The following is a 57,671-nucleotide window of genomic DNA, read 5'->3' on the forward strand; positions in this document are numbered from 1 at the left end:
GCTATCAATTAAACCAGGAACCAACAAACGCCCTCTATAATCAACCGTATTCACCTTCGAATACTGGCGTGAAATGTCGTTATAGTGACCGAGCGCAATGATCTTTTGATTTGCTACCACCAAGGCGCCATCGTCAAACATAACGGCCTGCGTATCAGGTGTTAGCGTAGCCACCGGAAAGTGTAAAATATTTGCTCGGTAAAGCGTGGTTTTGATATTCACTAACTTCCTCTGTAACTGCTGTAGCCAAATGGCGAGATTAATAATGGAATGTGGTAATGGCCGCCGTTTTTCGTCATTTCAAAATGAATGTCGATAAACGGGTAAAAGCTTTGCCCGTGAGTTGATATTAAATAGTCTTTGCAATGAAAACGAATGCAATATTCACCCGCTAAAAAGTCAATTGTGCCCCATTGATTAAAGCGCCCATCTTTGTCAGTAGTGCCTGCAAAATGGGTGTCATCAGGGAGGGTTAAGGTTAGCATTATGCCAGCCGCTGGCTTGCCGTTCGTGGTATCGAGCACATGGCTAGATAGAGTATTTATTTTGCGATTCATTTTACTTGTCACAGTGTGGCTATCCTTTATGCTTTGGGCGGCTAAACGCGTTGTTAATTCGCAGTAGGGTTATTTTTATTTGTTCTTGCGCCGCTTTTCGTATTTCCGTCTCGGTACTTTTAGGTAAACGTACTTGCAATTCATTTAGCATGGCCTTAGCGCTCAGACCTGTCGCACATATAATGAATATAAAGCCATGTTTTTGTTGATATTCTAGATTGATTTTTTGTAAGGTTTTTAGCGTTACCTCGCTTGCGCCTTGCGCACCGCTTTGCTCGTTAATGGCGAGTGCTTTAGTATTTGCATATTTTTCGCGCAGCGTACTCAAATCACCAATCATGGGGTGGCCACTAAATGCCTGTAAAAAATCCTGAATGGTCATTGTATTCCATTGCTTTGTAGCCTGCTTCGTTAAGGCTTGAATGTTTGAAAAAGGGCGTTGCTTAACCATGTTGATACACCATTTTTCGGCGGTGCAAGTTTGCATAAACCAAGCTTGCGCTATCTCGTTAGTCGCCATATTTAAAAGAGCTAATGAATTAATAGCACTTACATTCATGATGTTAGTTCCTGGGTGTCTTTTAAAATAGCAATGGAGGTTTTTTTATGGCTACTGTAGGAGCTTACTTTGTGCAGCTTTTGAATAAGTTGCGCGCTAATCGAGACCGCAACTTCAATGGGGCGTTTGCCGGGAATAATGGGTTCACCGATTGGACTGCTGAGTGTTAGTATTTGAGCGTCACTATAGCCTCGGTGCGCAAGCCTATTGCGGAATCGTTTCGCTTTTGTCTCGGATCCAATCATACCGATAAAAGAGATATTTTTGTTTTTTAAACATGCTTCTACTAAAGCATAATCGAGCTGATGATTGTGCGTAAGAATAATTACCCAAGTATCCGAGGGAAGGCTTACGATTTCATCTGCGGGTTCATCGCTTATTAAGCAGTTTATGTTTTGTGCTAGCTGTTTAACTTGAAACAACTCTTCACGGCTATCAATCCAATCTATTTGCAGTGGTAATTGCGCCAAAATAGGAACCAGTGCTTTTGCGACATGTCCAGCGCCAAATATGGCTATTCGTTGGTAATAGTTGACGTAAACTTCAAATAACACTTTTACTGCGCCGCCACAGCATTGTCCTAGCTTGCTAGAGAGGGGGTAGGAAACGATATTTTGTGCATGAACGCCTGCAATTAAATATTCGCGAGCTTTGTTTACCGCATCAAACTCTAAATGACCGCCACCAATCGTATCGAATTGCTCTGCGCTAGTAACAAGCATTTTGCAGCCGGCTTCTCTTGGTGTAGACCCTGCTGTGGTGATTACTGTAATTAGCACGTACGACAGCCCTTGAGTATGACAGTTATTAAGTGCCTCAAACCAAGTGTTTATTCGCATGCTACCTCCTTAATCAATGTATTAACGCATGCTAATACTCGTTCCGGTGTGGCTGGGGTTGGTAAAGGGGGGTCAATTTGGTAATTGCTTAAACTGGACAAAGCATCTTTGAGTGCACACCAAACTGATATGGCTAACATAAGGGGGGGCTCACCTACGGCTTTTGAGTGATAAATACTGTCTTCTTGATTCGGCTTTTCAAAAAGATCGACATTAAAAATATCGGGAGTATCACCAATGGCCGGAATTTTGTATGTCGCCAAGTTATTGCTAATGAGTTTGCCTGCGCAGTCCCATCTTAAATCTTCTGTTGTTAACCAACCCATGCCTTGAATAAAGCCGCCTTCAATTTGGCCTTTGTCGATAGCAGGGTTGAGGCTCACGCCTACGTCGTGCAAGATGTCTACGCGGTCTACTTTATACTCCCCCGTTAGCGTGTCTATACTGACCTCACTTACCGCTGCTCCGTATGCAAAATAGAAGAAAGGGCGACCTTGACCGGTTTCTCGGTTGTAATGAATTTTTGGGGTTTTATAGAAACCAGTAGCCGATAATGACACTCGGCCAATATAAGCTTGCTGCACGGCATCAAACCAAGTTCTTGTGTGTTCACCTAAGATCAGTTGATTGTTTACAAATAAAACATCTTTTGGGTCACCATTTACCTGTTCTGCAAAGAACTGGGCTAAACGTTGCTTAATAATAATGCAGGCATTTTGTACCGCTTTGCCATTTAAATCTGTACCACTTGAGGCCGCAGTGGGCGACGTATTAGGAACTTTGTCTGTTCGAGTAGAGGTAATATCTACATCCTCAACAGATACGCCAAATTCGTTTGCCACTATTTGACTGATTTTAGTATGTAAACCTTGTCCCATTTCTGTACCACCGTGGTTTGCTTGAATACTGCCGTCGGTATATACATGCACAAGTGCGCCCGCTTGGTTAAGATGCTTGGCCGTAAAAGAGATACCAAATTTTACCGGCGTGAGTGCTAGGCCCTTTTTAATAATTGGATTATTGATATTAAACAGGGTGATTGCGTCGCGTCTTTGCCAATAATTGCTGGTACTTTCAAGTTGCTCAATGAGCTCATGCAGCACATTGTCTTGCACTTCCATATGATATGGTGTGGTCATGCCTGTAGCCTCTGAATAGAGGTTTTGCTTGCGAATAGTGAGAGCATCCTTGCCTACTTTTCGAGCAATAGTATCCATTATCGCCTCGGCCATAATCATGCCTTGCGGTCCGCCAAAACCACGAAATGCGGTATGCGATACTTGATTAGTTTTCATGCGGTGACCGTCAATTTGGCAATGCGGTAAATAATAGCTATTGTCGGCATGCAACATGGCTCTATCTACTATTGCATCTGATAAATCAGGCGAGTGACCACAATTACCCTTAATGGTTATCTTAGCGCCGCTGATGTTTCCTTCTGATGTAAAACCAATATGAAATTGATTTTCAAAGGGGTGGCGTTTGCCTGTAACGATCATATCTTGTTGTCTTGGTAAGCGCAGTTTAACGGCACGTTGGTTTCTTGCAGCTAACAATGCAGCTATGCAGCTCCATTGTGCCGCTTGGGTTTCCTTTCCGCCAAAACCACCGCCCATTCTGCGCATATCAACCACTATTTTATGTAGTTTCACAGCGAGCACTTCTGCCACCAGCTTTTGAACTTCGCTGGGGTGCTGGCTAGAAGTAAAGATAAGCATGCGGTCTTCTTCTTCAGGCACCGCCATTGATATTTGCCCTTCTAAGTACAAATGTTCTTGGCCTCCAATAGACAAACTGCCGGTCGCTGTATGCTCTGCCTCAGCTAGCGCTTTAGTTATGTTTCCTCGTGCCATTGAATGACTGGGCCGCACATAAGAAGACGCTTTTTGAGCCTCGTCTATTGTTAAAATAGGATTTGACGGGATGATGTTTATTTTTGCAAGTGTTGCCGCAATCCTCGCTTGTTCAACCGTGTGTGCTAGTACTGCAAAAATGGGCTGACCATGAAACTTAATTTCTTTATCAGCAAGTACCGGATCACCTTTAAAAATAGGTCCAATGTCTATCTGACCGGGCACGTCCTGCGCGATAATGACATCTATTACGCCTTTGCTAGCGAACACGTCAGTTAAATCGATACTGCATATATGCCCACTTGCTTCACTACTGATGCCTATTGCCGCATGCGCAAGGTTAGCTGGTGCAGGTATATCATCAACATAGCGTGCAGATCCGCTGACATGCCTTACCGCGCTCTCATGTGGCGTATTTTTGATGTTACTGGTTATTAGGTGCTGCGCAGTATCTTCATTTACATTATGTTGTTGAATTAATTTACGCATGCTGACTCACCCTCGTTTCAATTCTGTGTTCATGATTATTGGTTTCTAGCCAAAAACGATGCCATAGATTTTGTAACAATTGCTTGCGGTAGGCACCACTGGCGCGTACATCATCAATCGGATTAAACTCATTCAACAGTATCTGTTGGCCTTGTTTTAAGCTCTCAATGCTGGACCACTGCATGCCCACTAGTTTATTTGATAAGTTTAAACAGTTTTTTGGGCTTGCTGCCACACCGCCAAAACCAGCCGATAAATCAAGCACATTATTGTTGTTCAGAGTAATATTTAAGGCCATGCAAACGGCTGAAATATCATCTTCAATGCGCTTTGATACTTTGTAAACGCGTAAAATTTGATTAGCCGTGGGTAGCGGTATTTTTATGCTGTCGAGCCACTCATTATTTTTTAATTTAGTTTCTTTATAGCCAGTAAAAAAATCTGCAACAGGCATGCTTCGATATCTCATGCCATTGTCCAACACAACTTGCGCGTTCAGTGCAATCAGTATAGGAGGCATATCGCCAATTGGTGACGCATTTGCAATATTGCCACCAATAGTTGCTTGGTTGCGAATTGGCACCGATGCAAAGCGGTCCATCACTTCCTGCAAAGCGGGAAAGTGGTTTAACAAGATGCTTTGTAGCCCACTAAGAGTGCAAGCTGCACCAATAGTGAGCATGTTATCTGCTTCCTCAATGCGTTTTAGCTCTTTTACACCGGTCACACTAATCATTTTATTGATTGCCTGCAATTGCTGAGTATGAACTAAGGCTAAGTCGGTACTGCCGGCCACTAATACAGCATCATGATGTTTACGAATAGCTTGTGCTAATGCTTGGCGAGATTTTGGTAATATTAGGTTTTCGGTACCTGCGTTTGTTTTTGTTAAGGCTGATAGTTGAGCAATGGTGCTTGTTGAAGCTTCACTAAATTGGTCAGCTACCCTTGCATTGCAGACATCTAATGCCGCCTCTATGATGGGTTTGTAACCTGTACATCGACATAGGTTGCCCGACAGCGCATTAATCGCTGATAGTCGATTTACCGAGTCACCTTGCTTGTATAATGCGAATATAGACATAACAAAACCAGGAGTACAAAAGCCACATTGAGATGCATTATGATCGACCATTACTTGCTGGACGGGATGAAGGCTTTGTTTGTTGCTTAAGTGTTCCACAGTAATCAGCTGTTTGCCTTGCAAGGCAGATAAAAAAGTAACACAACTATTAATTGCCTTATAGTCGAGTTGTTGGTTTTCATTGTCACCGCAACTGCTGGGTTCTGCCACAACAACAGTGCAAGCCCCGCAATCGCCTGATGCACAGCCTTCTTTAGTACCTGTAAGCGCCTGTTTATCGCGCAGAAAATGCAGTACAGTTGTATCTGCTCGTTCGTTTTCGATGCTTACGAGTTTGTTATTTAATAAAAACTGGATCATGCTATGCCTACATTTGTAGTCTATTATCGTTTTTTGTTGCACTACGACTATATATTTAATTTAAAAGAATAGAAACTATTACAAGCAAAAAGCAGACCACTTGGTTAGTTTTTGATGGGGTAATTGAAAGGTGTTAGTAAATTTATAAATAATGTCATTTAGTGACTAAATACGGGGCAGCAGCTGGTGAGTGAAAAAGAAATAAAAACAGGCGAAATTGCTAAGAATCGCAGAGCCATTATTTTGAAGGCCGCAGAAAAAGCATTCGCCCAAAATGGTTTTAAAGGTACTTCTATTCAAAAGGTAGCCGAGCTAGCGAACTTACCTAAAACTAATGTTCTTTACTATTTTAAATCAAAAATGATGTTGTACAGTACATTGATGCAAGAAATATTACATACTTGGAATTCCAGTTTTGACAGAGTGACGATAGACGACGAGCCCAACTTAGCGTTAGCCAATTATATTGCTGAAAAAATGGAAATGTCGCGTCTAAATCCAAATGCCTCTAAAATTTTTGGTCTTGAAATTTTGAACGGTGCGCAAAACTTTGATGCCAGTTTTAAAGCAAGGCACAAAGCTTGGTTTGATGGACGTATAATTGTAATTGAAGGTTGGATAGACAACGGAAAAATAGGCAACATCGATGCTGGATATTTGTTGTTTCATATCTGGGCAAGTACGCAGCACTATGCGGACTTTTCTACACAGATAAAAAATTTACGCGGCAGTAAAATGAATAAAAAAGACTTTGCAAGTGCTACAAAAACCGTCATATCACTTATACTTGGGGGATGTGGCTTAGAGGTCCCGGAAAAATATTTGGATACAATAAATGAATAGTTACCCGCGCGATTTAGTTGGTTATGGAAATGCAGGGCCCAGCGCCAAGTGGCCTGCAAAGGCCAAAATTGCGGTGCAATTTGTAATGAATTACGAAGAGGGGGCAGAGAACTGTGTTCTTCATGGTGACACTCATTCTGAGATTTTTTTATCTGAAATAATTGGCGCACAGGCTTATCCTGATCGTCACCTAAGCATGGAGTCTATATATGAATATGGCAGTCGAGCAGGCTTTTGGCGACTTCATCGACTATTTACTGAGTACAAATTACCGCTGACAGTATTTGGCGTAACGATGGCCATGCAGCGCAATCCGGATGCCGTTGACGCCATGTTATCTGCTGGTTGGGAAATTGCGAGTCACGCAATGCGCTGGATTAATTTTCAAGAGATGCCGATTAATGAGGAACGTAAGCAAATAGATGATGCGCTTAACTTACATGCAGCAATAACTGGTGTCAAACCCGCGGGTTGGTATACCGGTAGAACCAGTCCAAATACACTTGCGCTTATTGCTGAGCGCGACGATCTAGTATATTGCGCCGACTCATACGCTGACGATCTACCCTATTACGACACGCATTACTCAAAACCATTATTGATGGTGCCCTATACTTTAGATACCAACGATATGCGCTTTGCAACACAGCAAGGATTTAATACTGGGCAGCATTTCTACGAATACTTAAAAGATGCGTTTGATACATTATATGCAGAAGGTGAGTTTGCGCCTAAAATGCTGTCTATTGGCTTGCATTGCAGAATTATAGGACGCCCTGGCAGAATAGGCGGACTAAAGCGATTTATTGAATATATTAGTCAACACAAAGACGTTTGGGTCTGCACCCGAGAAGACATTGCTAAGCACTGGTTGGCTACTCATCCAATCAAATAAATGGGTTAGTCGGCGAGCATTTAGGTTTTTATGCTATTGGGTAGGGTCACAAAAATAGAGTGACGAACCTCATTGTTGAGCGCTTTGCTGCAATGCCCTTGACCTTCGGTGTCCTCAAGTAAAAGCACGTCGCCGACGCCATAAACGCGTTGTTCACCATTGGATACAGTAAATTCTGCACTTCCTTTCATTATAAACAAAAGTTGACGTGTTGGTGCTGGGTGCCACTTAAAATCATAGTCAGCGGGGGTTTCTCTAAAAATAACTGACCCAGCAGCAAACTTTTCTGACAGCAAGCCGATGGGGCCGCCATCGGCTAATTCAATTTCTACTTGACCAAATGCGCTTAGACCTTGTTGGTCGTTATAGATTCTGGGTATGATCATGTGTCTGGTCCTAATAATCTGAAATCGTTAATAAAGTGTAATAACACTTGCAAACTAGCGGCCACATCAGGCGCAGTGATTGATTCTCCTGGGTGGTGGCTAATGCCTTTTTCGCAGCGGGTGAAAAGCATACCAACTGGACATATATCAGCCATTGCCATGGCGTCATGGCCAGCGCCTGAAAGCAATTTTAAAGGCCTTATATTCGCCAATTGTGTTGCTTTTGTTAGCGCGTCAATTAATTTACTATTGCAAATAACTGCTGGTGCACTATGCGTAATCGCCGAGCTAACCTTTAGATTACGTGTATTGGCAATATCGCTAAAGCGGGTCAATATTTTATCTAAAGTAAGATCACGTAAGTCATCATCGTCACTTCTAATGTCCAAACTAAAATCAGCGTTCCCGGAGATGACATTCACCGCATTAGGTTTATTTTCTATTTTGCCAACCGTCGCTACCACACCCATTTCAGTGGCAATTTGTTCGACAGCGAGTATCATCTCGCTTGCGCCTGTGAGTGCGTCTTTACGTATATTCATTGGCACAGTACCTGAGTGTCCAGCCATACCGCAAACATTAATAGTCAAACGTTTTGCCCCCGCAATAGCGGTGACAATGCCAACAGGTAAGTCCTGTTGTTCAAGCACTGGGCCTTGTTCAATGTGCAGTTCTATATAAGCAAGGAGAGAAGATGCAGGTACTTTACTTAAATGTATCTCATCGAAATTAAGTCCGAAATCAAGCATTGCTTGTCGCAACGAGACGCCGTTGGTGTCCAATAGATCCGCCCAGCTATTATCCCATTTGCCGGTTAGCGCGCGGCTGCCTAATAAGGTGGAACCAAACCTCGTTCCTTCTTCATCGCCAAAACCAACAATATCGATATGAAATGGAAATGTTCGTTGTTCTTGATAAAATATGTCGATAAGCGCAATAGGGCATACGACACCAAGCATTCCGTCATATTTCCCGCCATTGATCACCGTGTCGAGATGACTTCCAATCAGTAGGCGCTGGGCATTTGGGTTGGGACTTTCATAACGCCCCCAAATATTGCCTGCACCATCTTGCCACGTGCGCATATTGGCTTGTTGCATCCAACCAGCCACAGCCGCGTTGGCGAGCTTATGCTGTGAGCTTAGATAACGTCTATCGACGATCCCGGGCGATTGACTGATGTTACCTAATTCTTGGCAACGCAGCATGATTTGCTGCGCAAATTCATCGATGTTATTCATTTTCCGTAAACCGACATTGCAGCATCAACGCCTTCACCTAAGCCTAGCTTATGGCCATTTCGACGAAGTACTGTCTCAAGTGACTGTAGGGTATTAAATACACAATCAGGACGGGCGTTATACCCCATTGTGCCTATACGCCAGATTTTTCCATGCAATGGTCCAAAGCTAGTGCCAATCTCAATGTTGAAGTTATGCAACATCTGATGGCGCACGGCCTCTCCGTCGACTCCTTGGGGGATATACACGCCAACCACATTATTCATTTTGTATTGCAAATCACCAAAAGGTGTTAAATTTAAACCCTGAACGCCCGCTAGCATTGCATCACCATTGACTTTATGACGGTCAATACAACTCTGAATGCCCTCGTCGAGTAAATTGATGGCGCATTCCCGCGCACAATAGAGCATTGAGGCGGCCTCGGTATGGTGATTAAGACGTTCGTCTCCCCAATAATCGATAATCATGGGTAAATCAAAATAATTAGAACGAATTCTAGAGCCTTCGCCTGCATAATGATGTTCATTTCGAATACCGGCTTCAACATGCCTTCGTTTATTGATTACCTCTAAATAGCGTTCTCCCATCGTAATCGGCGCACTGCCCGATGGTCCGCCTAAGCACTTTTGCAAACCAACTGATACCGCATCGAGTTTCCAATTATCTGTTTCCAGCGCATTACCGCCGATGGACGCTGTCGCATCACAATATAAAATGACGTCTAAACGTCGGCAAATTTCACCAATTTCTGCAAGCGGCTGCAGCATTGTGGTAGACGTATCGCCTTGAACGGTTGCTACCATTTTGGGCTGAAATTGTTTAATTGCAGCTTCAATTTGTTCTGGTTGGAATACTTCGCCCCAGGGAACTTCTATGCTATGCACTTGCGCACCGGCTCGTTCTGCAATTTCGGTAAGCAAGTGACCAAAGCGCCCAAAAATGGGCACTAGCACTTTGTCTCCTGGCTCAAGTGCAGACACCAACATGGCTTCTATTCCGGCTCTTGATGTGCCGTCTACCAATAATGTTTGTTTGTTTTGGGTCATAAACACTTCACGGTAAAGTGCCATCGTTTCATTCATATAGCCGGTCATGACCGGATCGTATTGTCCCACTAATTGGGTTGACATCGCGTTTAGCACACGTGGATAACAATTAATTGGACCCGGCCCCATTAATAAACGAGGAGGAGGTGCTAACAAGTTATTGCGTGAGTGGGGAATGTGAGTCATGTGAATATCCTAAAAAAATAATTGTGCAAGCATACGAATGCCTGTGATCATAAGCACCACAGCAAACACTTTCTTTAATTTTTGTGCATCGAGCTTATTCGCTAAACTTGCCCCTATTGGTGCAAAAAAAACGGTTAGAGGTACTATACAAATGAAGCCGACTAAATTGACCAGCCCGAAGGTACCTAATGGTGCATCAACCGGAGTTTGGCCGACTAGAAGCATAATAATTGCGGCGGGCAATGAAATAATGAGTCCAACTGCCGCCGCGGTTCCTATCGCTTTATGGGCAGGATAATTACAAAACGTTAGCATAGGTACAGTTAACGTGCCGCCACCAATGCCGACTAACGAACTAAACAAACCGACGCTGGAAGCCATTGCAGATTGTCCTGCTTTACCAGGCAAGTCATCAAAAATAGCTTTTTTGCTACCTAGTAGCATATTGAAGGCCGATAATGTGGCTATTACCCCAAATAAAACAGTTAACCATTGACCGTTAACCTGAGTCACTAACCAACTGCCTATCAATACCCCTATTAATATAAACATCCCCCACACTTTGATTAGTGTAAAATCTACATTACCTTTACTGCGGTGTGCACGTATGGAACTTATAGAAGTGGGCACAATAGTCGCTAATGAGGTCGCTGTAGCAATCAGCATGGCGGATTCAGGAGATACATTAAAGGCTTGAAACAGAAAATAAAGTACTGGCACAATGACAATACCGCCGCCGACACCAAGTAAACCGGCCAATAATCCTGCAAATACTCCAGTTGCCATCAAGGCCGCAATCGTCGTCCAGTTTTCAATCAGTAAATCCATTTATTTACCCTTTTGATTCAGGCGCTGAAGCTGAAAATGCTTTGCCGTCACTTCTAGGGTCGGTTGCTGCTATTGCGGTGCCATTTTTATCTAATACAATTGCACCTGCATGACCCATAAGTTCGTTACATGGATCTACAATAGCCACTTCGTGCTTACGTTCTGATAATCGATCACCAATACGTTGCGCTAAATCGTTTTCAATTTTTAAATTATTTGATTCATCGCCCCATGTTCTTCCTAATAACCATCGCCCACTAGCAATGGCTTTGTCTAACGGCATATTGTGGTAGACATAGCGGCTAAATAGCGCAGCTTGGGTTTGTGGTTGGCCTTCTCCGCCCATGGTGCCATAACTCATGCGACGGCCGTCGTTAAGCTCTGCAAACGCAGGGTTTAAGGTATGAAAAGGTTTCAGACCAGGCGCAAGTTGCTGCAAATGATTTTTTTCTAATGAAAATGACGTACCACGATTATTCCAAACAATTCCCGTTGACGGACTAACAACACCGCTGCCAAATTCCCAATATAAGCTTTGAATGTAACTAACCATTCTGCCCTGACTATCACATGCCCCCATCCAAACAGTATCTCCATGCTCGGCAGTATGCGGCCAAGGCGAAGCAACATCGGCGCGGATGTTTTGAAGCATGCTGTCGATATTCGCGTCGCTCAATAATGCAGATAACTCTACTGACAAGCGAGATGCATCGGTCACATACGCATTACGTTTTATAAAGGCCTGTTTGGTGCATTCAATAAGCAAATGTACCATTTCAAGTTCACTGTCTGTGGATGCAAGCAGGGTGTCTTTATATCGTTCATACAATTTGTCGTATAAAGCTAAAATAATTAACGATGCAACACCTTGGGTTGGTGCAGGCAGGTTGTACAGTTTTCCCTTGCTCGTAGTGACGCTAATTGGTTCGATTATGTTAGCCCGATATTGCTGAAAATCACTGAGTTGAATAGGGGAACCTGCTGCGGCTAAATCGGAGGCGAGCATATTGGCTATTTCGCCCTGATAAAAGTCTTTCAGTCCGTTTTTTGCGAGCAATTGCAGTGTCTTTGCTAGTTTGGGTAACTTAAGTATTTTACCTTTTTTCAAGGCCTTTTCTTTTATTAAGAACTGTTCGAAGTGAGGCATGCCTGATAAATCGTTGAACGTCTTTAGACTGGCATCATGCATACTTTGAGTCACTTCAATGCCCCATTGCGCCTGATTAATAGCTGTATCGAATAAGTTTGCAAGCGCCATATTAGGTTGCCATTGTTGACTTATCTGTAAGGCTTTTTCCCAACCCGAAACGGCACCGGCCATGGTTAACGCCGATTTAGGGCCGCGGCTGGGAATACTTTGCATGTTTTGATAATAGTCGAGCGTTGCATTTTGCGCCGCTGTGCCGCAAGCATCTATTGCAATAGGAGGTTTGTTGGGTTCGCTAATTAGCCAAAAACCATCGCCACCCATACCATTCATGTGCGGGTATTCAACGGCAATAGACGCTGCTGCGGCAACCATAGCTTCGATAGCTGTGCCGCCTTGTTCAAGTATTCGTGTACCGGCGTTTGTTGCGCCACGATGAGGAGCAGTAAAAGCAATTTGTGTCTGTTTGGGGCTTGTCATAATAAATGTTTCATCAGCTTTTTTGCGATGTTAATAAGTCGCAAATCTTGGTTTTTAGGAGCAATCAACGAAATGCCACATGGGGCGTTATTGATTGTGAAGAGTGGTAAATGGATTTGTGGTAAACCCGCTAAACCTGCTATCGCCGTAAATTTGATTAGATTATTGCGATATTCACCAAGCTGGTTCGCTGCAGTACTAAGCAGTGGAGCGCGACCTGGTGTGGTGGGCAGTAAAATAACATCATGTTTTTGTAAGCGTGAGTTAATGTATTTAGTAAAGGATTGTTGCTGTTGCTTTGCAATGTTGTAGTCTTGCAATGTAATAGTTTTGCACCAGTCAAAACGCTGCTGAATATCATCTGCAAAAGTTGGATGAGTACGTGTAATCCATTCACCATGCTGTTGCCAGATTTCGAATCCTTGTAGCGTACGAAAAGTGTCGCTGATTTTGTAGGTGCTCGTATTTATGTTCTCTTGAACTAGCTTAAGTGCGGTTGCGCTTTTTAGTCCCTCAACCATTTTCTCAATGTGATCAGCTTGCTCAGAACATGAAATCAAGTTTGTAGCGATGCAAAATTTCACTGTTTCGTGCGTTGTCGCGTTTGCACTTTCCTTAGGTAAGAGGACCTTAGCGACTTTTTCTAGGTCATCAATATTACGGCACATCCAGCCTATAGTGTCGAATGAAGGCGCCAAGGATACCATATTGTCAGTTGGAATTAGACCATGGGAAGTGCGCAGACCAAATAGTCCGTTATAACTAGCAGGTACTCGAATAGAGCCTCCTGTGTCTGTACCAAGGCCAATGTCAGCTAACTCTGCCGCCACGGCGACTGCAGATCCGCTTGATGAACCTCCTGGTAAACGCTCAGGATTAACGGGGTTAATCAGAGTCGGGTAATGAATATTTTGTCCATTCAAGCTATAAGCTAATTCGTCAGTTAAGGTCTTGCCTTCGTATGCAGCGCCATGCTTGATTAAGGAAGCTACGGTTGAATTTGTATTGCTAGGTAGCGGGTGCGTACGCAACCAATCTGGATTACCAGCGGCTGTAGGTATACCTTTTATATCAAACAAATCCTTCACCGCTAATTTCATATTCTGTAGCGGTATGATTTCACAATTAGCAGCGTACTTAACTTTTGTATCGCTATACGGTGGAGGTTGACTATCCACAAATACCTGTTCGGAATAATTATTGCGCACGAACTTCCTCTCTAATTGGATGTTAATGAAACAATTGTTTCATCATTATGTCAAGAGAAACATTTATTCAGCGTATTGGGTCAGATTCTTGCATCTTGAAAAGTAACTAAGGTCTTAATCTAGTCATAAAGCCACGTATCAAAAAGGAAATTTAGTGAAATCAAATCCAGAAATATTGTTTGCATTAAATGATATACCTAGCATAAAACAAAGCACGACTGCGGCACTGCAGCATATTTTAGCCTGTTTTGTTGGCATCATTACACCTTCTCTTATTATCGGCTCAGTACTTGGACTTGAATCTGAGGTGCCGTATTTAATTAGCATGTCCCTGTTTGTATCAGGTATAGCTACGTTTATACAAGTAAAAGCTTTTGGCGGTATAGGCTGTGGTCTTATTGCAGTGCAAGGTACTAGCTTTGCATTTATTAGTGCTTTACTTATTGCCGGGTTCTCGGTCAAAGCGAAAGGAGGTAGTAAAGAAGAAATTCTTGCAATGCTCTACGGTATTTGTTTTGTCGGTGCTTTTATCGAAATTTTGGTGAGTCGATTTGTAGACAAAATTAAGCGAGTCATTACGCCACTTACCACTGGTATTGTTATTACTACTATTGGTATAAGTCTAATAAAGGTAGGAATAACCGATTTAAGTGGCGGCGTAGGTAGTGCAGATTTTGGTAGTATACAAAACTTATTAATTGGGTTTTTTGTATTGATTATTATCATTGTAATGAACAGTTCGACTAATCCATGGGTAAGACTTTCAGGGATTATGATAGGCATGATTGTTGGCACGTTTGTCGCCTATTTGATGGGCATAACGTCGTTTGCAAGTCCGGCCAGCCAGCCTTTTTTTAGTTTGCCTGTGCCATTCAAATACGGCTTTGATTTTGATATACAACTGTTTATTCCCATTGCGCTAATTTACTTTTTAACGGCTTTAGAAACATCAGGTGACTTAACCGCTAACAGCATGTTTTGCGGACTTCCCATAAAAGGACCAAGTTATATAAAAAGAATAAAAGGCGGTATTTTAGCCGACGGAATTAACTCGGCTCTTGCGGCCGTTTTTAATACCTTTCCTAACACCACATTTGGTCAAAATAACGCGGTAATTCAATTAACGGGAGTAGCTAGTCGACATGTTGGTTTTTATGTGGCTGGTTTTTTAGTCATACTTGGCTTGTTTCCTATTGTTGGCAGTGCATTGCAGTCTATCCCGAAACCAGTGCTTGGCGGAGCAACATTGGTTATGTTTGCGACTATAGCTGTAGGCGGTATCAAAATTTTGGCGAGTGAACCTATTGATCGTCGCAAATCGCTTATAATAGCGACATCACTGGGCGCAGGTTTAGGGGTACTTATGGTCCCTGATGCACTCCAAGGTTTACCTGATATGCTTAAAAATACGCTTTCATCCTCGGTCACTATGGCTGGCTTTACGGCTATTGTGATGAGTGTTTTATTACCGGACACAAACAGCCTGAAAACTAATTAAAATAATTTTCCAATACATTATGCAAAGACTAATCAGTTTGTCATTCATCTTATTTTTCGCCCTGTTGGAGTGCATGTGTTTCACTAAAATAGAGCAAATAACACATCTGATGCGTACAACAATTTAAAAATAGACCGCTTGGTCAGGAATTATTCTGTTGGCATAACTATTGCTGACGTTTGACGTTAGATGAACGAAAAATGATAACGCTGCAGTTCGGATTGCATAATGATTAGGGATTACTTGATGAGTATTTTAATTAAACCATGAAAGCTTCTAATAATATTTGGTTAAAACATCCTGCAGGTATTTTTACTGGCGGCGCTACAAATAGCGATGACGCAAGTAATGGTATCGTTGTAGGGAATAAAAAAATAGTCGAACTCGTGGGTAAAGGTAAAGAGCCGAAAACAGCCATTACTCAAGTTATTGATTGTCGTGCTTTTGCTATTACACCAGGGTTAATAAATATACATCATCATTTTTATCAAACGCTGACCCGTTGCGTGCCTGAGGCGCTTAATAAACCGCTTTTCCCTTGGTTAAAAAGCTTGTATCAAGTTTGGAAAAATTTAGATGCAGATATGTTGGAGTCGGCAACTAAATTAGCCGCTCTTGAATTGATGATGTCGGGTGCGACAACAGTTTGTGATCATCACTATGTATTCCCTAATGGGCTGGAAAATGCTATCGATATTCAAGTGTCGGCCCTACAATTATTGGGTTGCAGGGCTGTGTTAACGAGAGGCTCAATGAGCTTGGGTGAGAAAGATGGAGGGCTTCCGCCAGATACAGTCATACAAAACGAGGACACTATTCTATTAGACAGCGAGAGGGTAGTATCCGCTTTTCATCAAACTCATGAAGGTGCCATGATGCAAATTGCACTCGCTCCATGTTCGCCATTCTCTGTTTCAACTCAATTAATGAAAGACACCGCTAGCTTAGCTAAATCACTTAATGTGTTGTTGCATACACATTTAGGTGAAACTGAAGATGAAGACGCGTTTTGTGTTCGCCAATTTGGTATGCGTCCGGTCGATTATTTAGCATCCTGTGGTTGGTTAGAAGAGAGAACATGGCTTGCTCATGCTATACATTTTACGCCTGAAGAAATTGTCCGTTTAGGCAAAGCCAAAGTAGGCATAGCGCATTGTCCTAGCTCGAATATGTTACTAGCCTCTGGTATCTGCCCAACCCTTGATTTGGTCAAAGCCGGTTGCAAGGTTGGACTTGCTGTCGATGGTTCGGCGTCAAACGATAGTTCAAATATGATCCAAGAAGTGCGTCAGTCTTTGTTGCAACAACGACTTAAATATGGCGCAGAAGCAATAACGGCAAAAACTGTTTTAGATTATGCGACCAAGGGAGCTGCGAATGTTTTGGCGAGGCCTGATATAGGCGAAATAGCGGTTGGCATGCAAGCAGACTTAGCTTTTTTTAATCTCGATGCGTTGAGGTTTAGCGGAGTGGGTGATCCTATTGCTGCACTAGTGCAGTGCGGTGCACATACTGTTGGTAAGCTCATGGTCGCGGGAGATTGGATTATTGAAAATGGGCATCACAAGAACATTGATCCAATGGATTTAATGGCACAACACCAAGCATTTGCACGCAAATTACAATTTGCCCGATAACTATTATTTTTAACCATAATAAGAAGAACCTAGCTATATGACATTACTGCTTGAGCGTTTATTTAAATTGACTGAAAAAGGGTCTAGCTTTAAAAAAGAGTTGGTTGCTGGACTAACTACTTTTGCTGCCATGTCTTATGTATTGGTAGTTAATCCTAGTATCTTGTCTGCCAGTGGCATGCCTATTGAAGGCTTAATTACGGTTACCGCGCTGGCTGCCTGCATTGGCACATTAATGATGGCCGCAATGACTAACTACCCTATTGCAATGGCACCGGGGATGGGACTAAACGCATTTTTCGCATTTACCATTTGCTTAACCCGAGAGATCCCATGGGAAGCCGGTTTAGGAATTGTATTTTGGAACGGTATTTTATTTTTAATACTCTCGCTATTGGGGGTAAGGAAAAAGATAGCAGAGGCCATACCTAATGCACTTAAAATAGGAGTTCAATGCGGTATCGGCTTGTTCATTGCCTTTATTGGATTGAAAAATGCAGGATTAGTGGTGGATAACCCAGCCACTTTTGTTGCATTAGGTAATTTATCTGATCCTGCAACTATGCTGGCACTATTAGGCATTGTTTTTACCATTATATTGGTAGCTAAAAAAGTCACCGGTGCAATTCTAATCAGCGTGATTACACTTACAATTATTGGCTGTTTTGTGCCAGCGGGAGAGGGCACGCTAACCGCTTCGCCTGATGGCTTTATAGGTATGCCAGATAGTATCAGTAGCACCTTTTTTGCGATGGATATAATGTATCCTATTACCCATTTTTCGCAAACATGGGACCTTATTTTTGCGTTACTTTTTGTAAATATGTTCGACACTATAGGGACACTTATTGGTGTCTCTAGAAAAGCAAAGCTACTTGATGAAAATGGTGTGCTGCCAAAAATGGGTAGCGCTATGACTGCCGATGCTGGCGCTAGTGTCATCGGTGCAGCATTGGGTACTTCTCCAGTAACTTCATATGTAGAATCGGCAGCAGGTGTATCTGCAGGTGGTCGCACTGGGCTGACGTCTGTAGTCGTCGCATTATGTTTTGTATTGGCCTTATTTTTTACACCGATTATGAAAGTTATTCCGTTAATGGCGACAACACCAGCACTGATGATGGTTGGTATTTTCATGATGGAGTCGTTTCGCCAGTTAGACTTTGATGATATGCCCTCCCTCGCGACCGCGACTATATCCATGATTGCGATGCCGCTAACCTTCAGCATCAGTGAAGGGATTGCATTGGGATTTATTACGTATGTAGGTATAAAAATGGGTACGTCAAAATTCAAAGAGGTGTCGGTAATTACCTATGTATTAGCTGCTGTATTTTTATTACGTTATCTATTTGATTTAAAGTAGGAATTTAGAAGGTTTTGTTAAAGCTCCGATAATTCATCAAGCTGTTGGTACATTTTAGAAATAGCGGTTGTGCGAACTTGTCCTTTGTTCGCAAGCCGTTTATATGTTTCATTGCAAATTATTGAGACCATACTCATCGGCGCTGCATAGCTATCAAACGCATTTTCTTGACCCAAATGACATACCAATAAATGATTTACTTGCTTATTAAATACTTGGCCAGTTGGGTCGGTTATCAAAATAACAGGTTGTTTTGAAACACTGTCGACCAATTTATCAAAGTTCTTTGGACGTCTCCTAAAGCCAATGAGTATGATGACCTCATCTTTATCTAGGCTTACCAGTTCCTCGGCAAGGGTTTGTCCTGGCTGCGGTAAAATACGCACTGAGCTTCTTATTTGCATCAATTGTTGTCTTAAATGCAACGCTATAGGGTAGCTGTTACGGTATCCAATAATACTTATTTTGTTATCGTTGGAGAGTAAATTGACGATATCTTTTAGTTGCGAAGCGTCAACGCCATTGAGTGTTTGTGTAATATTCGCGATTTCATTATTGAGTTGGTTTTGACTATGCAAATTTGTATTCGCCACAGGAAATCCACCAACACGACGCGCTACAAGCTGAGCTTTTGCTTGTTGATGCGATTCATAACCTATTTGTCGAAAGAAACGACTAACGGTAGCTTTGGAAGTTTGTGTAACGTTAGCAATGCCACTAACCGACATACTAATAATAGCCAATGGGTTTTGCTGTATGTAATTGGCAATTATTCTGGCATTCGGAGACAACTCAGAATACGACTGCACAATGGCCTCTTCAATATTTGGCTCTTTACTCAAAACATATTCCCCAACCGCATCAATACCGCTAGTGTAAGGATTAATCAGTTTCTTTGCATCAAATTAAATTCAAGTTACGAGCTTTGTTAACTGCATTAATTCGTTTATCTGGCGCGGCGATTTCTGTTGCCGTCATGTTCTCTATGAATCGAGGCGTTGTATGAATATTTCTACTATAGCAGCCATTGCAGCCCTTGGTGTGATAGCTTCATTGTTGTTTTTTGGCTATTAAATTCGTCGAAATATGGAACAAAGTCGTTTGAAGAATTTTGAAGCAATGCTCGATCGATTAACCACTCTTCACAGCACTCTTATGGACGCGACTAATTCAGACGTTTACTAAACGTGTCCAAAGCGCACCTCAGTGACCATTCCATGAGTTATTTGGTCAAAACAGTGTCCTAGGCAAATGGCTGCGTAGTAAAAATGTGTTGGTTAAAATCAATGATAGTTTGTTTGTACATGGCGGATTTCACCCTGAACTTGTGAATGAAAAAATCAGCCTGCTGATGATCAATAATATCTTTAAAGAACATCTAATTGAGACTCAACTAGAGGCACCAAGACTTGGCATGGCCAAATTTTTGCACACAATCAATGGTCCAATTTGGTATCGAGGCTATTTTAATGAAATCAAAGCAACTTCATCTGAAATAGACCGCTTACTCGCTCACTTTGATGTGGCAAGAATTGTTGTTGGACACACGTCGCAAGAACTGGTGATATCGCGCTATCAAGGCAAAGTTATTGGCATCGATACAAGTATAAAACGCGGCCACAATGGTGAAGTATTGTTTCTAAACGGCGATAGAAAGTGGCGAGGGAGTTTACAAGGTGATGTTCTGCCTTTGCTAATTAATGGCGGCTAATTATTCTGCGTCGCCATTAATAATATTATAGACTATCTAAAGCGGTCTCTTAATTTTTATTACTACTTCTCACATCAGGCCTTAGTAAAATTTATTCCTCAATCAAATCCTACTGCCATCTATTACAAAGTCATAGTGGAAAATTCAGTGCCTGTTGTATACATCAGAATTGTGTTTTATTGTTCTTGCAAATCAGCAGCATTTAATTGATAAGAGTATGTCTGATTTGGGTAAGGTCACTTGCTACATGCATTAAAGCGCCAACGAACTAGAGGAGTCTATAAAAAAATGCCGGATAACATAAAGCACCAAGTTGCGCACCAAGTCAGCGCTAATGGCTTGCAAATTACCTATGATAGTTTTGGTGATCCTAGCCATCCGGTCGTTATGTTAATTATGGGACTGGGCACCCAGATGATCCACTGGAGCGAGCAGTTCTGTCAATTATTAGCCAGTAATAAGTTGAGGGTCATTCGTTTTGACAATCGTGATATTGGCAAAAGCACTTGGCTGACTGACTACCCTGTGCCAAGCACGTGGGATTTTATTAGCAACAGTTTGTTTAGTAAAAAAGTAAACGCGCCTTACCTACTTGATGATATGGCTGATGATACCTTAGCTCTGATGGATTCGTTGAATATACATAAAGCCCATATTGTAGGTGCCTCAATGGGCGGTATGATAGCCCAATGTATGGCTTTGAAATCGCCTAATAGAGTAAGTAGTCTCACCTCTATTATGTCTACTACTGGCAATCGTTCTTTGCCAAAAGCAAAAATAAGAGTGATGGCAAAGTTGCTTAAACCGCTAGCTACAGAAATTGAGCCGCACGTGGCCCAAAGTTTGGGTGTGTGGCGTATGTTGCATGGTGAATATTTCCCTTTTGACCGAGAAAGTGTTGAAAAAGTGATACGTTATTCAGTGCAAAGGGGGGTTAATCCTGCTGGTGTTGCCCGCCAGTTAAGCGCAATAATTGATTCACCGGATCGCACTCTGGGTTTGCAGAAATTACAAATACCCAGTTTAATTATTCACGGTGATATTGATCCCCTAGTGCCTGTGGAGTGCGGCATTGCCACTGCAGCAGCAATTCCTGGTGCCACTTTAAAAATCTTGGAAGGAATGGGACATACCTTACCGGTTCAACTATATCCACAAATTGTTGAGGACATAGTCGAGTTAAGCAATTACGCGGAGAATAACTAAGCAATGATTTATAAATAAAATTAGCGTCAGGACCTGCAAGTGTTATGGACGCAACGATATAATGCATGGTAAGCCAACGTTTGAATAATCAGCCGGATTAAGCTGAGTTAGCCCAAGTCTAACAATCCACGTCCATTCTCAATACGCAAGTTTACGCCGAGTTCAGCGCTCTTTTTTTGCATACGCGTGAGTATGCGGTGCGCTTGCTCCTCGTTGGCAAGCTTTGGTCGCCCGCGTGTTGGCCATTGCCGAGCAGGGTCGTCTCCGACTTCATTTATTACAACTGGCACTATTTCTAAATGACGCACCTGCCCTGCGACAAAGTCGACGTGCACAATAGCCGATTCCCAAACCTCGGGAACGTAGTAGCCAATATCTGTATGGGAATGGAACACCAGGCTGCCTAAACCGTGCAATATTGGTCTGTTGTTCTGCAGTTCGATGCCGTGTAATAAGGGCGCTCCGTGGCTGACGAAAATATCTGCGCCGGCCTCAATGCATTGCCTTGCAAACTCTCGAGCCCACGGTTTGGTTATTGCCATATCCTCACCCCATTCGTGATTATGCAAGTACACGATAACTATTTTAGCGTTAACTCTTGCAGCCTTAATCGCTGTAATATTGCGCTCCAAGTCCTTTGGGTTAGGCTGAAGATCTGCTCCTAATACCACCTCATTCACTCCAGGGCGAGTCTTTGTCGCCGCTGCTCCGTCACGTATTTTCCCCATGGCCATTGCGATAAGGGCTGTCTTCACTGGAGTTTCTAAGTAACCAGCCGCACTGGCCTGAGCCATATTATTGCCTGTGCCGGCATAAGCAAATCCTGACCGATCCACGGCATCGCGTGTGGCAATAATCCCAGAAGTGCCTAAATCCCACGCGTGATTATTACTAAGCGACAACAGGTTGAAGCCCATTTCGTGAAGACATTCCAATGTGGTCTCGGAGCCAGTATGAAAAAATTCGGTATCTCGCGTGGGAACACCTGACGCAGAGGTCTTTATCGCCACCTCAAGATTGGTGAAAACCACATCACCTCGCCGCAGTTCAGCGATCACATCCAAAAGACCATCGTAAGGTGCTTCGCACACGGGGTATTTCATCAGAGCTTGACCCGCGAGCGTCACCCGAACACGAGACCCTGAGCCCGTTGCGAATGACGGTACCAGTATACTCAGTGCTGGCGCTGCAAGCAGGTAGCAGGTAGCGTAATAGTTATCGACGTCTTGGAAATAACCGAATGATAAAACTCATTGGGTACTTGAGAAAAATAAAATAAAGAGTAAGCCTGATCTTGTCAACAATTCGTTATACTACAGACAGGAATAGCGTTTACTCTGCACCCGTAAAACTACGTAAACAATGCTTGAAAAAAGCGGTCGTTAAGCGATTCATCGGTGCGTGCGCTGAAGTGATAAATCCATATTCATAGGTTAATGCTGGGACTAACGGTATCAACACTAAATCATCCGCCGCATACTGCCCAGCAAGCATTTCATTAACAATGGCGATACCCAGGTTACGTTTTGCAAAACTACACGCAATTGCGACGGTGTGGGTTTCTAATTTAATTTGCATACTGATATTCGCTTGGCCAAATAAACTGTCTATTTGCGTTCTGGAGTAGCGTCCCTTACCCAGTAAAATGAGTGGTTCATTGCGTAAGTCGTGAACACTGATCTGATGTTGACTGGCTAGTGGATGTTTAGGAGATAACGCACATACCGTTATTCCGCTTAACACCGGTTCAACTAATAAACCGGGATGGTTTTCGGGTAATTGAATAAACCCGCAGTCTACACTTCTATGAGCCACGAGCTCTCTGGCTGCCGCCGGAGTTTGAGTATCCAATGATATTTTAACTTTGGGATGAAGTCTCAAAAAATCGGTCACTACGTCGGCTAGCGGCCCCGCAATAAATGAATTTGGTGCAACAATTTTTAACCAACCCAAATCTGAATTAAAGATATTTTTGGCTAAAAGCGCAATCCGCTCAGCCCCTTGCAGTGTTAATTCGACCTCTTTGTATAATGCTAATGCCTCTTCGGTCGGAAATAAACGCCCTTTTTCTCTATAAAAAAGGGCAAAACCAACATGTTCTTCAAAAGAGGCGAGTAAACGACTTACGCCGGGTTGAGTGATACCCAAACTTTTTGCGGCGGCTGTCGCAGAATCCGTTTCTATGATAGCCCGAAAAGCTTCGAGGCTCTTCAGACTTAGGGTATTTAATGGGCTTTTCATGGCATTCTCAATACTCAAATCAATAACAATATGTTATAAGGTAATGTCTAAAAGTCATGATATTGCATGATAATAAATAGTTTGTAAACTCCTACCCAACAAGTTCGTAAACCCACTTTCACAATTTGGAGTCCGGCGCATGCCAAGCTTTCGTAAAACCTTACTTTCCCTTTCTATTACTTTTGCATGCTGCGGTATGACGACAGTCGTTCTGGCGCAACAAAGTGAAATAGTTAATGAACAAACTGCAGACAAGCTAGAAGTTATTGCAATTACCGGCTCAAGGATCAAGAGGCAAGGCGACACACCAAGTCCAGTGCAGGAACTCAACCTTGAAGCGCTAAACCAAACTGGCGCTGTCAGTCTGGGTGATGTACTTCAAGAACTTCCTTCGGTTGGCGCGAGTCTCAATGGTAATGGTTCTGGCGGCACTAGTCACGGTACTAGCAGCTTAAATTTGCGTAACTTGGGTAACAATAGGTCATTGGTGTTGGTCAATGGACAGAGATGGGTAAATGGTGCAGGCACAAGAGGTTTTCGTGACTTTGTCGACTTAAACACCATTCCCCAGGTCATTGTAAAGCGTGTAGAGGTATTGCAAGACGGTGCAACCGCGATATATGGCGCTGACGCGATAGCTGGTGTGGTAAATATATACACACATAGTGATTATGTAGGGGCAAGTGCTAAAGCATATTATGGTCAAAGCAGCGAAGGCGATAGAGATACGGTTAATATTGACGTATTAATGGGGCGTGATTTTGGTGAAAGTAACCTGATGTTCGCCGCAAGCTTTACCGATCAAAAGTCTATTTTCACCCAAGATCGTGATATCACAGCCGTTCCTTTAAATGGATTATCAACAGGTACGCCCGAGGGCCTTTTTCGTGAAAGTAGCCTTAATTCAGTGTTGGGTTTTACTATTCCCAGCGGCGGTATTACCCGTGACCCAAACAGCGATGGTTCAAATCTAGCTAGCTGGCGTGGAGTTACCGGTGATGATAAATACAATCGATATGATAACAACTATGTAGTGGGCCCTAACAAACGTGCTGCACTCTATTTTCAAGCATTCGTGCCAATGGAAATTGCAAATCTGCGTATAGAAGCATTGTATAATCGTCGTCAGTCAGACCAGCAGTTTTCGCCTGCATTATCACCTATAAGAGGAAGTCGAGGTTTTTCCATTGCTAACGATCCTCGCGTTAACCCATTCGGTGTAGAGTTTAGTGGCAGTGATTTTCGACACACCTCTTTTATGGTAGAAAATGGTTATCGCATAAATGAACAGACAGTCGAGACCGTGCGCTTGGGGATTGGCTTTGATGGAGAGGTTGACTTAGGCACAGATTGGGCTTGGGATAGCTTTTTATCATGGGCTAAAAATTCAGGTGAATTTACCTCTAACAATCAATTGAATTTAGACAAACTGGCTTTGGGCTTGCAAGCTTGTAATACCTCAGGGATGACTGCCGATGTTACCGATTTAGCCAACGGCTGTGTTCCGGTTAACCTGTTTAATCCCCTTAGTGATGGGATGGTTGATTACATTAATTTCACGGGTGAAGATAAAAATGAAGCTAGCCAAATCAACTTTACCTTAAACTTCACGGGCACTTTGCTAGCGTTGTCGGCAGGTGACTTAGGCATAGCGGCGGGCATTGAATACCGCAAAGAGAAAGGTAAAGACACGCCCGATAACTTTATTAATTCTGAGCCAAGCCTGAATAGCTATCGACCAACTAGCTCATCACCGCGTATAGGAACTGACGGTGAGTACGACCTAAAAGAAGCCTACGTAGAATTGAACATTCCATTAATCAAGGACGCGTCTTTTGCTGACCTGCTTGAAGTAAGTTTGGCAACACGCTTCTCAGACTACAGTACCTTTGGTAGCACAACCAATAGTAAAGCGGGCATATTATATTCTCCAACCAAAGGACTTTCATTTCGAGCGACGTGGGCTGAAGGTTTTAGAGCTCCCTCTATTTTAGAATTATTCGAAGGCGAGCGCGTCAGCTCTGCTCCGGTATTAGACCCATGCTCTGGCAACACCAGCTTACTCGGTTGTATCGGCGTTCCAAGCGACTATGTGCAGGGCGAAACTAACGTTCAATTGACCACTGGCGGTAATGGATTATTGAAACCTGAAACATCCGAAAATGTTTCTTATGGTGTGGTTCTCTTCCCAACTTTTATGGACAATTTTAGCCTGACGCTGGATTGGTATGATATTGAAATTGATAACACAATTAGTCTTTTTGGACCCCAAGATGTGCTTAACCTTTGTGCCAGCCAAAGCAAAAATTGTGAGGTAATTAATCGTGCTAATAACGGTGAAATTGTAAATATAATTGATGGTCCTGTGAATCTAAATAGCACGCGCGTCAAGGGCATGGATGTTTTTATGCGCTATGCCATTGCCTCTGATAATGGTGATTGGAATTTCACTCTCAATCTTTCTAAGTTAAATGAATTTGAAGAGAGCGCTACCCTATCGGACGGCACTGTTCGTGTTGAAAATAAGGTAGGCAACGCTTATTTACGTGAAGCTTTCCCTGAGTGGCGTGGAAGCTTTACTAGCAATTATAAGATAGCTGCATGGTCATTAAATTATAATCTGCGCCACATAGGCGATACCAATGAAATGGTGGAGGAAAAGCCAAGACACATAGGGAGTGTGCTTTATCATAATGCATATATCAATTATGCCTTTGATGATGCGATAAGTATAAAATTAGGTGTGAATAACATTGGAGACAAGCAGCCGCCAAGTTCGCTTACCAATCCTAATATTAACTATGATCAGAATACCTACAACCCAATTGGACGCTTCACATATATTCAGTTGAGCTACCAATTTTGATCTCCCTATTAGTCCTCGCAAGAGGCACTTTGTTTGAGGTATCTAATTATTTATGATCCAGACTTATTCAGTACGAGAGCCTGAAGCTCAAAGCGTAATTCCCCTGCTTTTTGATTCTCCACATAGCGGTATTCAATTTCCGGCAGATTTTTCTTGCTGCGCGTCGATTGAACAGTTAAAAACAGGCTGGGATGCATTTGTCGATGAGCTATGGGAAGGCGTTGTGCTTCATGGGGCGGTATTACAACGAGCTCACTATTCTAGGATGTTTATTGATTTAAACAGAGCAATTGATGATATTGATCCAATGTTACTAGCCTCTCCATCATCTGAGTGCAAACCAACTCAATATAGCGAGCGAGGTATGGGACTTATTCGTCGCTTTGCACTTCCGGGAGTTGCTTTATATTCTCAACCCTTAGAAATAGACGAGATTAAAATGCGCGTGCGGGATTACTACCTGCCTTATCATAATGCGCTACGCAATAAGCTCAATATTTTGCATGAGCGCTTTGGACAAGTCTGGCATGTTGACTGCCACTCTATGAAGTCAAAGGGTAACACCATGAATATTGATAGCGGTGAGTCTAGGCCCGATGTGATTTTAGGCGATAACGACGGACTTGCTTGTGATCCACAGTTTGTGCAAACGGTTGAAGATGCCTTTACGCGATTAGGTTATAAAGTTGTGCGTAACATACCCTACAAGGGAGGTTACCTAGTGACACATCATGCTAAACCGGATGTTGGACGTCATAGTTTGCAAATTGAAATCAACAGAGCGCTTTATATGGATGAAAAGCAACACAAGCCGAATGAACAGTTTGCTTTATTGCGTAAAGACCTCGATAGTGTGGCGTGCACAATGGCTAGCTATATCAGAGAACACCTGCAACTGGATAAACAGTGATGGACAATACAGCAACCACTAAACCGATACCTGAGAAAAGAGAAGTGGCGAAAGGCGCTCTTAATCCACTAGTTATTCTATTAGGAATACTGTTGCTTGCAGGCGCAATGACCTACTTTATCGAGTCTGGTCAATTTGAACGCAATGGCAAGCTCGTGATCCCAGGCAGTTATGAGGTTATTGAAAAAGATTCAAGGATTAGCGATATATTTCGAATAAGTGAAAGGGCTGAAAATGAAGCAGCTCCGGTGAGTTTTATCGAACTATTAATGACCATTCCAGAGGGCTTAGAACGGGGTGGGGGCTTAATATTTATGGTGCTAATAATTGGAGGTATGTTTGGAGTTTTAACAAAAGCAGGAGCGATTGATGCCGGTTTAGAGCGGCTGCTGAGTATGGTTAAAGGAAATATTTACGTACTCACTATCGCGTTAATGGTCGTTTTCTCTGCGGGTAGTACTTTCTTAGGCCTCGCATCCGAGTATTTGTTAGTTATTCCTATTATGGTGGCTATGTCGAAACGCTTGGGGCTATCGCCGATTATCGGTTTTGCTATTGTTACGGTATCAGTCAAAGTAGGTTATATCGCATCCATCTCCAATCCGTTACCACTGACGATCGCACAGCCTTTAGTAGGACTTCAAATATTTAGCGGCGCCTCTATGCGCTCAATATTCTATCTTGTGTTTCTGACGATTGGTATTGCTTTTATGCTAATCACTATCCGTGCTCAGAAGGTGACAGGAAACGTGAGTTTCGACATAAATAATGAACGTTTATCATGGCGTCATGGTTCAATGTTGACTGTCTTAATTGGCAGTATTGGATTTTTAGTCTATGCCTCAAATCAATGGCAATGGCGTCATGAGGCTTTTTCTGCATACTATATTGGTATAAGCTTATTGCTTTGCTGTCTCTGTGGTTTAGGCGCCAATAGTGCGGCTAACGCCTTTGTTGGGGGTATGAAGAAAGTATTACTTGCTAGTGTATTGATTGGCGTTGCATCTGCCGTTGCGGTTACGCTTGAAAAGGGGCAAATTCTTGATTCGGTTGTCCATCAGCTAGTTGCAATGATTGGAGATGGAAGTCCAACAGTGGCGGCTACAAGCATGTTTGGTGCACAACTATTATTGGACTTTTTAATTCCTTCAACCTCAGGTCAGGCAGCTGTCAGTATGCCTATCATGGGGCCTATTGGTCAGTTGTCGGGTGTTTCTCCTCAAACCACTGTCGTTGCTTTTTTATTCGGGAACGGCATTACTAATATGTTAACACCCACTTCGGGCACGCTACTAGCTTATTTAGCAACCGCACAAATTGGTTGGGTACAATGGGCTCGTTTTATTCTGCCTCTTTGGTTTATCTTTATAATCACGGCAATAATCTTGCTGGCAGTATCTGTGAATGTAGGATTCTAAAGATAGCTCAATAGAGGAACCAAACATCTTCGGATCTCTATTGGTAGATCCGATTCACCTAACACTAGCCGCGTTACCAATAGTTTCCTGCATAAAACTCGCTTGACTCCAGTCCATTTTAACTTTTGAATAATATTGAGTTTAAGAGGTCTTTAAACATCGCTCATTTTCGGTTCTAATGGTATTTAACGCTGCATCTGATTAATGCAGGTTAACTTGTTTGTGATGCGAACAAGTCAGTGCTGCGTTGAACACCTATTATAAATTATTGAAAGCCAGTGCAGCGTCTCAACGTAATCAACGCGAATCTTCATCAAAAAGGAATTAATAAGACATGCATGAAATCATTTGCCCACACTGTAGTAAAGCATTCAAGATCGACGAAACTGGCTATGCCGACATTCTAAAGCAGGTTCGCGATAGCGACTTTGAACAACAGATACATGAACGACTTGAATTGGCTGAAAAGGACAAGTTCAATGCTGTAGAACTGGCTAAGAGCCAAGGTGGCAGCGAAATGCATCGAGCCGTGACGGCTAAAGATATTGAGATACAAGCGTTAAAAGCCAAATTAGATACCGGCCAAGTCACTCAGAAACTGGCCGTAACCGAGGCGCTGGGGGATGTTAAAAAAGAGCGGGATAGTCTGGCTAATGAGTTGGAGCAGATTAAGCGCGATAGGCTAACAACTTCCGAACTTGCCGAGGCTAAGCTTGCCAGGGAACTACAGGAAACCGCAGCAATAAAAGACAGAGAAATTCAGGCATTACAAGCCAAACTTGGCTCCACTGAGCTTGAGCAGAAGGTGGCGATCATCGCCGCTGTCAGCGTAGTTGAGAAAGAGCGCGATGAATTGAAGAACGGGCTTAAGCAAGCTGGGCTTGAAAAGCAACTTGCTGAGACCTCGCTTAAAGATAAATACGAGACACAAATCAAAGATCGCGATGATGCTATTGAGCGTCTTCGAGATATGAAGGCCCGCTTATCAACTAAGATGGTTGGCGAAACCCTTGAGCAGCATTGTGAAACAGAATTTAATCGTATTCGCGCAACTGCGTTTCCGCGGGCGTATTTTGAAAAAGATAATGACGCTCGAACCGGCAGTAAAGGCGACTATATTTTTCGTGACTCGGACGAACATGACACTGAGATTGTTTCAATCATGTTCGAAATGAAAAACGAAAACGATACGACGGCCACTAAGAAAAAGAATGAGGACTTTTTAAAGGAGCTTGACAAGGATCGCATAGAAAAGGGCTGCGAGTATGCAGTGCTAGTGTCTCTATTAGAGCCCGACAGCGAACTCTACAATACTGGGATCGTGGATATGTTTTATCGTTACCCAAAGATGTATATTGTGCGGCCGCAGTTTTTTCTCCCAATTATTACATTATTACGCAATGCATCGATGAAATCACTTGAATACAAGAGGGAACTTGCGCTTGTTAAAGCACAGAGCGTCGACATAACAAACTTTGAGGATGATCTTGATACATTCAAAACAGCCTTTGCAAGGAACTACGATCTAGCTTCAAAGAAATTTAAAATAGCAATCGATGAGATTGATAAGTCTATCGATCACTTGCAGAAAACTAAGGAAGCCCTGCTCAGCACCGATAGGAACCTTCGCCTGGCAAATGATAAGTCACAGGATGTAACAATCAAGAAACTAACCAGGCGCAATCCGACGATGGCAGGCAAGTTTGATGAACTAAATGATAAAAGTAATTCGGATGCCGAATGATGCAACAGACACGCTGCATTTTTTATATTTAGGGCTTGAGTAAATTTCTTTTAATAGCGGCATTTGCGGTTGGCTGGATATGCGTTGGCTCGGCAAACCTGAAGTCGTTATTGCAGTGAAATGTTAGCGCTTCTTATTCCTTTTCTGGAATATCTTTAAGTAATTTTATGATCGCATGATTATTACTTAGCTTGGCTAAGTCAACGAGATAGCTTTTTTCGATGTCTTGCATCTCTTGGTCGCCTAAGAGTTCCTTTACCGACTGCAATTCACCATTGACTACAGCGGTTTTTAAGGCCGCAAAATTTGCGATACCGTGTCCATTCTTGTCATTCATTGTAGCTCCTATTAGTTACATTTCACTAATCGTTGGTTATTAAAGATATAACCCATCACTAAGATTAACAAAACGACCGTGGATGTTGCAAACCAAGTGTATGGTTAAAGCAAGCATATGCCGAAATTTAACTGAAACTAAATAAGTCGATATAGCGTTGTGCAGCATTAGCGAGCAAACCCGACCAACTGCTGCTTATACATCTACCTGCAATTTGTTTTTGATTAACGCTAAATAATCAAGATCATTCAATTTGTTATGACAATATTCTGGACAGGCTTCTATTTGCGATATGCCAACGTTGCAGGTAATTGTTTTATACTCCCAATCTACGCTGTTTATTTGTTTAGTCGATATGAGTACCTTTTTTCCGCCCGGTAACCAATCACGGGTATCTATTACTAGATAATGCAGTGACCAACTTTCGGTGTCCCAAATAAAGTCTTTTATATAGCCTTTGTTGTCACCCATTGCATTAACGCTATAGTGTGCGACTTCGTTTGACGACTGAAGATGGTTAGTTCGCTCGATATCCTTGTCGCTTGCGCTATCAAAAGACAACATATTTCGAGTAGACAAGGCTGTCGGGTAAGCATATTCACCCCACGTATCCGTGTCCATCCAATAATATCCATACCCAAAATAATCGAAATAAAATTTTTCAAATTCTCTCGAAACCGTTTCATGCTCTTCCACTTTAGGACAGTCTTCAATCATTTCTTTTGTTAAAGATACATTGAGTAAACGCTCATCTGCATTAAAATTTAGCAATGCAATAGGACTTATTAACACTTTTTGACTAAGGGGAAGCCACGGGTGTGTATCAATCACTAAATACCTAATTGTCCAAAACCTATCGTCAAAATAAACGTCTTTTATTTCGCCTAAATCACCATCCATACCGTTGACGATACTGCCGTTTAATTCTTTTAAGCTAACTAACATAAGTTTCTCCTCGCTTGTGAATTGGCTCTTCACTACCTTTTATCACTAAAGCCATCAATAAATAATAGACCTTGCCGTTTCATTACGCCACTTCAGTTAGGCCTTTTTGGTTACTAAGTGTACATTTAAATCGACAATATAATTTCACCGCTAGCTACCATAGCCGCTTATTTTCGCACTTTAGTGACCTTATTTTCTGCTAAGTTAATATTTATTATTTAATAAATTCAACGATTTAATTGTGTTTATTTAGATATGATACTATTTCACAAAAATAGAAAAATAGAAAAATAGAATTAGCTTCAGCTAATTTTAGAGGCTAGCCGTTTAAGCTCGTATTTGTCGTAATCTCTAGGGCGTTCCCAAAGTTATCTTCACGAACAATAAAGCGTAGCGTCATTAATGCAGGGGCGAATTGATTTGAGCGTAAAAATAGCACTGATTGCTGAAGGTGGTGGTCAACGAAGTATATTCACTGCCGGCGTGTTAGATGCCTGGTTGGAGAATGATTTTGATCCTTTCGATTTATTTATTGGCACGTCTTCTGGATCGCAAAATCTGACGAGTTTTTTGTCTCGTCAAAAAGGCTATGCGAAACGTTTAATCCGAGGTTTATCGCGTCAAAAGCGTTTCTATAAGCTTGGTCGTGGATTAATGGGGGGCAATGTTGTCGACTTAGACTGGTACTTTGATAAAACCGTTCAAGGCAGTTTTGCCTTGGACTTTGCGGCGGCCAAAAAATCATTGGGCGAACGAGAATTATTGATCACCGCAACTAATTCACGCGATAGAAAAGGGTACTTTTTACGCCCAAATGGCAATAGCAATCACTGGCGTAAGTTACTTAAAGCCTCCAGTGCATTGCCCTTTTTATATAAAGACGGGGTTAAACTCACGCCTGGGTCAAGTACCCGCTCACTTAATAAGCTAGCAGGTAATAAGCTAGCAGGTAATAAGGCAAAAGGGCCTCAAGCTGATTACTATCTGGACGGTGGATTAGCGGCGCCGTTGCCCGTGCGCGAGGCGTATCGCCGCGGTGCTCGAAAAATAGTAATTATACGCACGGTTAATGCTGACTTTCATGCTCAGTCGGTTTGGCTAAAAAAACTAAAGTCATGGATTTACTCTTCTGGGCATTGCCCAAAAACCATTGACTACTTGGTTCAGCATGAGCAAGCTTATCGTCAAGAACTCGCCTTTATTGCTAATCCTCCTGACGATGTCGAGCTCATTCAAGTTTTTGCTAAAGACCATCTTCGAAGTAAACGCTTAGGCAGTTCGGATATAGATTTACAGCATGATTATCGTGCGGGTATCGACGCGGGTAATGCTTTTTTGCAAACGTTGTAAATTTTCACTCAGGCACCCTTGACGGGAGCTGTTGTTTGACAAAGGGCTTGCGCATTTGATAACGTAGTTGAGTCGGGAAGGGGCGCTTTATGCCACTTTTGGCAAGGTACACCTCTCCGGTTATTTTGAACCATATAGGAGAAATAATGACTATAAGTAATCAAAGCAATCAGCAAAAAGCAGCTAAATTCACAGTGCCAGGCATGGACGAAACGTTCGCTAACCGAGCAATCGCCACTTTAGACAATCGCATGGTAGCACTGCTCGATTTGGCACTTACCCTCAAGCACGTTCACTGGAACGTTGTGGGCCCCAACTTTATCGGTGTTCATGAAATGCTAGACCCTCAAGTAGAGGCGGTGCGTGATATGACAGACACCATCGCAGAGCGAATAGCTACTTTAGGCGGTTCTCCGGTAGGAACTCCGCAATCCATTGCTGACCGTCGCACTTGGCATGACTATTCGTTAGGCAAAGCATTGGTCATCGAACATTTAGGTGCCCTTGATTTAGTCTACAACGGGGTAAACAGTGACCACCGTAAAGCAATTGGTGAAATGGCTGAACTTGATCCGGTATCGGAGGACATGTTGATTGGTCAACTAACCTATCTCGAGCAGTTCCAGTGGTTCATTCGAGCGCATCTTGAATCCTCGGATGGTGATTTACTCACTGCCAACAGCCAAACCGAGCTGGCTGCAGCAAAATCTGCACTTTCTTAAACTCAGCAAACAAATTACATTTATCAACGGTGGCGCCGCTGGCGTCATCATTAAAGCCCAAAAAATGTACCTGAAACGATTGCGCTAGCAGGCCAATAGGCTGGAATGTCGACGCCCGGGTTTGGATTTTTTATCCGTCATCCGTTATCACGCATTCGGATAATTACTATTGCTGCTATGGAAAGAATCAAAATAGCGATGGCTTCATACAAAATATTTTCAGGCGCCATATCTTTGCCTTGAAGCACAATCAGTCGAGCGATTGCCGTGATAGCGATGAAAATAGGGTAAACAAATGCTGAGCGCGGATCCGAGTAGAATACAGATACCATGCCGATAACCTCGAGATAAAGAAACATCAGTAGTATGTCCGCAAGACTGATAATTTGGGCGACATAAATTGTGTGGATTTCAAATGCCACGGCGCCGAGCGTCATTACAACGACGATAATTAATATTATTCGCTCAATTAAGTGAAAGATACTGAGCGCCAAAGACCTTTCCGTTTTTCCTGCATTTGGCCCTTCAGTATGTTTTATCGTATCGGAGTTGTCATTTTTGTCATTTTTGTCACTTTTTTTGCGTAAAGTCATAAATAAGATTCATCCATCTATTACAGAAGTTTTTTGATTTGAATTATTTGCTCCATGGCAGCTGTCACAAGCCAAATCGTAGTTAGCACATCGTTTAGCGATGTATGCTCGCTAAAGTAAGCATGCCAGTTAATCAATATCAATATCAATATTTGATGCCCATGTACCCATTAAAATGGGTCCCTCATAAAATAAATAATAAAGGCTTCCTGGAACATCAGGTGTCTTTTGCGTTCGGTTCACCCCACTAAAGCTATAATCAGATAAACCCGCAACCGTATTTAGAGCCAGTCCTGCAACGTATTCGATATCATCTGTGCTCGGATTTTTAACCGCAAACGTGTTATCACTTTGATTCGCTTAAAAACGGCGGTCAATAGAGTTTTAGTAAACAAGGACCGTTATATTAAGTTCCTTGTTGTTTTGCATGCGGGTTCAAACAGTTTAGGTAAAAGCCACAGAACTCAAGTTAGCCTTTGTTAAATCTATTCAGCTTTTACTTTTAATACAAGCGGACGGTTTATCATTAACGTCATAATCAACGTCATAATCAACGTCATAATCAACGTCATCACCTACTGTTAAACTTAGTGACGTGAGTGCCTCTATTACGACTACTGTTGGTAATAATTATCTTTTCTAGAGCCGCGGGCGAGTGTAAGCCACTAAATATCAAATGAATCAAAAATTATTGCTAAACAAGTATTCCTGACTAATCTTTTATGTCTAATTAGTCAGCGTATTTTGATTGCTAAGTGTACCATTAATTTAATGTATTAGTTGTAGAGCTAATTATAATTCATGTCTATTTAACAGTTTATATGCTGTAAATTATTTTATTTATTTTTTATTATTAATAAATTCAGTAATTTAATATTAATTTCATTAAAGTGGTATTCTATAAGGATAATTTATTAACTTGAACTATACTTAAAAAATAATTCCGTTCTATGTTTAACTATAACGGGTCTCACGGCAGTTATCTTTTCGTATCGACTGATTGCCAGCGCATATTTAGTGACCCGCGGATTGTGTTGCTATTTGCGTTTAAGTACTCACTACTGTACGATTATTAGGCAATTTATGTGGTTAACACTACATAGCCGTGAATGGGCTTAAGTTAGTGGTTAATCAATTGAATTAAATCAAAGGCCTTACTTTTTTAAGGTGAAACAGCGTGTATTTGCGCAAAAGGAACCCTGTTATTATAGTAACGATAGTCAACCGTTTACTTCTTCGGATGAGAGCAATACAAAGCAAGTTTAGTGAAACCGCGTTACTCTATGCAAATAGCATTAAAAGCAGTAAATCTGCAGTCCTAGCCGATAAAAGTGCTCAGGCACCGGCTGCCGCCTCTTCGGATCCGAGGAAGATGTTAACTTTAATCCTAGGCGCATTTTTAAGCCTCTTTTTGTTAACAGGCTGCGCGGATAATCCAGAGCAGTCCATATCAGACGCTACTCAAGAGGATGCAGAACAGAGTCAAAAGGGCCCTTCAAAACAAGTCAGTGTCATTATTATAAAGCCACAAATAATCGCTATGGCCGACCAATTACCGGGTCGAGTAAAAGCGTTTAAGACATCAGAGATCCGTCCGCAAGTGAGTGGTATTGTTCAAGCTCGTTTTTTTAAAGAAGGTAGCCTTGTCGACAAAGGTCAGCAACTTTATCAGATTGACGCCGCACTATTTGAGGCTGAGCATCAAAGTGCAGCAGCGAAACTACAAAATACAGTCGCTGAATTAGATATTGCCGACGCGTTGCAGGGCCGTTATCAACGCCTGATTAAAACCAACGCGGTTAGTGAGCAGCAATTTGATAATGTAAAGGCAAGATTAGCACAAGCCAAAGCGGCGGTAGCACTTGCGCAAGCTGAGGTTAAAACCGCTAAAATAAACCTTGATTACACGAAAGTGTATGCGCCTATCTCTGGCTATATAGGACCATCTGCGTTTACACAAGGTGCTTTGGTTACTGCACAACAGGAGGCTGCCTTAGCAACTATTTGGCAGCTGGATCCCGTATACGTTGATATATCGCAATCTGCTGCAAAAGCACAACCATTGCAACAAACGCTGATGATGGGTCGGATGACCCAGGGGGACGAGGCACAATTTGAGGTAACGCTGTTATTGGGTGAGAAGCATAATATTTATCCTCAAAAAGGTGTGCTATACGCTGCTGATTTGGCGGTGGATAAAAACACGGATACAGTCCGATTAAGATCTGTTTTCCCAAACCCGAATGCGATTTTGCTGCCGGGAATGTTTGTTCGAGCAACCATTGCGGGGGCGCAAACTCAAAAAACAATTCTAGTACCGCAAAAGGCGGTCAGTATAGAGGCCGATGGTTCAAAGGTTGTATGGCTTGTTGATAACAGTAATATCGCAAGTAAGCGTCAGGTCAACACAAGCTCAACCTTTGAAAATAATTGGGTGATTTCTAGCGGTCTCAACTCTGGCGATAAGGTCATTGTTAAGGGCACAATGACCTTACGGTCAGGTGCAAAAGTTGACCCTATACGTATTAAGCAAGAACAGTTAGAGGGGGCAGAGGATGAAGTCACCAGGCGAATTCGTAGTGATGAGTCCGTTTCTGAAGTTGCGACTGCTAACAAAGTAAGTGTAGATTAATGATCTCTAACTTTTTTATTAACCGCCCTATCTTTGCATGGGTTATTGCCATTGTCATAATGGGGGCCGGAGTTCTTGCGGTAACCTCATTACCGGTAGAGCAATATCCGAATATCGCAGCACCTAAGGTATCAATATCAGCAACTTACCCCGGTGCGTCAGCTAAAACCCTTGAAAACACAGTAACGCAGATTATCGAACAAAACTTGACAGGTATTGATAACCTTCGCTACATCCAATCGAATAGTTCCTCATCTGGGCAGGCAAGCATTAATCTAACCTTCGAGCCAGGAACTGATGCTGACATTGCTCAGGTGCAAACTCAAAATAAAGTATCGCAAGCGCAATCATCTCTGCCGCAAGCCGTTCAGCGTCGAGGCGTTGCCGTTTCCAAAGCAGGAAGCAGTTATTCTCTCATCGTTGGCTTTTATTCAACAGATGACTCTTATGGTCGAAATGACATTTCCGACTTTTTGGCATCTAACTTGGAAGAACCACTTAGCCGTATTGAGGGTGTCGGGCAAATCAGGACCTTTGGGCCTGAGCATGCCATGCGCATTTGGCTTAACCCGCAGTCGATGTATAATTTCAATATCACTACACAAGACGTCATTAATGCGGTACAGGAACAAAATGTTCAGCTAGCGACTGGACAAATCGGTGGTGCTCCAAGTGTGGAGGGGCAGCAATTAAACGCCACCATCACGGCACAAACCTTACTTGAAACTGTCGACGAATTTGACCAAATATCATTGACTGTAAATCAAGATGGAGCGGATGTTACCTTAGGTGATGTTGCTCGGATTGAAATTGGTTCCGAGAACTACAGTGTTATTGGACGCTATAATCGCCGTCCTGCATCGGGAATTGCCATTGAGCTCGCATCTGATGCAAATGCCCTTCAAACCATTCAAGCTATCAAAGATCGAATTCAAGAGTTTGGCGATATTATTCCTAAACAATTAGAGGTCGTTTATCCAGTTGATATTTCACCTTTTGTTGAGGCTTCAATTTATGAAGTGGTAAAAACACTACTAATAGCGGTCTTGTTAGTGATTTTGGTAATTTACATATTCTTACAAACAGCACGTGCTACGCTCATACCGGTGGTGGCAATTCCAGTTGTGCTGCTTGGCACTTTTGCGTTTCTTCTTGTGATCGGGTATTCCATCAATATCTTGACATTATTTGCGCTGGTTTTGGCAATTGGTATGTTAGTTGATGACGCGATTGTTGTGACCGAGAATATTGAAAATAAATTGGAGAAGGACCCCAATATAAGCCCAAAGGACGCTGCCGTAAAAGCCATGAAAGAAATCTCAGGGGCACTTGTTGGCACAACAGCGGTTATATGGGCCGTTTTTATTCCGATTACATTTTTTGAAGGGTCAACTGGGGTAATTTATCGACAATTTGCCGTTACGATCTCAGTTGCAATGGGGATATCACTTTTTGTAGCGCTGACTCTATCGCCGTCGTTATGCAGCATAATATTAAAACAAGCTAAAGTAGAAAAAAAGACAGGTTTTTTCGGGCTTTTCAATAGGGGCTTTAATAAAATGAAAGCGGGTCACGCGAGCCTTTTGGAAAAGGTATTGGCAAACCGTTTCATTCTGCCTGTCGTGTTTTTTACGATCATTGCTGTTGCCATTGGTCTGTTTGTTAAAATCCCGACGTCATTTTTACCTGACGAGGACCAAGGGCGAATGTTCACATTGGTTAACGGACCTGTTAGTTCAACCTTGCAACAAACGGTTGAGAAAAATAAGCAAGTCGAAGATTTTTATTTAGATCAAACAAACGGTGCTGTTGAAGGAATATTTACGGTGGCCGGCTTTAGTTTTTCTGGTAGCAGCCAAAATGTGGGTATCGCATTTATCAAAATGAAAGATTGGGCCCAGCGCACAGAAAATCAAAACGTCTTTGAAGTGAGTCAACAAGCAGGTAGGGCCTTGTCATCCGTAAAAGACGCCATGATTATTCCAATTGTGCCGCCGGCTATAATAGCATTAGGTAATTCCAGTGGCTTTGAATTTCAATTGGTTGACCGAGCAGGATTAGGTCAAGACGCGCTTAATAGCGCCATGCAACAGTTTGTTGGGGAGGCTAATCAGAGTAGCGTGTTAAAAGGCGTTCGTTTTAATGGTTTGGCGCCCGGCCCTCAATACGACATCGATATAGATTCGAAAAAAGCGCGGGCAATGGGTGTGCCAATTGCGGCAATCAACCAAACCTTAAGTACTGCTCTTGGTGGTTCTTACATTAATGATTTTTTAGAAAAGGGCCGTATAAAGCGTGTTTACGCCCAAGCAGACGCTCCTTATCGGATGTTGCCAGCGGATATAGACCGATGGTATGTGCGCAATGCATCTGGCGACATGGTTTCCTTATCAACCTTCGGAACTGGCGAATGGACATATGGCGCGCCAAAGCTAACTCGATTTGACGGAAGTTCTTCTCTTGAAATTAAAGGTGAGGCCGCACAAGGTATAAGTTCAGGTGAAGCCCTTAATAAGATATCAAAACTTGCTGAAAACTTGCCAAATGGAATTGGTTTGGAATGGACGGGCCTATCCTATGAAGAAAAAGAGTCTGGTGGACAAGCGTGGATTGTTTACTTAATTTCAATCGTTGCCGTGTTCTTAGCGTTGGCTGCTTTATACGAAAGCTGGACCATACCGTTAGCTATTATACTAACTGTACCACTTGGTATATTTGGCGCTGTTTTGGCCACATGGTCGGCTGGGCAAGCAAATGATGTTTACTTTCAGGTGGGCTTATTAATGACAATTGCCTTGGCTGCTAAAAATGCGATTTTGATTATTGAGTTTGCCAAAACTAATTTTGAAGAGGGTATGACTGCTTATGATTCAGCGGTGATGGCGGCGAAACAAAGACTTCGCCCTATTTTGATGACATCACTGACGTTTATTTTTGGTGTGATGCCTTTGGCATTCGCGGCAGGGCCCGGATCAGGTGCGCAGAACGCCGCATCAATTGGTGTACTGGGTGGTATTACAGCCACAACGATATTGGTTTTATTTTTCGCTCCATTCTTCTTTATATGGGTTATGCGCCTATTTAAAACGGATGAGGTAAAATGACCGCTAAAAGTGACGGCTAAAAATGACGGCTAAAAGTGACGGCTTCTTTTCATATCGATTACTGCGCGTGCGCAATCGAAGTCGAAGTCAATCTAATTGCGACTATTGACCTTGATGTCAGCTTCCGGGAGCTGACACAAACTGAAATTCTACATTCCTGGGCAGCTTTTGAATAAAGTAAATCGTAATTACCTCACGTAGTTACCTCAAGTAATTACAAAGCAGTATTAAAAATTTTTTAGGAGAGACACATTCTTTTTAATGGTTCTTTTAGCAAAGACTCAACTACCCGTCAGAAAATTCGCGAGTTCTATCGTATCGATGAAAGTGTTGCGGTAGAGCATATTTTACCCTTGGCAGAAGTTAACAATGATGCTGCAAGCAGAGCGTGGGAAAAAGCCCGTAAAATTTCCTTAAAAATACGTAGAGATGAATCGGGAAACGGCGCTGTAGATGCCTTACTTGCAGAATATACACTATCAAGTGAAGAAGGTGTTGTGTTGATGTGTCTGGCCGAAGCCTTATTACGGGTGCCAGATAAGCAAACTCAAGATGCCCTGATTAGTGACAAAATATCTAAAGGGCAGTGGAGCAGTCATATAGGCACTAGTGATTCACTGTTCGTCAATGCTTCATCGTGGGGCTTATTAGTTACCGGTACGATGATTGACTACGCTGATGAACGCGAAAAAGATAGCTTTGACCTATTAAAGAAAGTTATCGGTCGTTTGGGTGAGCCTGTCATTCGTAAAGCAATGAACTATGCCATGAAAATTATGGGTGAGCAGTTTGTCATGGGTGAAACTATCCAAGCAGCAACTGAGCATGCCGCCACAATAGAGCATGAGAATTACGTTTATTCTTATGACATGCTTGGTGAAGCTGCGCGCACCATGAGTGATGCTGATAAGTATTTTAAAGCATATCAGGTTGCTATAGATGCTATTGGGGCAGTGGCCCATGCGTCAGGCAAGAACGACCCTCGCAAAGTGCCTGGTATTTCAGTTAAGCTTTCTGCTATTCACCCTCGTTATGAGTTTACACAAAGAGAAAGGGTAATGACTGAAGCGGTACCCAAACTTAAAGCGCTTTGTTTGCAAGCTAAAAGCTATAATATTGGCTTAACTGTCGATGCAGAAGAGTCTGAGCGATTAGATATATCCCTTGATATTATTGAGGCGGTATTCAGTGATGATGAGTTAGCCGGTTGGAATGGTTTTTCGATGGCCATGCAAGCTTATCAAAAACGCGCTATTTTTATCGTTGACTGGTTACGCGAACTCACCTTGCGTGTGGGTCGAAAAATGATGGTGCGCTTAGTCAAAGGCGCTTATTGGGATACTCAGATTAAAAACAGCCAAAAAGGAGGTTATCAGCATTTTCCCGTATTCACTCGCAAAGCTTCTACTGATGTATCTTACCTCGCTTGTGCGAAAAAACTATTAGAATATAGAGACACTATCTATCCACAGTTTGCGACGCATAATGCTTACACTGTGACCACTATTCTTGAACTCGCCGGCGACGACAAAACAAGCTTTGAATTTCAATGTCTATACGGCATGGGTGGCTCTTTATATAAGCAAGTTGTTACAAATGAAAATGTTCAATGTCGTGTTTACGCGCCGGTTGGTCCTCATAAAGAGCTACTAGCCTATTTAGTCCGTCGTTTGCTAGAAAATGGCGCAAATTCTTCTTTTGTTAATGCCATTATTGATGAATCACAACCGGTCGAATCTTTACTTATCGATCCCGTTGAAAAAATGCATCGCCTAAAAGACAAATATAACGCCCAGATAACCAAACCCATTGCGTTATACCATGATGAAAAAGGTGTCGGCCGAGATAATTCTAAGGGCCTGGATTTAACCGATATCAATACAGTGACCCCGTTAAAAAAATCACTGGATAACTGGCATCAAGATAATTTATTCTCTGAAAATGACGTGCCAGAAGGGTCTACCGCCATTAGAAATCCAGCGAAGCAAAGTGAAATTATTGGTTTTCAACGGCATCACAGCAAGGATGAAATGCTCGCGATGATCGAAACGGCTCAAAACGCATTTACGTCATGGTCACAAACGCCTGTATCTGAACGCGCGGCTTTATTATGCCGTGTTGCCGATGTTCTTGAACATCATATGGACGAACTAATTGCCTTATGCATCAAGGAAGCCGGGAAAACGACGCAAGATGGCATCGATGAAGTCAAAGAGGCGGTTGATTTTTGTCGCTATTACGCGCAACAAGCGATTGAACTAGCAGAAGATGATCGTTTAGAAGCCCTTGGCGTGGTCTTATGTATCAGCCCTTGGAATTTCCCGTTAGCTATATTTATGGGGCAAGTGACTGCTGCTATTTCTACTGGTAATACGGTATTAGCGAAACCAGCTGAGCAAACAAGTTTAATTGCATTGCGCGCTATCGAACTAATGACGTCTGTTGGATTACCACATGGCGTTGTACAAGCGGTTATTGCCCAGGGTAGTAAAGTCGGTAGTGTTATTATTCCTAATGAACGTATTCAAACGGTTATTTTTACTGGTTCTATTAAAACAGCGACTATAATTTCACAAGCATTGGCTGATAGAGGGGGCGCTCAAGTGCCCTTTATTGCTGAAACGGGGGGGCAAAACTGCATGGTAGTTGACTCTACTGCCCTACCTGAACAAGTCGTTGACGATGTTATTTCTTCAGGGTTTCAATCTGCAGGTCAACGTTGTTCCGCGCTTAGAGTGTTATTTTTACAGGAAGATATTGCTGATAATGTGATTACAATGCTTAAAGGAGCATTAGCAGAATTGCATGTGGGTAACCCAGAAAAACTGAGTACTGATGTTGGTCCAGTCATTGATCAAAAAGCGCTAGATTCACTCAATGCCCACAGTGACTACATGAAAACCCATGGTCAATTATTATACCAATGCGCTATTTCTGATGAAATAACAAATGAAATAGCAGAGAACGAACATTTCTTTTTTGCGCCGCGACTTTATGAAATAGAGAATATTAGTGCGCTGAAGGAGGAAGTGTTTGGTCCCTGTGTTCATATTGTTCGTTTTAAAGACGATGAAATAGAAAAAGTCATTGATGATATTAACGACACAGGTTTCGGCTTAACTATGGGTATACATACCCGCATTGAACAGCGATCCATAAAATTGGCGAAGTTATCACGAGCAGGTAACGTATACATAAATCGTAATATAATTGGCGCTATCGTGGGTGTGCAACCGTTTGGTGGTCGTGGTCTTTCAGGTACAGGGCCAAAAGCAGGTGGCCCATATTATTTAACGCGTTTAGTTAAAGAAAAAACAACGCCCGATGCCAAGAAACTTAATTTATCACCACCGCAAGTAGAAGCTTTAAACGGCGATAAGGATGCGGAAGCAGAAGCCGTATTATTTATGGATAAAGCTAGCGCGGCAGAAAAAATCTGGCGCGTGACCGAGTTAAATAAGCGTATATCTCGTATTAGCAAAGTGTTAGCAAAAATTGCCCACACCGATATCTTTGATAACTTAGCAGACGATCTAACGCTCACTTTAAAGGCGGCGCGTTCACAATTGACTGATATTGAGAAACACTTGAAGGAGCCAACGGTTTTGCCGGGTCCAACAGGTGAGTCTAATATTCTGTATTTGGAAAATCGTGGCAACATCATCTGTTTTGCTGATGAAAATGTTACCTTTCACTTTTGGTTGATTTCTGTTGTAACGGCGTTGGCAACGGGTAACGCCGTTATTGCCGTTGTATCTGATTTATTCTACGATGAAGCGATAGCCTTTAGAGATGAGTTCGTTGCAACCGCCGAAGACGACAATGTTTTTCAAGTGGCCCAGTTATGCCACTTAACAAGGTTATTGGTACAGCCTGCATTATCAGGTGTTGTTGTTGGTAGTCATTGCGACCGTAAACATTATTTCAGTGAGAAATTAGCCGAACGTCAAGGCCCAATTTTACCGGTGATCAGTTCAAAATATTTTGATAATTTAACTCAGCGTTTATTAACAGAAAAAGTAATTAGTATTAATACCACCGCTTCTGGTGGCAATACATCACTCATGACCTTAGATGAATCTGATTAGCTGTTAAGGGGCGGTTCGTTTTGGCTATTTACATTTAGTTAATAAAAGCAATAAACTCGATATATCAACGAGTAAAGCTTGACCATGCAAACCGTGTTGGTTAACTGATTATTAAACATGGCCTGATTTGATAAAAATCGTTGCATTCGCTGCGCTGACCTTATCTAATTTGGATTCAGTGGCATTTATTGAAAAAATAGTAAATAAAAATGATAAGTAATGATGCCGATAACACGTTACTGACGTATATTTAGTCAACTTACGAAAGACCTGCAAATAACAGGTTTACAACGGATCATCCACGGCCAGTATTAGGTCGTTCCAAAGGAATTAGTATGGACAGGGAAAGTTACGTCAAAAATATCACTCAATTATTACCTAAATTTGAGGATAGCACCGCGAGTATAGTGCTAATAAAGCGAGCTAAAAAGCGTCGTTTCCAAGTAACAAACCTCTTTATGATATCGGTCTGTGTTTGTTTTTCTTTGTGTATAACCTTCTTGGACTATCAGTTTGCGCTGGCTGCCCATCTGTTTTTAGTTGTTATTCTGTTGTGTGTTTATATAAATTACCTTGCCTTGCAGGACGTTTTTTTCTTGAGGGAGCAGCTGACAAAAAACATGAAACTGATCATGACAGCGTCAGAAATTATTGAGAGTAAAGTTGAAGTAGACGACAATTTGTTGGCTACTATTTCCAATCATTTGGATCTGGACGGTAGCGAGCTTATAAACAAGGCGTTTGAAATTGGCTTTCGAGTGAAAGAGCGATGAGAGTTAATTAAAACTGTTAATTCGCTTCACGGATCTTGTTATCTTCGCTACGCCGGTCTTCTGGTGAATCTAACACCTCTTCAGATTCAGGGTGCATAGGGAGTACATTCGCTGACGTACGCACCATTGCAACATATCGACTCTCATGGTCTTCTGGTCGTTCCACGATGCGAGAGCGGACCAATTGCATTATTAAGATCAAACTGAAAATAGCCAAAATACTTAGATAGTATGCTGGTAGGGCGCTAGCACCCATATATTTTAGTGCAAAACCAGCAATCGCCGGCCCAACAAAAGATCCTAAACCATAAATCATTAACAGACTACTTGACCCCGCTACCAGATGATCCTTGTGAATTCGATCCACCAAGTGCACAACAGAAATAGGATAAACAGCCAAAACTAAACCACAAAAAACCGCCGAGAGTGCGGTTATTAATCCGCGTTCACCAGGATAATATTTTGCGCAAATTGCCATCGACAATGCCACTAGCGTTCCGAGTATAAACGTAAATAGAATAACTCGTCGGCGATCCATTTTATCTGACCAACGACCTACAGGATATTGGATCAAAGCGCCGCCAAGGATAGAAAGTGAGATAAAGGCTGCTAATTCTTTGTCAGTGTAACCTAATTCGCTTACAAACAAAGGGGTTAGCCCCCAAAAGGGTCCCATAATCAAACCTGATACCAAGCAACCGGTTACCGCCACTGGCGCAGCATCAAAGACTTTTAGAATACTCATAGATGGCATATCAACTGCCACATGCGGTTGCTGTAGGCGTGTCCAAGATATCGGCATAACCGCGGCGGTAATAAGAAAACTAGCAATGATAAAAAGCGTATAACTAGTCGCATTGTCCACTAGCAATAGCTGTTGAGAAGCGGCAATAGCTATCAAATTGACAAAAGTATAAATGGAAAATACACGGCTACGATAAGCATCTTGGGTTTGACCGTTTAGCCAGCTTTCGACAACGGTATAAACCACAAATACACCAAAGCCGGTAAAGAATCGAATAAACAACCACGCCACTGGCGAAATAAATAGAACGTAGGCTAAAACACTACATCCAAGCAAAGCCGTACAGAACGTAAAGCAGCGAATATGTCCCATCCGCTTGATCATGGTAGAAGCCATTAACGTTGCTACGAAGGCGCCTAAAAAATAGACGGACGTGAGAATACCTAAAAATTGCCCAGAGAAACCCTCAGAAACGCCGCGTAAAACTAATAATGTGCTGAGTAAACTGTTGCCCATTAACAGTAAGAAAATACCTAGGAATAAGGCTAAGATAGACACCAGAATTGAACGCATAACGGTTCCGAAAATGCAGAGAAAGTAAGACGGGCCGATTATAACCTAAAGGCTACGAAATCAACAACCGTTGAATAGACAAGTCGCTGGTATTATGCTCGAAGAATTTTGCCTACCCTCTAAAACCAAAGAATTTGTTATTAACAATTTCATTTACAGCATCTTTGGGAAGCGCCTTCTCCCAATTCCCTCGGCCTTTGGGAATTTGTTTTAATATGGATCTAGAGAAGATTTTAAACAGCTCTTTATCACTGCAATCGATACCTGAAATAAAGTCGTTTTCCAGTAAGTGGCGATATAGAAAGCGTAAGTGCTCAGGCACTTTTACATCAGTGAACTTGCTAATTTCGCCTTCAGAATTAAGCTCAGGATAAACAAACAGACGTGTATGGTCGGGAAATAGTTTACCAAAACCTTCTAAGATACCGCCTTCAACACCACGATAAAAGTCCTCATCGAAAATTTGCTTAACGTTTATCATGCCTACTACTATGCCGATGTTTAGATTAGTGTATTGGCGAAAGTATGCGCGCAGAGAAAAATAGCGTGTGTAATCTGAAATCATTACATGATAACCCAAGGAATGTAGCACTTGCACTCGCTGAATAATATCCTGCTCAGAGAAATTAGCGTCATTACCTTTTGCATCGTTAAGGGAAATTTCAGCAATAGCAATGGTGTTTTCTGGTGTCACATCTTCAAGTTCATAGAAAGACCGTTTACCTTGTTCTATCATATCTATATTTAGCTTTGTCACTGGGCGGAATGAACCGCGTATTGTTAACACATTCTTTTTGTAAAGTAATTCTGCAGGCACTGCTACCGAACCATCTGGTTTCAGCATAATCGCGCGTGTTTTCCAGCTTCTAATCAAGTGAATGTTTTTCATTCGATTATCTAAGTCCTCAAAATATGGGCCTTGAAAATCAATTGAATCAATTTCAATACGTTTGGTTTTCATATTGTCAGTTAACGAATCAATAATTGTTTTAGGATTCTCAAAATAGTAGAACGCAGCGTAAATTAGGTTAACACCGAGTACGCCTAATGCTTGTTGCTGGGCTTCGGCGTTATCATCACGCATTCTAACATGCACGGTTATTTCAGACGCTTCTGCGCCTGGGTACATTTGTACCCTTATTCCGCACCAGGCGTGACACTCGTTATCACTTTTAAAGCTTTTAGCAGCGACCGTAGCTGCGTAAGCAAAATAACGTGAGGACTTGGAACGAATATCACCGACTCGTTCAACCACAAGTTTGAATTCTTGGTCCATCATGGCTTGAACTCTTGACTTACTGACGTAACGTCGATCTTCTTGGACGCCGTAAATAGCGTCAGAAAACTTCATATCATAGGCTGACATGGTTTTAGCAATTGTACCTGCAGCGGCACCCGCCAGAAAAAACTGTCTGGCTACTTCCTGTCCAGCGCCAATCTCAACGATGGTACCGTACTTTTTTTCGTCTAAATTAATGCGTAATGCTTTTTGGCTAGTGCTGCGTGCGCTGACTTGTTTATCCATGATATTCCCAAAGTAATTAAGCATTAGTATGGTGTTTCTGTGTGCAGATTATTTAGGGTTATGGCGATACTGTCAACTTAATGAAACAAGCGATGCAATCATACACCTTGATGGGCGCAAAAACGGCGAGGCATATCGACTGACCGCAAGGTGCTATTTGGTGAAAATACTACCACTGATAACTGATACCTACGCTAGCCACGTTTTGTTTGTAAGTTAAGCTATCTAGGTCAGAGCTATAGTCTCCGCGTTCTAACTCTGTTTTTAGCGCTAAATTATCTAATATATTGAGTGACCAACTTGCTGTAATTACGTGTCCGTTATCGTCTCGTTGTGTTTTTTCTTCAGACTCTGACCCCACATTTTGTAGGCCAAGGTAGTCTTTTACTTGATAGCGCCAATCTAGGCCAATCTGAGAACCCAATCCAAATAGTGTGAATTTGTGTGAAACCTTAGAAGCAATTCCCGCTCCTTTAAAACTAAATGCTTGATTGATTGCATTTTCTTTCTCGATGTTAACGCCAAGCATAAGCATCGTATTGGCGTTATTGATAAAATGAAATATGTCGGTAGACAAAGCCAACGCCTCTGCATCCCTATCGCTTAACTCGGCAAACGATTTATTCTTAATTTTAAAGCTTGTGCGTATATAAGTTTGTGGTTTAACAAATGACCCATAATAAACAGTAGCTTGCTGAAATTCAAAGAACGTTTTTGTAGCTAAACTTGCTGTTGCTGCATCAAGTCTAAGCCCAATTTCGCCGTTATTTAAATGGTAGCTTGTATCCACATTGGCTTGATGTAGAGCCAAGTCATATTGGCTGAATTTATTATAATTTTGCTGTTGATATGAATAACCTGTAGTTACCTTTATTTTCTCATTGGCTAACCATTTTGCGTTAAGTTGTATGCCAATTTCGTTTCCGCTATCGCTATCGCTTGACACATTATCAATCTCATCAACACTCAATGCTGAATTGTTAATTAATCCTGCGCTAACTTCACCACTAACGCTAAAGTCACTGTTTGAATCTGCTAGTACGCTAGCACTGGCAGATACTACTAACAAACTAATAATCTTGCATATAATTAATTTCATTTTAGAATCCTTACGAGAATGAGATTAACGCCGACCCCAGGCCGGCGTTAATAGGTAAGTCAATAATTAAAGACCTAGACTTAAGTCATTACTGATGTTGTTGACTACTTCCGCTGCGGTGGCTGCTGCGATCTCGTTGTTGATCTGTTCAGAAACCAAGGTACTGATTTGACTATTCACCGATTCAGAAACTGAGTTCTGAGTATTACTGGTTATGGAGTCAAGCACGTTAGCCTGAATAGTTTGGTCGATAACAGTTGATGCGTCAGTGGCAGCGGTTAAACCGCTATCTGCGTCTTCTGCTGTTGCTTCAGTGTCGGGATCTTCTGCAGTTGCTAAAGTCTCAGGATCTTCCTGAATTAATGCGTTATCAGCATTACCAATAGACTCGGAAGACTCCCCAGACTCATCATTATTAGTGCTTAGCAGTGAAGCTGAATCTAATGTTGTGTTGCTTGCTAATGCCGAGACACTTGTTAATTGGCCTTCGAAGCCATCAGACGCACCCGTTAGCAAGTTGTTGCCAACGTCAGAAAGGTTATCGAGGGTTTTGACCGTTGCCGTTTGCACGGTTTCAATTTTTACGACATTGCTCATATCTACATTATTTACGCTTGATTGCGCTTCCTCTGAATCATCCGAGTCTTCTGAATCAACTGAGTTACCTGAATCAACTGAGTTATCCGATTCAACTGAGTTATCTGATTCAACTGAGTTATCTGACTGAATTGAGCCCTCTGAAACATCCGAGTCATCTTCATCGTCTATAGACTCCTCTGAACCCGATATTGATATATTACCAGCCTGCGCTTTCACCTTAGTAGAAGACGTTGCTGAAGCGTCAGTATTTATCTGTGTTTCAGTTTGCTCAGAGTTTGTAGTGCTAGATTGTGTTGCATTGGTTTGCTTGGAAGCACTGATTGATTGGCTTACGCCGGTGTCGGCAGCGAACGCGGTCATTGATATTTGTGCAACGCCTGCAATTACCATTACTTGTACTATTTTATTAAACTTAGTCATTTTAGGTTTCCTCGTGTTTGTTTTGAATGACACTTGGATAACGGATCAAAAATTGATTTATTCCCTATTTTTTGAAAAAACTTAATAAATGGAGTTTTATAATTAGAAACCGGCGGGAAAGGACCAGGCAGAACTGAACAGACGTGAATACTAAAACCGGCTAGTAACTACTAAGGTTGAATGGCGCCGAATCCGAAAATAGGATCTTTACCCGTGGGGCCCAGATCAATTGCTTTTTCAGCAAGAGCACTCAGCACGTCGCTTCTATTTTCTGCCGCGTTTTGTCTGCGAGCCACTATGCACGCTAGTGCAGCCGATACGACTGGTGCCGCCATTGAAGTTCCTGACTCACGACCAGTTCGTCGTTGAGATTGTGCTGTCAATACATTGACTCCAAATGCAGAGTAATCAATGTAAGTGCCCTGATTTGACCATCGGTAAGGTTGCTGATGTTGATCAATCGCGCTCACAGCTATAACGTCTTGGTATCCAGCAGGGAAAACAGCAGCGGCAGCCGGCCCTTCATTACCTGCGGCGGCAACGATAAAAGCCCCTTGCTTATTCGCGGCATTAACAACGGCTTTTAATATTGCGTTGTCGGGCCCTGCAAGGCTCATATTTATAACTTTTACATGCTCCTCTATTAACCAATTTATTGCTTCAATCATGGCATTTAATGTTGCCCCTTGGGCATAATCTGATCGACGATAAAAAACTTCGGCAGAGTACAAATGAGCGCCTTTAAGCAAAGGCGCTAGATTATCAATTTTTCCTAGAAGTACACTAGCTACTGCTGTTCCGTGCAATAAAGGAGACTTTACGTTGCCAGATAGAAACGATTTTGCTGTGATTTTGGCATCATTAAATGCTGGGTGAGCCTGATCTACAGCACTATCTATCATCCCAATGCGTAAATCGTCTGCGCAAAATGAGGCACCTAGTCTCCTTAGATTTGATTGCGCTTGGCTTTGTTTATCATTATTCGGTTGCGAGATAGCGGGCGGAATGTTTAGCGCAGATTGAGCTTGATAAACGTGGTTTCGATCTAGTGTAGCAATAACAGATCCTGACAAATAAACGGCCAACGCTTGTTTTGAATCAAGATTTTCAGGAACTGTAAAACGTAATAAGGACAGTTTTAACCCGTCGTATGAGCGGTTTGATTCGATACTAGCGCCTAACGATGTTAATTTGCTTTTGGTACTCTCATCGGCTAACACTATCCATTGGTTTTTTACCGCGCGCCAATTATCTTCAACTTTCACCTCTGTCCAAGCTGGATTCAAAATGTCATCACCTATCGCTAACGCATCGGGAAGTGCACTCAGTGGCGAAGTTACTAGTGACTCAATTGGCGGCATCAAGCTGTCGTTGATTGCTTGCTCTGACAATCTTTTATTTAAGGGCAGGCGCAATGTATTTACCACAGAGTCAATTTTATCAATTGGCGTTATACTTCCAATACTTTGTTCAATAGCTCTAGCGCTTGCTAATTGGCTTATGCAAACTGTTATTAGTGTTATCAATACCAATATGGTGGTTTTTATAAAGGTCATGCAGTCCTCTGTAATATGCTGCTTAGTTTTCGAGTAAACGTTTCAGCTAAAAATAAATTTCATTTTTTTGGAATAAAATTAACCTTGGCGCGTTACCTTGATAACAAGTGAGAAAAAAGAGAAAAAAAATGAATGAATCTTCCGTGAGCGTATCGTATGAAAATATCATACCAATGTTACGTCGTTTTGCCTATTCCCTAACGGGCAGTACCGCTGATGCCGACGACTTGGTGCAGGCGACATTCGAGAAAATCTTAAACAAGGGTATTCCAGAGAATGTTGAAGCCGTGAAATGGGCATTCAAAGTCTGTCGAAACGTTTGGATTGATGAATATCGTTCGCAAAAAGTCAGACAAAGAGCGACTCAAGTGCCAGAATTACAAGAGAAAGTAATTGATCCTCAGTCAACTCCGCATGAAGCAAAAGAGCATATTGCCAAGGTCAATGCTGCGATGGGCACTTTGCCTGACGACCAGCGTTCGATTTTATCATTGGTGGCTTTAAAGGGCATGTCGTATAAAGAGGTAGCGGTTATCTCGGGCATCCCAGTAGGGACAGTGATGTCGCGATTATCTAGGGCACGCACGAGTCTACTCGAGATGCTAGAAAATCAAACAGCAGGACAAAAATCATGAAAATAACCGACGAAAAATTGAGTGCGTTTCTAGATGCAGAATTAGCGCCAAATGATATGGATATAATTCGTAAAGCACTCGAGGTGGATGATGCTTTAGTGATGCGCCTCGCGGAACTTAGCCAGGTTGACCAATGGGTAGTTGAAAATGCTGAACAAATAGACGCAACGCCAATGCCGGAGAAGCTAGTAGAGCTAGCACAACAAATTGATAAAGGGCAAAAGCAAAATAATATAGTGCAGTTGTCGAATTGGAAATTAGTAAAAACCAACATAAATACGTCAATGTCGATAGCCGCCAGTGTGGTATTAGCGATAATCGTTGGTGTATCTACGATTAATTATCAGGCAGCGCCAACGATTTCTAATCAGATAGCCAAAGTATTAGATTCGTCTATTAGCGGTCAAACAAGCTTAATTGCCGAAAATACAAGTGTTAAGGCTCAGCTTAGTTTTGCTAATAAAGAGGGGGATCTTTGTCGTCAGTATCTTTTACTTGAAGAGGAGGCTAATTCAACCAACATTGCTTGTAAGGAAAATAAGCGCTGGCGTCTGCGTGCTTCTATTCAAGAAAACGAAATTAATACTCAGCGCTATCAGGCTGCCAGTAAGGAGCAATCATTAGAAACGGTGATAGACGTCATGATTGCGGGGGCTCCATTAAATACAGAGCAAGAACAAAGCGCCATTTCAAAACAATGGCAATCACGATAACCAAACGAGGTGAAATATGAAAACAATCATGATTTTTTTATCCATAACGATATTGTTAGCAGGCTGCACATCAAAACCAGATTATCGCGCAGCGACAAACGGTTCGGCAGGCCATAGCGAGCAAAAAATATCAGAAGACAGATACAGAGTGCAATTTAAAATATACTCTAACAGCGTCGCCGACGCGACCGATTTTGCTCTATTAAGGTCTGCACAATTAACCCAACAAGAAGGCTTTGATTGGTTTCTAATAACCAGTAAAGAAACCTTTATAGAATCAACAAAAACGCAGCCTGCGACTAGTATTGGTTTGTCGCAAAATCGTCAAACTTTAAGGCAGTGCGGTTTGCTCACATGCGATACTTATCAGCGACCATCGACCCAAATGGACGCGTCTATTTCGTTAAGCTCACAGAACGACCGCAAAGAAGTGAACACGGTTTTAGATATTAGAATGGGTAAGGGTATGAAGCCCAACGATGACAGTTATCACGCACAAGATGTAATTGACAACTTAGGAAATAAGGCTACTGAATAGGTAAAGAGAAGCTCTTTAGTTTGACAAAACGACCGAGATAAATAACTCGGTCGTTTTATGTAAGCAAAAATAATTATTGGTTATCAACATTATTTATAAAAAGCTGGCAATTTGTAAAAGCCTATCAACCTATCAAAAGCTCACAATGTAGGGCAAAAATTCTTCAATGGGTCTGGCAAATATGGATTAGTTAATCGAAACGTTGTGCGTGTCCGCAAAGCTAATCGGTTGATTAGATTTGGATGATGCTCTTCGAATAATGATTCATGTTTGCCATTCGCTATGGCTGTTGTTAAACCGCTTTCAATTATACTGACAAGATCTTGTCTATCTGAGTGAATATAAAAAACTAAGGGCAGTGGATAGTAGATTAATATAGTTGGTTCTAGTAATAATCCTGCTTTTTCACCGCTAAACTGCGCAAAAATTGATTCTATCTCATTCGCCCCTAAGGCAATGTAGTCAAACTCTTGGTTTAATAAGCGCATAAAAAGATCGTCTAAGCTGCCTTTTTCCGACACATTAAAATCGTTATGCCTAAACAAATCAGCATCGGCCCAAGTGGCAGGAATACCAATAGTCATTTGCTGTAACTGGCGGACACTATTAATGTTGGCAAAACGTTCAGCCTGTTTTTGCGGTATTACCAGTAAACGGTGTCCTAAAACACCTCGGCAAACAGGTATTTCAATAATAGTCGTGGGCTTACCTGAAAATTTTTGATTACCCGCCACACTGACGAGTAAATCACAACCCTTAGAGAAAATATTGCCCTCATCCTCGGCGGCTGGATAATCACATTCATCGACTATAATGTCAGCATCGGTTATGCCTGCTTCTTGCACGCATAAAGACAGTAATTGCTTCTCATAATTGCGCCTAGTTGGCGATTTATTGCCATTCCAAAAATGTATTTTTTTTTCGTTAATTACCATTTTTTGAGCTTCTAGACAAAACCATATCGTGATCCATAAAGACCGATCCTTATCTTTTGGGTGCTGGTGAGTTTTATTCTGGCATACAAAGTCATTAAATATCATTTTGCATGTCATTGAAAGTTTGTTGAGGTAAAAAATAATAAAGGAAATAAGATAGAGGGTGATTGAACTGAGCTTCGGGTAACCGCTAGATCGTTGGCATAGTTGTTATTCCGCTATTTACCCAAAAGCGGCTTACCCAAAAGCGGCTTACCGAAAAGCGCCTTACCCAAAAATCAGTGATAGTTAGTCGCTGAATAACTCAAAAATACATAGATGACGATACATACACAAATGCGTAGGCACACACAAATGAGCCTAAAGTATCTAGTAAACAGGATGTTGAGTGTACAAATCGATAATTTTTATCTCTTCAAGGGTTGATATTACTTGAATATATAAATTAGACTAAAGTATAGCGCCTTAGAATAATCAAATTTGTTCGCTTTATTTGAAATTTAATAATGGTTTAAGGTTCGTCGTACTTTTCAGATTTGCATAAAAAATAAGAGATCAGAATGTTAGCAACTTCAGTGTTTTTCGAAAATATTGACTATATATTTTTCAGATGTAACAGCAAACATATAATAGAGCACTGTAATCCCTTTGCATCAAAGGTAACGGCTTCTCATCAAAAAGTCTTTCTTGGCAGCAGTTTTCTTTCGTTTTTTCATGTTGATGACAAGGAAGATGTGGCTCAAAAATTGACAAAAAAGCAGTCGATTAGTCAACATTATACCCATCGTTTGTGCAAAGCAGATGGCAGTTACTTTTGGATTAAGTGGCAGTTTTATCGAGACGAAAATTCAAGCGAATATTATATAATAGGCGAAGATACTTCTGAATTGAAACGAATTAACTCAGCCTTTACTGCACTTGAAACTGTCACCGATACTGGCTATTGGGAAATTGATTTAGATACAAGCCAGTTGTATTGGTCTGATTATGTCCATCGTATTCACGAAACAGATCAGCTCACTTTCAAACCTAAACTCGATGACGGTATAAAGTTTTATCACCCTGATGCAATTCCAACATTAACTAGTGGATTACAAAAATTAGAAAAAACAGGAGAGTCCTACTCAATTGATCTAAATTTCATTACCAATAAAGGCAAAAATCTAATAGTTAATGCCACTGGTTTTTCGGAAGTGATTAATGGGCGCGTAGTGAGAAACTTTGGAACATTCAAAGATCTCACGATGCAAAAAGAGGATGAAATATTACGACAAGGGCTTGAGCAGCGCATTGTTCTTGCGCTCAAAGCTGCGAAAATTGGAGTCTGGGACTACGATATAGAGAATGACCATTTAATATGGGATGACCGATTATTTGAAATTTATGGATGCAGTCGAGATTCGTTCAAAGGCCGTTTGCAAGATTGGAGTAACTCGGTTTTCCCTGATGATCTTGACGCAGCTGAAAAGGTGTTTGCGCAGGCAATAAAGAGCCATACCTATTTTAACCATGAATTTAGAGTGATCACGGATACCGGCGAAATTCGAAGCGTACTGGGAATGGCAGCGTGTATCTATGATGTCAATAACAACCCAATTAAAGTCACCGGCGTGAATATTGATCTGACGGAATCGAACCGTATAAAAAACGACTTAAAAGCGATTAGTGAACGAGCCCAACATAGTGCTCAATTGGCTGAAAAAATGGCTGAAAAAGCAAAAGCAGCCGATTTACAAAAGAGCGCCTTTTTAGCAAACATAAGTCATGAAATTAGAACCCCAATTTCCGGTGTGATTGGGCTAGTTGACATGTTATTAGACGATGCTGAGGTTAATCAAATAAGTGAAGATAAACGTCAATATTACTTAGGGTTAATTAAAAGTAGTTCACGTCATTTGCTCAGTATTATTACGGATATACTCGACTTTTCTAAAATTGAAGCAGGTAAAATTAGCATCACTAACCAACCATTCGATCTGCTTCAGTTAGTTGAAGAATTAATCAATGATTTTAAACATAGAGCAGCAGAAAAAAGTCTCAAACTTGATTACCTGTCAGCGGGTATGGAGGTAGGTCTGTTTGTTGGCGATCCCCATCGGTTAAAACAAATACTATATAATTTATTGGGGAATGCGATTAAGTTTACCCAAACCGGTACAATAAGCGTTCGTGTTCGACTTAACAAAAAAACACAAGAGCAAGCCAACTTGGTTTGTTCAGTAATTGATACGGGTATCGGCATAGAGCAAGATAAACTGTGCGTTTTATTTGAACCCTTTGAACAAGTAGATTCAAGTGCTAAACGCAGAGCACAAGGCACAGGATTAGGCTTACCTATTTCTCGAAAATTAGTTGAGTTGATGGGGGGGAGTATCAACGTCGATAGCGAATTTGGATTAGGTTCTAATTTTACTATTAGGATCCCGTTCGGTATATATAGCGAATCAAGCCTCACTGATGCACCAGCAAATAAGGGGGATACCGACAATATACCTGGCCACATATTTGAAAGTTGCCATGCTTTAGTCGCCGAAGATAATGACATTAATCAGCTTGTGATCCAGAACTTACTTGCCCAATTGAACATCACCTGTACCTTAGCAAATGATGGTGAAGAAGCGCTAGCGCAATTGGATGGAGAAGCGGCTGGCTTCTACAACTTCATTTTAATGGACTGTCAAATGCCAAAACTCGATGGCTTTGAAACCACACGTCTTATTCGTCAAGATGACAAATATCAACAAGTAAAAAACATCCCCATCATTGCATTAACAGCTAACGCCATGGCGAGCGACAAGGAAAAATGTTTTGAGGCTGGCATGAATGGATACTTATCCAAACCGGTCACTAAATCCATACTCAGCGACAAAATTATAGAGCTATTACAAGACTCAAAAGATACTAATACGTAAATTGCGATAGAAGCTGATTTGTCTCCTTTAAAGCGATGCAACAAGGGCAGTTAAATACAGTGTAAGCGCCCGCAAAGAACTCGTATAAGTTGTTACAGAGAACGCGTGATTTGTTGGTAAATAGAACCGAATAGATATTTATAATAGTCGATCCCATTACAGTGCCTATAATCAGATCAACGATAATGTAACTAAATGAGGGTATCAATGTCAGCGCGTATTCCCAGAGATAGTGATAACGACTACACCCATGAAATGGCAAAAGCCCGTCGCGA

The 57,671-nt window shown here is 41.9% G+C and carries 46 protein-coding genes (2 of these 46 running past the window's edge); 22 read left to right on the top strand and 24 right to left on the bottom strand.

The window, feature by feature from the left end; genetic code table 11:
- The 6 genes in view from guaD to xdhA are tightly spaced (at most 31 nt apart) and all read right to left on the bottom strand, a layout consistent with a single transcriptional unit that may run on beyond the window.
- A protein-coding gene (gene guaD, locus G399_RS0104295; protein ID WP_026843449.1) for a guanine deaminase crosses the window boundary here: on the bottom strand, positions 1 to 216 show its 5' end (the start). 1,098 nt of this gene lie to the left of the window's left edge; only the first 216 of its 1,314 coding nucleotides appear in the window; its start codon is at positions 214 to 216; its stop codon lies off the left edge, out of view.
- Positions 217 to 221: 5 nt separating this feature from the next.
- Positions 222 to 545, bottom strand: coding sequence for a hydroxyisourate hydrolase (gene uraH, locus G399_RS0104300; RefSeq protein ID WP_026843450.1), 324 nt, complete (start codon positions 543 to 545; stop codon positions 222 to 224).
- A gap of 31 nt (positions 546 to 576) precedes the next feature.
- Positions 577 to 1,116, bottom strand: coding sequence for a 2-oxo-4-hydroxy-4-carboxy-5-ureidoimidazoline decarboxylase (gene uraD, locus G399_RS0104305; RefSeq protein WP_006009148.1), 540 nt, complete (start codon positions 1,114 to 1,116; stop codon positions 577 to 579).
- Positions 1,113 to 1,955, bottom strand: a complete 843-nt coding sequence (xdhC, locus tag G399_RS0104310) for a xanthine dehydrogenase accessory protein XdhC (RefSeq protein ID WP_006009150.1) — start codon at positions 1,953 to 1,955, stop codon at positions 1,113 to 1,115. The genes uraD and xdhC overlap by 4 nt, the downstream gene beginning before the upstream one ends.
- On the bottom strand, positions 1,946 to 4,297 hold the full coding sequence (gene xdhB / locus G399_RS0104315) for a xanthine dehydrogenase molybdopterin binding subunit (protein WP_006009152.1): 2,352 nt from the start codon (positions 4,295 to 4,297) through the stop codon (positions 1,946 to 1,948). The genes xdhC and xdhB overlap by 10 nt, the downstream gene beginning before the upstream one ends.
- A complete protein-coding gene (gene xdhA / locus G399_RS0104320; RefSeq protein WP_006009154.1) occupies positions 4,290 to 5,741 on the bottom strand; it encodes a xanthine dehydrogenase small subunit in 1,452 nt (483 codons plus the stop codon). The genes xdhB and xdhA overlap by 8 nt, the downstream gene beginning before the upstream one ends.
- Before the next feature lie 186 nt (positions 5,742 to 5,927).
- Here xdhA and G399_RS20180 point away from each other — a divergent pair, with 186 nt between their 5' ends.
- Together G399_RS20180 and puuE are read left to right on the top strand one after the other, a co-directional pair.
- The gene (locus G399_RS20180; RefSeq protein WP_006009156.1) at positions 5,928 to 6,584 is read left to right on the top strand and encodes a TetR family transcriptional regulator C-terminal domain-containing protein; all 657 of its coding nucleotides are present in this window, start codon (positions 5,928 to 5,930) and stop codon (positions 6,582 to 6,584) included.
- The gene (gene puuE / locus G399_RS0104330; RefSeq protein WP_006009158.1) at positions 6,577 to 7,479 is read left to right on the top strand and encodes an allantoinase PuuE; all 903 of its coding nucleotides are present in this window, start codon (positions 6,577 to 6,579) and stop codon (positions 7,477 to 7,479) included. The genes G399_RS20180 and puuE overlap by 8 nt, the downstream gene beginning before the upstream one ends.
- Before the next feature lie 20 nt (positions 7,480 to 7,499).
- On the opposite strand, the gene G399_RS0104335 is transcribed toward puuE, so the two are convergent.
- The 6 genes from G399_RS0104335 to G399_RS0104360 are packed head-to-tail and all read right to left on the bottom strand — an operon-like array spanning position 7,500 to position 14,004.
- The gene (locus G399_RS0104335; RefSeq protein WP_006009160.1) at positions 7,500 to 7,865 is read right to left on the bottom strand and encodes a cupin domain-containing protein; all 366 of its coding nucleotides are present in this window, start codon (positions 7,863 to 7,865) and stop codon (positions 7,500 to 7,502) included.
- Complete coding sequence (locus G399_RS0104340) at positions 7,862 to 9,106, bottom strand: allantoate amidohydrolase (RefSeq protein ID WP_006009162.1); 1,245 nt, start codon at positions 9,104 to 9,106, stop codon at positions 7,862 to 7,864. The genes G399_RS0104335 and G399_RS0104340 overlap by 4 nt, the downstream gene beginning before the upstream one ends.
- Positions 9,103 to 10,341, bottom strand: coding sequence for a pyridoxal-phosphate-dependent aminotransferase family protein (locus G399_RS0104345; RefSeq protein WP_006009164.1), 1,239 nt, complete (start codon positions 10,339 to 10,341; stop codon positions 9,103 to 9,105). The genes G399_RS0104340 and G399_RS0104345 overlap by 4 nt, the downstream gene beginning before the upstream one ends.
- A gap of 9 nt (positions 10,342 to 10,350) precedes the next feature.
- A complete protein-coding gene (locus tag G399_RS0104350) occupies positions 10,351 to 11,169 on the bottom strand; it encodes a sulfite exporter TauE/SafE family protein (RefSeq protein ID WP_006009165.1) in 819 nt (272 codons plus the stop codon).
- Positions 11,170 to 11,173: 4 nt separating this feature from the next.
- A complete protein-coding gene (locus tag G399_RS0104355; RefSeq protein WP_006009167.1) occupies positions 11,174 to 12,796 on the bottom strand; it encodes a gamma-glutamyltransferase family protein in 1,623 nt (540 codons plus the stop codon).
- A complete protein-coding gene (locus G399_RS0104360; protein ID WP_006009169.1) occupies positions 12,793 to 14,004 on the bottom strand; it encodes an amidase in 1,212 nt (403 codons plus the stop codon). Before G399_RS0104360 ends, G399_RS0104355 begins: the two co-directional genes overlap by 4 nt.
- Before the next feature lie 154 nt (positions 14,005 to 14,158).
- On the opposite strand from G399_RS0104360, the gene G399_RS0104365 reads away from it, so the two are divergent.
- The 3 genes from G399_RS0104365 to G399_RS0104375 all read left to right on the top strand — a co-directional run bounded on the left by G399_RS0104365 (position 14,159) and on the right by G399_RS0104375 (position 18,505).
- Entirely contained in the window at positions 14,159 to 15,502 is a 1,344-nt protein-coding gene (locus tag G399_RS0104365; RefSeq protein ID WP_006009172.1) for a nucleobase:cation symporter-2 family protein, read from the top strand.
- A 266-nt stretch (positions 15,503 to 15,768) separates the two neighbouring features.
- Positions 15,769 to 17,139, top strand: coding sequence for an 8-oxoguanine deaminase (locus tag G399_RS0104370; protein WP_026843451.1), 1,371 nt, complete (start codon positions 15,769 to 15,771; stop codon positions 17,137 to 17,139).
- Between the two features lie 37 nt (positions 17,140 to 17,176).
- Positions 17,177 to 18,505 (top strand): NCS2 family permease, encoded by a 1,329-nt coding sequence (locus G399_RS0104375; protein ID WP_006011428.1) that lies wholly within the window; start codon positions 17,177 to 17,179, stop codon positions 18,503 to 18,505.
- 17 nt (positions 18,506 to 18,522) lie between these two features.
- On the opposite strand, the gene G399_RS0104380 is transcribed toward G399_RS0104375, so the two are convergent.
- Positions 18,523 to 19,347 (bottom strand): MurR/RpiR family transcriptional regulator, encoded by an 825-nt coding sequence (locus G399_RS0104380; RefSeq protein WP_006011430.1) that lies wholly within the window; start codon positions 19,345 to 19,347, stop codon positions 18,523 to 18,525.
- A gap of 428 nt (positions 19,348 to 19,775) precedes the next feature.
- Here G399_RS0104380 and G399_RS20185 point away from each other — a divergent pair, with 428 nt between their 5' ends.
- Both G399_RS20185 and G399_RS0104390 read left to right on the top strand, forming a co-directional pair.
- Positions 19,776 to 20,216: a metallophosphoesterase family protein gene (locus G399_RS20185; RefSeq protein ID WP_006011432.1), complete on the top strand. Its 441-nt coding sequence runs from the start codon at positions 19,776 to 19,778 to the stop codon at positions 20,214 to 20,216.
- Between the two features lie 288 nt (positions 20,217 to 20,504).
- Positions 20,505 to 21,422, top strand: a complete 918-nt coding sequence (locus G399_RS0104390) for an alpha/beta fold hydrolase (RefSeq protein ID WP_006011434.1) — start codon at positions 20,505 to 20,507, stop codon at positions 21,420 to 21,422.
- A gap of 107 nt (positions 21,423 to 21,529) precedes the next feature.
- Here G399_RS0104390 and G399_RS20190 read toward each other — a convergent pair whose 3' ends face one another.
- Together G399_RS20190 and G399_RS0104400 are read right to left on the bottom strand one after the other, a co-directional pair.
- Positions 21,530 to 22,525, bottom strand: a complete 996-nt coding sequence (locus G399_RS20190) for a CapA family protein (RefSeq protein WP_154658910.1) — start codon at positions 22,523 to 22,525, stop codon at positions 21,530 to 21,532.
- A 229-nt stretch (positions 22,526 to 22,754) separates the two neighbouring features.
- Complete coding sequence (locus tag G399_RS0104400; protein ID WP_006011339.1) at positions 22,755 to 23,663, bottom strand: LysR family transcriptional regulator; 909 nt, start codon at positions 23,661 to 23,663, stop codon at positions 22,755 to 22,757.
- Positions 23,664 to 23,802: 139 nt separating this feature from the next.
- On the opposite strand from G399_RS0104400, the gene G399_RS0104405 reads away from it, so the two are divergent.
- The 4 genes from G399_RS0104405 (at position 23,803) to G399_RS0104420 (ending at position 30,601) form a co-directional block, all read left to right on the top strand.
- Positions 23,803 to 26,529, top strand: a complete 2,727-nt coding sequence (locus G399_RS0104405) for a TonB-dependent receptor domain-containing protein (RefSeq protein WP_006011340.1) — start codon at positions 23,803 to 23,805, stop codon at positions 26,527 to 26,529.
- Between the two features lie 52 nt (positions 26,530 to 26,581).
- Positions 26,582 to 27,439, top strand: coding sequence for an N-formylglutamate amidohydrolase (locus G399_RS0104410; protein WP_006011342.1), 858 nt, complete (start codon positions 26,582 to 26,584; stop codon positions 27,437 to 27,439).
- Positions 27,439 to 28,857: an AbgT family transporter gene (locus tag G399_RS0104415; protein WP_006011345.1), complete on the top strand. Its 1,419-nt coding sequence runs from the start codon at positions 27,439 to 27,441 to the stop codon at positions 28,855 to 28,857. The genes G399_RS0104410 and G399_RS0104415 overlap by 1 nt, the downstream gene beginning before the upstream one ends.
- Positions 28,858 to 29,191: 334 nt before the next feature.
- Positions 29,192 to 30,601: a DUF2130 domain-containing protein gene (locus tag G399_RS0104420; RefSeq protein ID WP_006011347.1), complete on the top strand. Its 1,410-nt coding sequence runs from the start codon at positions 29,192 to 29,194 to the stop codon at positions 30,599 to 30,601.
- 133 nt (positions 30,602 to 30,734) lie between these two features.
- On the opposite strand, the gene G399_RS0104425 is transcribed toward G399_RS0104420, so the two are convergent.
- Together G399_RS0104425 and G399_RS0104430 are read right to left on the bottom strand one after the other, a co-directional pair.
- Positions 30,735 to 30,938, bottom strand: coding sequence for a hypothetical protein (locus tag G399_RS0104425; protein ID WP_006011349.1), 204 nt, complete (start codon positions 30,936 to 30,938; stop codon positions 30,735 to 30,737).
- Positions 30,939 to 31,133: 195 nt separating this feature from the next.
- Complete coding sequence (locus G399_RS0104430) at positions 31,134 to 31,883, bottom strand: PRC-barrel domain-containing protein (protein WP_006011350.1); 750 nt, start codon at positions 31,881 to 31,883, stop codon at positions 31,134 to 31,136.
- Between the two features lie 402 nt (positions 31,884 to 32,285).
- Here G399_RS0104430 and G399_RS0104435 point away from each other — a divergent pair, with 402 nt between their 5' ends.
- Positions 32,286 to 33,233, top strand: a complete 948-nt coding sequence (locus G399_RS0104435) for a patatin-like phospholipase family protein (RefSeq protein ID WP_006011352.1) — start codon at positions 32,286 to 32,288, stop codon at positions 33,231 to 33,233.
- Positions 33,234 to 33,379: 146 nt separating this feature from the next.
- Positions 33,380 to 33,955 (top strand): DNA starvation/stationary phase protection protein Dps, encoded by a 576-nt coding sequence (gene dps, locus G399_RS20195; RefSeq protein WP_006011353.1) that lies wholly within the window; start codon positions 33,380 to 33,382, stop codon positions 33,953 to 33,955.
- A gap of 137 nt (positions 33,956 to 34,092) precedes the next feature.
- Here the strand turns inward: dps and G399_RS0104445 are convergent, their stop codons facing one another.
- Positions 34,093 to 34,548 (bottom strand): phosphate-starvation-inducible protein PsiE, encoded by a 456-nt coding sequence (locus G399_RS0104445; RefSeq protein ID WP_006011354.1) that lies wholly within the window; start codon positions 34,546 to 34,548, stop codon positions 34,093 to 34,095.
- Positions 34,549 to 35,788: 1,240 nt separating this feature from the next.
- On the opposite strand from G399_RS0104445, the gene G399_RS0104450 reads away from it, so the two are divergent.
- The 4 genes from G399_RS0104450 (at position 35,789) to G399_RS0104465 (ending at position 45,145) form a co-directional block, all read left to right on the top strand.
- On the top strand, positions 35,789 to 37,180 hold the full coding sequence (locus tag G399_RS0104450) for an efflux RND transporter periplasmic adaptor subunit (RefSeq protein ID WP_006011357.1): 1,392 nt from the start codon (positions 35,789 to 35,791) through the stop codon (positions 37,178 to 37,180).
- Positions 37,180 to 40,284 (top strand): efflux RND transporter permease subunit, encoded by a 3,105-nt coding sequence (locus G399_RS0104455; RefSeq protein ID WP_006011358.1) that lies wholly within the window; start codon positions 37,180 to 37,182, stop codon positions 40,282 to 40,284. Before G399_RS0104450 ends, G399_RS0104455 begins: the two co-directional genes overlap by 1 nt.
- 251 nt (positions 40,285 to 40,535) lie before the next feature.
- On the top strand, positions 40,536 to 44,372 hold the full coding sequence (gene putA / locus G399_RS0104460) for a bifunctional proline dehydrogenase/L-glutamate gamma-semialdehyde dehydrogenase PutA (protein WP_026843454.1): 3,837 nt from the start codon (positions 40,536 to 40,538) through the stop codon (positions 44,370 to 44,372).
- Positions 44,373 to 44,707: 335 nt separating this feature from the next.
- Positions 44,708 to 45,145, top strand: a complete 438-nt coding sequence (locus G399_RS0104465; RefSeq protein WP_006011362.1) for a hypothetical protein — start codon at positions 44,708 to 44,710, stop codon at positions 45,143 to 45,145.
- A 16-nt stretch (positions 45,146 to 45,161) separates the two neighbouring features.
- Here the strand turns inward: G399_RS0104465 and G399_RS0104470 are convergent, their stop codons facing one another.
- From G399_RS0104470 to G399_RS0104490, 5 genes are all read right to left on the bottom strand, one after another.
- A complete protein-coding gene (locus tag G399_RS0104470; protein ID WP_006011363.1) occupies positions 45,162 to 46,463 on the bottom strand; it encodes an MFS transporter in 1,302 nt (433 codons plus the stop codon).
- A gap of 112 nt (positions 46,464 to 46,575) precedes the next feature.
- Entirely contained in the window at positions 46,576 to 47,988 is a 1,413-nt protein-coding gene (locus G399_RS0104475) for a hypothetical protein (RefSeq protein WP_006011366.1), read from the bottom strand.
- A 169-nt stretch (positions 47,989 to 48,157) separates the two neighbouring features.
- Positions 48,158 to 49,087 carry a hypothetical protein gene (locus G399_RS0104480; RefSeq protein WP_006011368.1) on the bottom strand — a complete coding sequence of 310 codons (930 nt, stop codon included), beginning with the start codon at positions 49,085 to 49,087 and terminating at the stop codon, positions 48,158 to 48,160.
- A 66-nt stretch (positions 49,088 to 49,153) separates the two neighbouring features.
- Entirely contained in the window at positions 49,154 to 50,107 is a 954-nt protein-coding gene (locus G399_RS0104485; RefSeq protein WP_006011370.1) for a hypothetical protein, read from the bottom strand.
- Between the two features lie 170 nt (positions 50,108 to 50,277).
- Complete coding sequence (locus tag G399_RS0104490; RefSeq protein ID WP_006011372.1) at positions 50,278 to 51,663, bottom strand: S8 family serine peptidase; 1,386 nt, start codon at positions 51,661 to 51,663, stop codon at positions 50,278 to 50,280.
- A gap of 128 nt (positions 51,664 to 51,791) precedes the next feature.
- Between G399_RS0104490 and G399_RS0104495 the strand changes: the two genes are divergently transcribed.
- Genes G399_RS0104495 through G399_RS0104505 form a run of 3 tightly spaced genes read left to right on the top strand, consistent with a single transcriptional unit; the run spans position 51,792 to position 53,549 of the window.
- Positions 51,792 to 52,298, top strand: coding sequence for an RNA polymerase sigma factor (locus G399_RS0104495; protein WP_026843455.1), 507 nt, complete (start codon positions 51,792 to 51,794; stop codon positions 52,296 to 52,298).
- On the top strand, positions 52,295 to 53,011 hold the full coding sequence (locus G399_RS0104500) for an anti-sigma factor (RefSeq protein WP_006011374.1): 717 nt from the start codon (positions 52,295 to 52,297) through the stop codon (positions 53,009 to 53,011). The genes G399_RS0104495 and G399_RS0104500 overlap by 4 nt, the downstream gene beginning before the upstream one ends.
- A gap of 16 nt (positions 53,012 to 53,027) precedes the next feature.
- Positions 53,028 to 53,549: a CC0125/CC1285 family lipoprotein gene (locus G399_RS0104505; RefSeq protein WP_006011375.1), complete on the top strand. Its 522-nt coding sequence runs from the start codon at positions 53,028 to 53,030 to the stop codon at positions 53,547 to 53,549.
- A 140-nt stretch (positions 53,550 to 53,689) separates the two neighbouring features.
- On the opposite strand, the gene G399_RS0104510 is transcribed toward G399_RS0104505, so the two are convergent.
- A complete protein-coding gene (locus G399_RS0104510) occupies positions 53,690 to 54,484 on the bottom strand; it encodes a type 2 periplasmic-binding domain-containing protein (RefSeq protein WP_006011376.1) in 795 nt (264 codons plus the stop codon).
- Between the two features lie 560 nt (positions 54,485 to 55,044).
- On the opposite strand from G399_RS0104510, the gene G399_RS0104515 reads away from it, so the two are divergent.
- Together G399_RS0104515 and G399_RS20200 are read left to right on the top strand one after the other, a co-directional pair.
- On the top strand, positions 55,045 to 57,396 hold the full coding sequence (locus tag G399_RS0104515; protein WP_026843456.1) for a PAS domain-containing protein: 2,352 nt from the start codon (positions 55,045 to 55,047) through the stop codon (positions 57,394 to 57,396).
- Between the two features lie 207 nt (positions 57,397 to 57,603).
- Positions 57,604 to 57,671, top strand: the 5' portion of a protein-coding gene (locus G399_RS20200) for a hydroxymethylglutaryl-CoA reductase (RefSeq protein WP_006011378.1). The gene runs 1,159 nt beyond the window's last position; only the first 68 of its 1,227 coding nucleotides appear in the window; the start codon lies at positions 57,604 to 57,606; its stop codon lies off the right edge, out of view.

It is taken from the genome of Brumicola pallidula DSM 14239 = ACAM 615, from assembly GCF_000428905.1.
Lineage (GTDB): Bacteria > Pseudomonadota > Gammaproteobacteria > Enterobacterales > Alteromonadaceae > Glaciecola > Glaciecola pallidula.

What these genes read in the sequence shown, in the direction of transcription:
- G399_RS0104445 (WP_006011354.1), bottom strand. Translation starts at nt 34,548, where the DNA reads ATGACTTTACGCAAAAAAAGTGACAAAAATGACAAAAATGACAACTCC.
- xdhC (WP_006009150.1), bottom strand. Translation starts at nt 1,955, where the DNA reads ATGCGAATAAACACTTGGTTTGAGGCACTTAATAACTGTCATACTCAA.
- G399_RS0104405 (WP_006011340.1), top strand. Translation starts at nt 23,803, where the DNA reads ATGCCAAGCTTTCGTAAAACCTTACTTTCCCTTTCTATTACTTTTGCA.
- xdhA (WP_006009154.1), bottom strand. Translation starts at nt 5,741, where the DNA reads ATGATCCAGTTTTTATTAAATAACAAACTCGTAAGCATCGAAAACGAA.
- G399_RS0104410 (WP_006011342.1), top strand. Translation starts at nt 26,582, where the DNA reads ATGATCCAGACTTATTCAGTACGAGAGCCTGAAGCTCAAAGCGTAATT.
- G399_RS0104430 (WP_006011350.1), bottom strand. Translation starts at nt 31,883, where the DNA reads ATGTTAGTTAGCTTAAAAGAATTAAACGGCAGTATCGTCAACGGTATG.
- G399_RS0104345 (WP_006009164.1), bottom strand. Translation starts at nt 10,341, where the DNA reads ATGACTCACATTCCCCACTCACGCAATAACTTGTTAGCACCTCCTCCT.
- dps (WP_006011353.1), top strand. Translation starts at nt 33,380, where the DNA reads ATGACTATAAGTAATCAAAGCAATCAGCAAAAAGCAGCTAAATTCACA.
- G399_RS0104455 (WP_006011358.1), top strand. Translation starts at nt 37,180, where the DNA reads ATGATCTCTAACTTTTTTATTAACCGCCCTATCTTTGCATGGGTTATT.
- G399_RS0104495 (WP_026843455.1), top strand. Translation starts at nt 51,792, where the DNA reads ATGAATGAATCTTCCGTGAGCGTATCGTATGAAAATATCATACCAATG.
- G399_RS0104390 (WP_006011434.1), top strand. Translation starts at nt 20,505, where the DNA reads ATGCCGGATAACATAAAGCACCAAGTTGCGCACCAAGTCAGCGCTAAT.
- G399_RS0104375 (WP_006011428.1), top strand. Translation starts at nt 17,177, where the DNA reads ATGACATTACTGCTTGAGCGTTTATTTAAATTGACTGAAAAAGGGTCT.
- G399_RS0104515 (WP_026843456.1), top strand. Translation starts at nt 55,045, where the DNA reads ATGTTAGCAACTTCAGTGTTTTTCGAAAATATTGACTATATATTTTTC.
- G399_RS0104415 (WP_006011345.1), top strand. Translation starts at nt 27,439, where the DNA reads ATGGACAATACAGCAACCACTAAACCGATACCTGAGAAAAGAGAAGTG.
- G399_RS0104340 (WP_006009162.1), bottom strand. Translation starts at nt 9,106, where the DNA reads ATGAATAACATCGATGAATTTGCGCAGCAAATCATGCTGCGTTGCCAA.
- G399_RS0104470 (WP_006011363.1), bottom strand. Translation starts at nt 46,463, where the DNA reads ATGCGTTCAATTCTGGTGTCTATCTTAGCCTTATTCCTAGGTATTTTC.
- G399_RS0104435 (WP_006011352.1), top strand. Translation starts at nt 32,286, where the DNA reads ATGCAGGGGCGAATTGATTTGAGCGTAAAAATAGCACTGATTGCTGAA.
- G399_RS0104500 (WP_006011374.1), top strand. Translation starts at nt 52,295, where the DNA reads ATGAAAATAACCGACGAAAAATTGAGTGCGTTTCTAGATGCAGAATTA.
- G399_RS0104425 (WP_006011349.1), bottom strand. Translation starts at nt 30,938, where the DNA reads ATGAATGACAAGAATGGACACGGTATCGCAAATTTTGCGGCCTTAAAA.
- puuE (WP_006009158.1), top strand. Translation starts at nt 6,577, where the DNA reads ATGAATAGTTACCCGCGCGATTTAGTTGGTTATGGAAATGCAGGGCCC.
- G399_RS0104490 (WP_006011372.1), bottom strand. Translation starts at nt 51,663, where the DNA reads ATGACCTTTATAAAAACCACCATATTGGTATTGATAACACTAATAACA.
- G399_RS20190 (WP_154658910.1), bottom strand. Translation starts at nt 22,525, where the DNA reads ATGAAATACCCCGTGTGCGAAGCACCTTACGATGGTCTTTTGGATGTG.
- G399_RS0104485 (WP_006011370.1), bottom strand. Translation starts at nt 50,107, where the DNA reads ATGACTAAGTTTAATAAAATAGTACAAGTAATGGTAATTGCAGGCGTT.
- G399_RS0104355 (WP_006009167.1), bottom strand. Translation starts at nt 12,796, where the DNA reads ATGACAAGCCCCAAACAGACACAAATTGCTTTTACTGCTCCTCATCGT.
- G399_RS0104350 (WP_006009165.1), bottom strand. Translation starts at nt 11,169, where the DNA reads ATGGATTTACTGATTGAAAACTGGACGACGATTGCGGCCTTGATGGCA.
- G399_RS0104480 (WP_006011368.1), bottom strand. Translation starts at nt 49,087, where the DNA reads ATGAAATTAATTATATGCAAGATTATTAGTTTGTTAGTAGTATCTGCC.
- G399_RS0104465 (WP_006011362.1), top strand. Translation starts at nt 44,708, where the DNA reads ATGGACAGGGAAAGTTACGTCAAAAATATCACTCAATTATTACCTAAA.
- G399_RS0104450 (WP_006011357.1), top strand. Translation starts at nt 35,789, where the DNA reads ATGAGAGCAATACAAAGCAAGTTTAGTGAAACCGCGTTACTCTATGCA.
- G399_RS0104420 (WP_006011347.1), top strand. Translation starts at nt 29,192, where the DNA reads ATGCATGAAATCATTTGCCCACACTGTAGTAAAGCATTCAAGATCGAC.
- G399_RS0104510 (WP_006011376.1), bottom strand. Translation starts at nt 54,484, where the DNA reads ATGGTAATTAACGAAAAAAAAATACATTTTTGGAATGGCAATAAATCG.
- G399_RS0104400 (WP_006011339.1), bottom strand. Translation starts at nt 23,663, where the DNA reads ATGAAAAGCCCATTAAATACCCTAAGTCTGAAGAGCCTCGAAGCTTTT.
- uraD (WP_006009148.1), bottom strand. Translation starts at nt 1,116, where the DNA reads ATGAATGTAAGTGCTATTAATTCATTAGCTCTTTTAAATATGGCGACT.
- G399_RS0104505 (WP_006011375.1), top strand. Translation starts at nt 53,028, where the DNA reads ATGAAAACAATCATGATTTTTTTATCCATAACGATATTGTTAGCAGGC.
- G399_RS0104475 (WP_006011366.1), bottom strand. Translation starts at nt 47,988, where the DNA reads ATGGATAAACAAGTCAGCGCACGCAGCACTAGCCAAAAAGCATTACGC.
- xdhB (WP_006009152.1), bottom strand. Translation starts at nt 4,297, where the DNA reads ATGCGTAAATTAATTCAACAACATAATGTAAATGAAGATACTGCGCAG.
- G399_RS0104370 (WP_026843451.1), top strand. Translation starts at nt 15,769, where the DNA reads ATGAAAGCTTCTAATAATATTTGGTTAAAACATCCTGCAGGTATTTTT.
- G399_RS0104335 (WP_006009160.1), bottom strand. Translation starts at nt 7,865, where the DNA reads ATGATCATACCCAGAATCTATAACGACCAACAAGGTCTAAGCGCATTT.